This is a genomic window from Brevibacillus daliensis, from assembly GCF_021245735.1.
Taxonomy (GTDB): Bacteria; Bacillota; Bacilli; order Brevibacillales; family Brevibacillaceae; genus Brevibacillus_B; species Brevibacillus_B daliensis.
In genome coordinates this window covers 1-57,671 of the sequence record NZ_JAJISB010000030.1, presented here as the reverse complement: position 1 = coordinate 57,671, position 57,671 = coordinate 1, and the positions used below count along the sequence as shown (strand labels likewise).

The window sequence follows — 57,671 nt, the reverse complement described above, 5'->3', positions numbered from 1 at the left end:
GGAACCAGACAACCTTTGTATTGCACAGGCTTAGGTAAAGCATTGTTAGCATTTCAATCCAAAAGTTTTATTGATAAAGTAATTACGAAAGGTATGACGAAACGTACCGATAACACGATTCACACACGTGAAAAACTAATACAAGAGTTAACTCAAATCAGAAAACAGGGGTATGCCATTGATAATGAAGAATTTGAAGAGGGCTTGTTTTGTATCGCAGCTCCCATTCGAGATTATATGGGTAATGTAGTCTGTGCAATCAGTGTGACAGGACCAGAATTCCGCATGAATACGGAACGATTGTCCATTCGCACATCTATCGTAATGTCTAATGCGATGAATATTTCCAGGCAATGTGACCTATAGTAATCACAACAGATCTGCAACGATTAGGACTGTTTGCAATTCGCTTTCGAGAATTTCCCCTTTCAGAGGCTTTTGCTCTTGGTATCCCAAGGCTATAAGCCTTTTTCCTTTTGTCCGAGGATTCTTCCGCTTCTTCCACTGTTTCCATGCTATAAGCACTAAAAAAAGATCGTTTTCTTCCTGCTATCTGCGAGAATACCAGCTTCTCTTTTCACCCTTCGCTAGAGTCTTCGCCCCATATGAGGATAGACTATCCGCTCCGTGTGAAAAGAGAAGCTGGTTCTTCCTTAGAGGATGTTTTTCATGCGTATCAGGAAATGAGCCTTCGAAGTTTATACTTTCTGATACAGCAAAAAAGGCTGCTGAGGTTTCTCAGTAGCCTGAGGGGTTCCTACCAAAAAGCCCCTTGTGTTGTGTAAAACATCGGATAAAATATTTACTTACTCAAAAAATTAATATCACTTTTGGGATAGATTTTACATGCAAGTCCGTAACCTTCTTCTCGTTCTTCTTTTGGTAAAACCGCATAAGATGAGGTTCCCAAAGTAAAGTTGCCTTGGATAACCTGAATCTTGCACATCCCGCAACCTCCACTTCGACAGCCGGTCGGGATTATTACTCCATGCTGCCTTGCAGCTGTTAACAAGTCCACTCCCGATGCACAATAAAATTGTTTCTCTGATAATCCATCTACTTTTCGAATCAAAAACATATGAATTGGTTCTAAAGAAACAGTGTCCACACTCATTGCGCTTCCACGGTCTGAGTAATATCTGACGGATTATCAGCTATCTCATCATACCTTCTCAGCATTACTGTAGCAGTAAAAGTACACGTCGCTAAAAATAAAATGTAAAAGCTAACTGCGTACAACGAATTGAATTTGTATAACAAATACGTACACACTAACGGTGCCGCACCACCAGCGATAATTGCTCCAAACTGTGAACCGAGTGATAATCCGCTATATCGTAAATGTGCAGGGAATACTTTTGCAACCATTGCTCCTTGGGGTCCCACTTGCATACTATGTGGAATCATTGACAGAACTGTCGCAAGGATAACCAGATTCAATTGACCAGTACTTACTAATCCCATGTATGGAAATGCCCAGAGGACAGTAGCTAATACACCGATCATATACATTTTGTTAGTACCATATTTATCAGCTAGATATCCAAAGGTAGGTATACAAATCATCATTACTATTGCACCGATTGTGTTAGCATTTACCAATAATTGCTTATCAATATTTAGCATTTGCACACCGATTGTCATGATTAATACCGTGTAGATATAAAACGGACCATTTTCAGATAGTCGAACCACTGCGGTTAATGCCACTTGTTTCCGATATTTCTTTAATACTTCTAAAACCGGATTTTTCACAACTAATTTATTTTCAAGTACCTTTTGATAAGAGGGGGTTTCAGGAATTGTCATACGAATAAAGTATCCAGCAATAAGTAGTACAAAGCTCAAGATAAATGGAATTCGCCAGCCCCATGTAAAAAAGGCCTCACCTGATAAAAACATAAACAGAGCAACCATAAGAGAAGAGAGTAACATGCCTGAAGAAACACCCATTTGTGGCCATGCTGCCATTAATGCCTGATTCTTTTTGTTACCCCACTCCATTGATAGGAGTACGGCTCCTCCCCACTCTCCACCAACACCAATTCCTTGGATAAAACGTAAGAGTATTAATATCGTGGGTGCCCAGACTCCTATGGTTGCATAAGTTGGTAACAAGCCTATTGCTAAGCTGCTTAGTCCCATCAAAAATAGCGTAATGACAAGCGCTGCTTTTCTGCCTAATCGATCTCCATAGTGACCAAAAATGGCTGCGCCTACTGGTCTTGCCAAAAAACCTACTGCAAAAGTACCAAATGATTGCAAGGTAGCAATGAATGGGTCACTTTCTGCAAAAAAAAGCTTTGGAAATACCAGTGCTGCTGCCATTCCGTACAGGAAAAAGTCATACCACTCAATTACTGAGCCCACAGTTGCAGCGACAGCGGCCTTTCTACCTATTTTCTTTTGATTTATTTGATCTACCTTTGTTGTACTCATCAAGGATTCCCCTCCTCTTATCAAGAAAATTACGAATTATTAAACTTTTATTGATTTTGATAAATATCCTAGATGTTTTGCTAAATCGACATATTTTTGGAGTATTTTGAATTGATATTCATCCACATCAACATGCTCATAATCGTAATATCCAACGCCGGTTTTCAAACCAATTCGTCCTTCGCGCATATTCGTTTCAACCGAAGTTGGCGGTGCAAAACGTTCTTCTTTTAATTCTGTTTCTAAATACTTGCTTGCCCGAAAAAGGGTATCTCCGCCTCCCCAATCGATAAATTCTAACAATCCCAAGACGGCAAAACGGAATCCAAAACCGATACGTATAGCTTCGTCAATCTCTTTTGCAGAAGCTACTCCTTCTTCAACCATCCTGGCGGCTTCATTCATAGCTAGTGCCTGAATTCGTGGAACAATAAAGCCTGGAGAAGCACTACAGCGAACTGGATACTTCTTAGTAGTTTTCAGAAGTTGTATCATTTTTTCCAAACATAAATCAGTAGTATGTTCACCTGGACTAACTTCTACAAGTGGATTTAGAAAAGCAGGGTTGAGCCAGTGAGTATTCATAAATCGGCCTGGACTTCTGACATAGGTAGATAACATGTTTACTGAAAAGGAAGAGGTCGTAGAAGCAAGTAAAACATCATCTGAAATGGCATCGCAAATTCGTAAAAATGCATCTTCTTTTGCTTTCAGCACTTCTGGAACAGCTTCAAATACAACAAATACATCCCTAAGTGCCTCAGATATTTCTTCTACCGTAAACAAGCTCACACCTTTAGATAAAGTATCAAGATAATCTTCTTCTACTATCTGTAACTGGACAAGCAGCTTAAACGTTTTGTGTAACTCCATCTTCGTGTTCAGTTGAAAAATCTCTGTCTCTGTTTTTTCCCGCTGTTTGGCATCAATAAGCACCACGCGGTAACCCGCAAGAGCAAACGAAGTAGCCATACCAATGCCCATACGACCTGCACCTACAATTCCAACTGTTCCAGCACCTTGATCATTCATACTTTTTTCCTCAGCTCTCCCGATTTCAATAATTGCTTCAAATCAGTTATAGAGAAGTTTGCGAGTCCACAATTCTCAATTGTACGTCCTGTTAGACGAAGGTCCTCTCTTACAATACTAGAGGCAATTGCTAGTAAACCGCTTGCAACTGGTACTTTAATACCTGCCCATTCAGCTAGTGATACAAGAAAAGCAAGCCCACAGGCAATGTCTTCTCGCATGTAGCGATGTGTTATCAAATCAAGAGGTTCATGCCAATCAGCACTATCAACCAATTTTTCATGGGCAGCTAAACCGTACATCCATTCCTCACCTTCTGAGGTGTTGTAATGATCAGCGAGCGGATAATGTGGAGCAAAGTATCCAAGTGCTTCTCGCAATGCAATTCGCTCTGCATCTAGCGCATCATGAACACTGCGAATCCAAGGTTGAGTACCTTCATTGTGTATATCCCAACGCTCGAAATGTTGGATAGGACCTGCATTCATCAAAATAAGAGGGGGATGAATGATAGGGCCTGCGTTCATAAGTGCTCCATCCAATGCATCTTGGATGGGTTCGATTGAGGGATATGCCGCCTGAAGAATTGCCAGGGCATGTAATGAGTTATCTGCTGGTAATACACCTGTTGGTAACCTGGTAGCTCTTCCAGAAATAGAAACCGTATCAATATCATGTTTTCTAGCCAAATAAGGCAGAGTACCTGTCTCCGCAATACTTATATTTGCTTCGCAACCGTGATTACGGATCGTTTTGTACATGATGTAACTACCAAAAGAACCTGGTGGAAGGAAAATAACTTGATCATTCTGTAGATAGGGAGCAAGCTGTTTTGCCACTGATTCCTGAGCAAAAGCAGGCAAGGGAATTACAATTAATTGTGCACCTGTTACGACTGTTTCAAGATCTCCACTTACACAAGAAATACTAATTTCACGCACTCCACGTACATCTTTTATCTTGATGACACGGTTTGATAAGACTGGCCCAAATGCCTCTGTATCCCTTCGCCACAGTCGAACTTGATGTCCTTTTTCAGTCAAATCAGTTGCTGCAGCATACGCCCCATTACTTCCACCTAACACGGCAATCTCCATTTAATAGGCCTCCTATCAATGTTATTACAACATTTCCTACAAGATAGTCGTTTTATTAAGCTTGGAGTATAAGGCATGAACACCAGCTTCAGCACACGTAACATCTTGTTCGGCCGAACCTCCAGATACCCCAATTCCCCCGATTAAATGATTTTCGTGAACTACAGGTATACCCCCACCAAAAACAACTAGACGATTTGTATGAACAATCCCGTGTAAAAGAGCAGGTTCTGACTGAATCATGGGATACCATTCATGGGTAGGTAATCCAAAGCTGGCTGCGGTATATGCCTTGTTTTGAGCGATTTCTGAGCTTAGCAAGGGGGCATCATCCATTCTGGCAAAAGCAAGTAAATTAGCACCTTGATCTGTTATCGCTACATTAATCGTAATTCCTAAATCTTTTGCTTTCTGACATGCTCCATCCATCATAATTTGAGCTGCTTCTAATGTAAGGGTCGGTCGTGTGTTTAATATCAAAGAGCTTCCCCCCTTCATCCTAGGTTAGTGCTTTTACAAATGACTCCATTAACTCACGACGATGATAAAAAATTCCTTGTCCGATTTTATCCTCTGTCCATGTAATGGTTGGAAAATCTGGATACGTGATATAACCGCTTGCAAAAGCTTCATTTCGATTACCTGAAGGATCGAAGAAATAGATGGTTTCTCCACGTGTGATACCATGACGAGTAGGAGTCACTTCGATGGGTACTTCATGTCTAGTCAATATATCGGCTGCTTTTAAGACGTCATACCAGTTGTCTACATGGAACGCACAATGATGTAATTTCGCATCTGGTCCTTTGATAAAGGCAATATCGTGTGCCGTATTTGTTTTAAACATAAAGCTGCCAACCATTTGTTCTCCATCTACTGTCATGATCTTTTCACTTTGACGGAAATCAAGAACATCGACAAAAAATCGAGTCGTATTCGTTAAATCATCACCAGTCATTAGCACGTGGTCGAGACGGTGTGGTGCAATCCCTCGGAGTCCATCTGGCCACGGATGCGGATTTAATGTGCCAGTTTTTGTACCTAGGAATTCAATCTCATGATAAAGCTCTACAAAATGACCCGTTGGTAACTGAAATCGAATAGCCTCCCCTTCCCCAGCTCGTGTTCGATTCGAAACACGCGTTAACGTTAATCCGAACTGTTCAATTTTGGATTCAAATTTATCTAAGTCATCGCTTCGTTCCACTTTAAAAGCTAGATGATCAATTCCTGGTGAATCTGCTTTTTTTAACACAACACTGTGGTGATCGTATTCATCCCATGCTTTCAAATAGACGCGTTCTCCATCACGTGCTGTTTCATCCAATCCGATAATATTCTTGTAATACTCCGCCGATTTTTCCAAATCCATCACACGTAATTCCGCTCTGCCTAAACGCATTACTCCCATAAGTAAAACCCCCTTATTTTCTTGAAAACATTCTTGCTTATAGCTCTACTTCTACATACTCAAGACGTTTTATGAAAGACATTTATTTTGCTACTCTCTTCTATTTCTTCTGCTATCCAACAGTTGATTCGACCTTCAAATTACCTAGCTGGCCATTATAATATAACAACGGCTTTCTTTCATGAATTTCACTTTCTTTTACCAGTCCAATAATAATGTCGTGATCTCCACCTTCGACAACATTGTGGACTTCACAATGCAATGTCGCTAAATTCTGGTTGAGAACTGGAACATTCTGCTCAGTGATTGAAATGGTAACGTTTTCAAATTTATCAATGCCTTTTTTGGCAAATATCATAGCTGTATCACTCTGCTCTTCACTCAAGATATTAATCGCAAATGGACGTCCCTTTGCAAAAGCTGACAAACTATCACTACGTTTGTCTATACATACGAGAATAAGCGGTGGATTAAGTGACAACGAAGAGAAAGCACTTACAGTTAAACCAACTTTTCTCTTTTCCTGATCAACTCCCGTTACAATTGTAACTCCAGAAGCAAATGAACCAAGTGTACGCCGAAATTGTTTGTCATCCATCAGATTTTCCTCCTTCACTTTCAGATAAAATTGCTAATAGTTTAGTTATAACCCCTGAACAATAGACTGACAATTCAGTTATTTCATATTATGAAACGGCTCTTTCTCTACTTGGAGGTTTTTCATGTACATCAAAACAGAACAAGCTAGGTTTTTCATAGTTAACGTAAAAAAACCGGAGTTAAGTAAGTCACTAATCTGGTCTTTATCAGATCGTGCTTCTAAAATTCCGGTTTGTTCGTTGTTACTACTAGAATCTCCGTAAAAATACTATAAAAATTTGCATATTGATTGTATGGCATTCATATGAAGACCTTCATGAAAAATAGTCCTCACTAGAACCTGTGATATCGTATGCATGCCAGCTTCTGTCGGAGCAAACTCTTCTTCTAATCGATTCCCATACGCCTCTAAAATCGCCTTAGGTTGTATCTTCAATAAATCACGAAGGGTGGCAAGATCAGGTGTATCATCAGAGAAATTAGCCGGGCTCGTCCCATAATCAAACCACTCTCGGAACCCTTCAGGAAGTTCAATCGGTTCCTTCGTCAGATGTTGAATCCAGAGGTACTGATCCAGATAAACATGCCCCAGATTCCAGCGAATATTGTTGTTACATCCTGATGGAATTACATTGGCAGCTTCTTCCGAGACATCTGATACCGCAAGCAAATAATCTCGATACATACGAAGCTGATTAAACAAGACTTCATTCCTCTTTTCCACCATTATTTCCTCCCGCTCATGCACGAATAGTTTTATCTAATACTATTTTCTGGCAGTAATCTGTTCTGATAATAGTAACACGGTACTTTTATTCTCTTTTTTGTAGTTATTTTCCTTTATGACTGGAGGGTGCAAGGATGTAAAGAATTGTCTTGATCCTACTTCAGCTTATTTCCGTTTGAGGATTCTGCAATATCTCATTAATGATATATAGTTCTAGAAAATGTGTACAAAATTTCTATTGTATTGTTATCGCTTTTCCTGGGTTTGGCTAAGACAAGATTCTATAGAGTTTTTCATATGATTAATGAGTGCTGTCACCTCGGAATCCAGTCCTTCCCACTTATCAACATATTCTCCTCGATAGGCTTTTCTGGCTAAGTCGAGTAAAGTCGAATATTCTTTGGGCAACCGAGGAAAAGCCCATTTTGCAGCCACATCTTTTGGAGAAATTTCACCGATAGACACTGTCTGCCACATTCGAGCCAGGGTTAAAATTACATTACGCTCATCACCTTTGATACCCTCAATCAACCCTGGCAAAGACTCCTCAATCGCTCTTCGAATATCTGTCATCGGAACGGGATCAATTATATCTGAAGCATCAGGACCAAATAGAGAAATGCTATTCTTTCTCGCTTGTGATAAAACAATAGCCAAATCAGGGTCATAGGTTGGTTCCTGGATTTGTCCTTTCTCAAACTCACTCCTGAGCCACTCACCATAGGTATATTCATTTCTTGGTGGATATCGCCAAGGTACAACATCACTATGGTTTATAACCGTGACTTCAAGTGGTCTCACAGAATCTGTATTTCCTATCTTTCCAGATATAAGCATTAGTCTGTCTGTTAGTTTTTTTCGAGTTACTTCAGGTAAACTATGATTCACGACCACTAGGACATCTACATCACTGTTAATGCGTAAACCACCATTTACTGCAGAACCAAATAGAAATACCCCGACTATCGAACTTCCAAGCAACTCCTCTACGGTTTTTAATGCTTGCATCGCTTGCTTTGGTATTTTTTCGTTACTCAAATCGCTCATCAACTACAAACTCCTCTCCTCTGATTATGTTCGCATAATGTACGTTTATATTGGTTTCATTGGTGTTCAATTAAATGACCGATTACTGAACAAAAGAAACATTTTTTACAGAACGTTTTTATCAATCTTTAATATAAATTATCGTTCTTTTATAAATTATCAAGACCTAATTTTAAAAAAGATAGGAAAATTAAAGGGTTCTACATATTAGTCATATCTAATATGTAGAACCCTTTCTTCTTTTACTAAAGCCACCCCGTTAGTTATACATAAAGACTTACACAATAATTGCATATTATATAAATGATGTGACAATTAGTCATTATTTCTTACCTTTTCGTTCTAAAAGTATAGGTGCTATATTTAGTAAGATAGAAACAATTGTCAAAAACCATAATGCCCTTTCCATACCAGGTACTACATCCATTAAAGCTGCCCAATCTTCCACTTCTACCCACACCGATACAAGACTGTATTCTGCACAAAGTGTTAATGCTGTAAATGATAATCCCATCGCCATAGCAAGCTTATAATCCTTTCCTACTTTATACATATAAAGATTTATAAAAGTTGCTACTATTGCAATAACCCCAAATATCATAAATAACATTACTAACCTCCATATATTTTTATTTTTGTCGTGTAATAATACTAATGTGCTTCATCTCAATTTTTTGCGTTACTTTTTTATTAGACATTACTACGTCTAATCTTATTTTACAGTAAATGCTCATTCCTTTTGTGATTTCTTATTGAACAAACCTGCTCCGTTCGTATTATAAGGTTGACCATGTTTAAAATATCCACTTTGTAAAGGACATTTTAGTTATTGGTTGACCTTTTTGTTTAGGTTCTAGAATACTAAAGGTAGCTGGGGTAGAACGTCCCTGCCCGTGGGAATATAATCCCGTCAGCTAAACCGTTCGCCCCCTACTTATAGAAACATGATTGAAGCTGGTTGGGACTTAGATCTCGTATAACAAGCGAAGCTATGACACTATAAGCAGCCATAGGGGTTACCAGTGAATTAATTAATAAGGAGGAGATACACATGAATCCAGTCGTTGGTCTGGATGTCGCAAAAGGAGAAAGTCAGGTTCAAGCATTCTTGGAGAAAAAGAAACCATTCAAAAAGAGTTTTAAAGTAGCACATACACTAGAAGGTTTACATGTACTTCATACATTTCTGAAAGAAGTAGAAGATGTATCAGGTATTAAACCACCAATCGTCATGGAGTCAACAGGACATTATCATATGCCAGTTGTACAGTTTTTTGAAAAGCGTGGATACCTATTAATAATAATAAATCCACTTATTTCTTATCGAGCAAAGAGTACCAGCTTACGCAAAGTGAAGACAGATATCATCGATGCCCAACATCTCTGCGAGATGTATTACAAAGAGGATTTAGAGTCTTATAAAAAACGTGGCATTCAACTATTAAACTTGCGTAATCTTACGAGACAGCACGAGAATTTAACTGGTATGTATGTACAAACAAAACTACAATTTCAATCTGTGTTGGATCAAGTGTTTCCAGAGTATGTAGGTGTGTTTGGAGACTTATATTCAGATGTTTCATTGCTTACTATATTGACCTTTCCTACTTCAGAAGAAATCCTAATGGCTAGTGAAGAGACAGTATCCAAAAAGATTAAGGAACTGTGTAACAGTCGTTCGCAGAAATGGGCAAGTAATCAAGCAAGTAAACTAATCAGCGCCGCAAGTAGAAACCCCTTTCAACAGACTTTATACCAAAGTCTTTTGATTAGTTTAAAGATGCTTATTGGGATTCTTCTGGAATACAAAAAGCATCTATCCAACCTTGAAGAAGAGATAGATGCTTTAGCAAAAAATATAGAAGAATATAAGATTATCCAATCCATTCCTGGTATCGGTGAAAAAATCGCGGCAACGATAATTTCTGAAATTGGAGAAATAGATCGGTTTAATCACCCAAAAAAGTTGGTTGCCTTTGCGGGAATTGATCCTAGCGTATTTGAATCTGGCACCTTTAAAGGTACCAAAAATCGCATTACGAAAAGAGGTTCTAGCAGGTTAAGACACGCCTTATTTACAGCTGTCCGTTGTGCCATCCGAGATTCACGTAAAAGCCGAACAACAAAAGAACTCATTCCTCGGAATAAGAAATTACGAGCCTTTTATGATAAGAAACGTGAAGAAGGAAAACCATATCGAGTATCTATTATTGCCTGTGCTAATAAGCTTTTACATTGGATTTACGCTCTTTTGAAAAACAAAACCGTCTTCCAAGATGTTGCATAAAACAAAGATTTACATGTATTCAAGTAACTTCCATGAGATCATAGGAAGCTTATTTGTCATGTCCTGCTTTCAGTATAACACGCTAGAATTTCATTATTTATCGAAATGTTTGACAAACTATTAGCTGGTTTAGTTGAAGAAGAAGGGGGAGAACAACGTTCTCAATTTCTTCTTCAACTAACAGGGCAGAGTATTAAAAGAGTCTTTCAGTGTGGTATAATATTCCAATGGTTAAAAAAACGGTATTAACGTTAAAAGGGGGAATAAGATGTTAGGCTTGCCAAAAGGAGAAGTATTCTTAGTTCCTTGGACAGAGGAATGGAATAAAAAATTTTTTTCAGAGAAAGAAAAAATACAAGATAAAATAGGTGAATATATAATGAATATTCACCACATAGGAAGTACATCAGTAAAACATTTAAGTGCAAAACCAATTATTGACATAGCCATAGAAATCAAAGATTTTAAAGATGGTGCGAATACTTCCTCACCTTTAGAGGAGTTGGGATATTCGTATAGAGGAACAAATATTTTGCCTGATAGACACTATTTTAGTAAGGGTGAACCAAGAATCTATCAAATCCACATGTATCAATGTGGAAATAAATATTTACTTGAACAGCTAAAGTTCAGAGATTACTTGAGAGATAATGATGAAGCAAGAATTGAATATGAACAGCTCAAACTTAATTTAGCAAAGTTAAATAAAAATAATAAACATAAATATACAGAAGAGAAAACTACTTTCATTCGAACAATTTTAGAAAAAATTTAATAGGTTTTTTATTAAGTTAACAGGAAAGTAAATTGAAGAAAAAAGGACATAACATATTTTATATGACTAATATGTTATGTCCTTTTATTTATCTATCTTTTTTAAATTTGGGTCTTGATAAATTTTAAAAGTTCGATTATTTTAATCTCGCTATGTATAATAAAATTATTAACATTTAGATATTTGGTTAGTTAGAAAAGGGCAGTTATTTCAATCAAATACAATTTATTAAGTTTAAATGGTATGATAACTACATATTATCAAATTTTAAGAAAGGTATGAAAAATATGATTAAAGGTCTATATGAAGCACATTTGCCAGTAAGCAATCTAAAAAAAAGTATAGATTTCTATAAGAATTTAGGATTAGAGTTTGACCACAGTATTGATGATAAATTAGCTTTTTTATGGATTGAAAACGATAAAAGTTGGTTAGGGTTATGGGAAACGGATAAAGTTGAATTAGAATATCACCCATCAATAAGACATATTGCTTTTCAAGTGACATTAGATGGATTAAAAAATTCAGTAAAATGGTTAAAGGAGAAAGGGTATGAACCAAGAGAAGCGTTTGGTTTCAAACCTGGATTTAGTTGTACTTCATAAATTAACGCTGTTCCTTTTGCATTTTTCATATTTTTATCAACTGGTTCCAAAACCATACTACAAGGCATAGTAATTGCATTTGCTTGAGTGGGATACATAGTAAAAAAAGAGATAAGGAATATAGCCAAAATAAATTGTCTCTTAATACACCTCTTACAATAACTTTTGGTTAGTCTCCCCGATGTTTTGCCAAATTATAATTAGTTCAACTATTTAATAAGATGAACCGAAATTTAGATAATTCCGGTTCATCTTTTTTATAAACAGTTTCTGAAGCACTTGGCAGAAGAAGCACATTTTTGTCCAGAACCTTTAAGGTCCTACCTAGCATAAATGCTTGACAAACATTAGCTGGTTTTTTGCACTTTCCGCACTCTTTACTGTGTAGCGGACAGTCTTCGCCCCCTCGCAGGGCCTTACCGAGTTCGTAGATTAGAAAACTTGGTTTTTCCAAGCCTCTGGCGCAGGAAAAGCCTTAGTTGCACTTATGCAGATAGGAATTTTTATTAATTCCTATCTGTCAAAAAATGTGCTTCTTCTAACACTACAGTATTCCTTTAAAGAAAAAGACGACCTCCAAAGAGATCGTCCTTACCTTCTATATATTTTTATTTATATCAAGTGAATTATAAAACTGCTGTGTCATTCTTCTTCTTTCTTTTCGCATGGTTCTGCGTTGTTCCGCTGTCTGATGTAGGAAAATTTCTTCCTCAGTCTCCGGTATGACTTGAGGAACCTCAGTTGGTTTTCCGTTCTCATCTAATGCCACGAATGTAACAAAAGATGTAGCCGTTAACTGTCTATCTCCCGTTAACAGATTTTCACTGATGATCTTCACAAACACTTCCACGGAGGTACGCCCTGTCGATGTTACAAAAGCCTCTATACATATAGAATATCCCATCTTGGCGGGTGCAATAAAATCTACAGAATCTACTGATGCTGTAACCACATGGCAACGAGAGTGTCTCATCGCAGCTATTGCACTAACCTCATCCATATAAGACATTACAGTCCCACCAAATACGGTACCGTGATGGTTGGTATCTGAGGGTAGGACCAAAACAGCTTTTACTGTTTTGGATTCTTTAACCGTTTTGGGTTGTAAATCCATTATATTTCCCCCTTACCCGTTCTCCTGCACTGTCTCATGTAGTATGTCGTAAGTATCTTGTCCAAGTGAACGAATGATTAATTCTTTTCCCCAATAGTATGCGCTTTGATAATCATCTACCGCAAAATGTTTTTCATCAATGTGGTGAGCATGCTTTCTTCTGTCCAGGTTCGCACAATAAAATGCCTCCAGGTAATCACTTCCCCAACGTGAGAATGAAGCAGTCTCTTCCGTCAAGGCAGTGATCAACAGGTGATCGCCCACCTCAATCAGATCAATCGGATACAGCTGACAGCTAAAAGGCTTAATGGAATATACGTCTTTTTCTTCCCTCACTCCGTTGGCATGAAGATAACAGCAACGCTTTCCTTCAACCTCTCCATAGAACATGCAAGAGCCCTTTTCCATGCGGACTACACCGGGTTCAGTCTGTTCAAAACAACCAGATTGAAGAGTTTTCTCACGTAATCTGCCATTGAAGTATTTTTCCGCAATGATCGCGCTCTCCTTCTCAATGAGGGGAATCTGCCATTCCTCGACAGCATAAGGTTGACCGTTTTCGCAACAGGTCTCACGATGAACCAAATGGCAGTTGAAGCAATCGAGATTATAAGGTTTATTAAGTGCCTTACCATCAATGAGGAATCTTCCTTTTGTGATGATTCGCTCTTGATTTCGCTTCAGATACTTCTCACAACGATATGCTTCTTTTTCCGTCATGCGTTCTGTTGTTCCATAATAACGGATGAGCTTACTCTGTCTCATTTTGCCAGAATTAGTTCTGCTTCCGTGCCGAAAATGCGGAAGCTATCCTCATCTTGATTCGCCAAATCACTTTCTTCTGCCGGGATTTCCATCAGGATCTCTACTTCGCCCTCGTCAGTCTGGAAGCGGAGGGATAAATCCTTTTCTTCAAATTCATTATCACTAATGGATACTTCTACAATTGTACCTTGAAAAGTAGTAACCTGTTCATCTTCCAGATCGCCACCTTCCCAGTCCGTGTAAGTTACAGTAAGTGGCTTATTTATAAAATCAGATTCCAACAGGGCAAGTAATTCTGCGTGGTTTTGAATTTCCATTGTTATGTCTCCTTTAGTTTATTATGCCGATTATCCTTTTTGCGCAAAGAAAATCATGCGCGTTGACGTCATCTTATCATATGGTTGAAAGTCGTAATTACCAAAGATCTGGATTTCTTTGAAACCTGCCTCTTCCAACATTTTCATCATTTCATCCAGTTCGAATAATCGAACCTGTTCACGATAAATACGAGGTTGATTTCTCTCTGCATCATGAATGAGTATATCCTTTTTCACAAATCCATCTTCTATTCGTCGATTCTCTTCAATTAATAATCCATTCATTTCTCTCTCAGAGTGTAAAATTAAATGTTCTTTTACAAATGATGGATTCAGATAATCAATGACTACCTCTCCCCCTGCTTTTAGTGCCCGAGCCATATTGGTAACTACCTGCGCGCTCTCTTCGTCCTTATCGAAATATCCAAAGCTGGTGAACAAGTTGACGACAATATCAAATTCATTATCAAATGGTATCTCTCGCATGTCAAATTGATGATAAGTGACATCTAGAGGTTCCTGATTTAGCTCCGCTTGTTCCAGTAAAACGGGAGATAAATCAACCCCGACCACTTCATATCCTCGTCTTGCCAAGGCTCTGGAATGACGACCACTTCCACAGCAAAGGTCTAAAACGCGACCACTCCGCTTGACTGCCAGTTTTTCCAATATATTATGTATTTCTTTATCAGCCGATTGTTCATCGCGGTGTTGATATACAAGTAGGTAATCTTCGCGAAAGCTTTTCTCAAACCAAGCATCTCCCATGAAACAGATGGCTCCCTTCTATCTGACGCGTTAATTGCCGTCTCTTTGCTTTGCATATTATAGCATACCCGCACATGCGGTTTTGACACTTTGAAAGAAAAAACGACCTTGCACATAATAAGTTGCAAAGCCGCGTTTTCCCTAACGTCTGCATTGACGAGATGTATTTATTTTATCTGCAAGACGAGCCAATACAACCTCAACAGATTGCAGGTCATCCAAGACATCATATTCATTAATATTAACTCGAAGAACAGGACAGGAAGTAAAATTATTAATCCAATTTTCATAGCGCGTATATAAATCGTCCCAATAACTTACAGGTGTTTGTTGCTCCATCGGACGACCACGCTCTTTTACTCGAGTAACAATATCATCGAAACTACCTTCGAGATAAATTAATACGTCCGGATGAGGGAAGTATGGAGTCATGACCATCGCTTCAAACAATTGCGTATACGTCTCATAATCTTCATCTGTCATATGCCCCTGGTCATGCAAATTTTTAGCGAATATGCCTGTGTCTTCATAAATCGAACGGTCTTGTACAAAACCGCCTCCGTATTCAAAAATACGCTTTTGCTCTTTAAATCGCTCTGCTAAAAAATAGATCTGTAAATGAAACCCCCAACGAGACAAATCATCGTAAAACAGGTTCAAATACGGATTATTGTCCACTTTTTCATATGAAACACGAAACCCTAATAGATCAGCCAGCGCTTTTGTAAATGTTGATTTCCCAACGCCTACTGTTCCCGCAATCGTAATAATGGCGTCGCTAGGAATATTATATTTTTCTCGAAGTGCAGTTGGTTGATAAACAGACATATTTTTCTCCTTATCCTCTACTTGTAAGTTGCACGGGTAAAAATGGTTTAATTCGTTCCAGTACTTTCTCAAGATCTTCTTTTCGGTGAACATAGTCCAGTTCATCGCACTCAATAGTGAGCACAGGTATTTCCGGATGACATCGCTCAAACTCCCTCATGAAGTCCTCATAGTCAGCGATAAGATTTACCATATAGCTTTCATCAATCTGTTTTTCAAAACCCCGTCCTCGCATGGCAATCCGTTTCATTACGGTTTCGAGGGAAGCCTTCAAATAAATGACGAGCTGAGCCTGCGGCATGTCTTTCGTCAGTATATTATAGATTTGCAAGTATTTAGCCAGTGTTTCTTCATCTAAAGTACGTCTTGCAAAAATCGTATTTTTAAAAATATTGTAATCAGATACGACTGAATTACCAGTAGTAATCTGCCCGGATATTTCCTGTAATTGCTTGTACCGATTGCAGAGAAAAAACATTTCTAGCTGAAAACTCCACTCTGCAATGTCAGTATAAAACTTGTCTAAAAAGGGATTTTCGTAGACGATTTCCCCCATCAATTGTAAATCATACGTACGGCTGATGATTTCAGACAAAGAAGTTTTTCCGACCCCGATGGGTCCTTCCACTGTAATAAAAATAGAGTCCATGAAATCTCCTGCTCCTCCCCCGATAAACAAAACGATCTTTATTTTACCATGCAACGCATTTTTTGTCGAAATGAAAAAATAAGAAAAATGAATCATACTTAGCTTCTTTTTACAACAATTCCGATGTGTTATTATGGGATTAAATAACTACTATATTTCGGCTCATTCATAATGAATACAACTTTGAGGGAGGCTATACATTTGAGAATCGCAAAAACTATGGGAGAACTAATCGGTTATACTCCTGTTGTAAAATTACAGCGTGTTGTCACGCAAGATATGGCAGATGTATACGTAAAATTGGAGAAATTTAATCCAAGTGGCAGCGTTAAGGATCGTGCTGCCTACAATATGATTCTACAAGCAGAAAAAGATGGTCTACTAAAGCCAGGAGCGACCATCATAGAACCAACCAGTGGCAATACCGGGATTGGCCTAGCGATGGTTGCAGCAGCTAAAGGATATCCGTGTATTATTGTTATGCCTGACACCATGACAAAGGAACGGATTATGCTCTTGAAAGCGTACGGTGCTGAAGTAGTTCTTACTCCAGGGGATGAAAAAATGCCTGGAGCCATTCGCAAAGCTCAGGAACTGGGAGAACAAGTAGCAGGTAGCTTCATTCCTATGCAATTCGAAAATGCAGCTAATCCAGATATCCACCGCTATACCACTGCTCTGGAAATCGTTGAACAAATGGGAAGTCAATTGGATGGATTTGTCTCCACCGCAGGAACAGGTGGAACAATTACAGGATGTGGTGAAACACTTAGAGAACATTATCCACACCTTCATATTGCTGTTGTAGAACCTGCGGGCTCACCCGTGCTAGCTGGTGGACAACCAGGGGCCCATAAAATTGTAGGAACAAGTCCTGGCTTTATTCCGACAATCCTGAACCAACAAATATACGACGAGATTATTCATATCACAGATGAAGAAGCAATCACTACGACAAGAAGATTAGGCCGTGAAGAAGCCATTTTGGTGGGTCCTTCCTCCGGCGCAGCCGTATATGCAGCCATTAAGGTAGCCAAAAAACTGGGTGCAGGCAAAAAAGTACTCGCCATCTGCGCTGACAGTGGCGAGCGATATTTATCCAGTGATTTGTTTAGCTGATATATACCTTTTCCATCATGTAAAATACTCAATTTTTGCTTTTGGAAAAAGACGCATAATCTCTTTTTGCATATGAGTTTTCAAGGCATTAGCCTGAATTTCGGGGTAAACATATTTTCCCTTTCCGTATTTCCCCCACTTGTACTTACGCTCTTCTTCGTTCATTATCAGTTTTGTCTTGGGGTATCGTTTCAGGATTAATCCTTTGGCAATCTTCGTAAATCGGTGCTGAATTAATTCAAATGTTACATCGACTCGATCAGATTCATCTAACCGATCATGTAGTCGTTCCAACAGATCGGTGTAACCAGCCTCCCATCCGTCGAACCAATAGAGTGGCGCAAGGATAAAGCCTAATGGATAACCAGCCTTAGCTACCTTTCCTGCTGCTTCAATGCGCTGCTCAAAGGTTGACGTTCCCGGCTCAAAGTTACGTATGACATAATCCGCATTCATGCTAAAGCGAAATCGAGTATGCTTGTTATGCTTAGCATCCAAGAGTGAATCTACATGATGAAACTTTGTTACAAATCGCAAGCGTCCCAAAGGCTGTTGACCCATATATTCAATGGCTCGTTTCAGATTTCCAGTAATATGTTCAATATTAACTGGATCTGAGGTACAAGCTGCTTCAAATCGAGTAATCTCTGGTTCCCTCTCCTCCATATACTTTCCTGCCTTTGCAAGAATTTCGTCAATGTTTACGTAGACCCGAATGTAAGGCTTCGAGCCAACATTGGTATTCAAATAGCAGTAATGGCAGTGGGCTGCGCATCCCGTAGCAAGTGGAAGAGCATATTCAGCAGATGGTTTTGATTGCTCGAATTTCAGCGTTTTTTTCACCCCGACTACCAATGTCCGTTTTGCATTCCGGTATTGTTGTAGCTCCGTCTCTCCGGGAATGCCTCTGACCTGATTATGACTTGTTGTCATTTTAATCGGAATATCCATCTGCTGATATTGTTTATATAGGTCTTTACCTAATGGGTAATTTAGAGCATCCGGTTCAAAATATACCAGATCTGGTACGAACAGCTTGGAAGCAAATTGGTTATGGTCTATTGGAAGCTGCTTGGCTTGTGTCTGAGATTTGTTTGCGACCGTGCCTGTTTTCGATTTCTCCTGTAAAACAGTTGCCATCGTTATCAATCCCCCTGCACCTAGTTTTCCCACATTTGTCTACGGATGCGCAAGGGTATTACTGGTTTATATCTGTAGTTCTCGTTTTATCTCCGCTAAGAGAGAAAGGGCACGTTCCTTCTCCTCAATAGGAACCTGAACCTGATACAAATAAAGTGCTCCACCACGTTTTTTTCCAGTTACTTTGCAAGTAATGCCAGCTAGTTTCAACCGACGTCTATATTCATCAGCAGCCCTTGGCAAACCGTAAGACTGGTGTACAATTACCCATTTCGTCCACACATCGCATCTACTCCTTTTTGCACATGATTCTCATGCTTCCACTTGGACTACCAGCATTAATGATCCGCTATCGGTAAGCGCTTTCAAAATTGAGCCTGAAATTTCAATTTATATATCATATGAATGAATGAAAAAAATGTATACGATCCACTTGGCTTCGCTCGCCTTTTTACAGGTAGCGAAGCCACATTTTTTGAATTAATATTCACTTTATTTAGATTATTATACTTTATAGTATACCAGATAGATTGCTGTCTCTTACACTTCAGTCATATTGTGAAGCCTAACCACTAATGGTTTTATCTCCAGATTTGCGTGCTTGACGAGGTACTTGATACTTCACCTGATTCGGGTATCGTCTTGCAAGAATATAGGTATGTATTTGTCTAGCAAGGAGCAAAAAGAGTATAGATGTCACAAAAACAATTACCGTCATACTCATTTGTCTCCCTATAATGTTAGGAATAATCAGAGATAATCCTACTGGAACAAGTAGAAGTAATGATAAATTGCTTATTAGCTTATCCCGTTTCCGTTTTTCTTCTTCCGTCATAACTCGCTCTCTTTTTCTTTGGAGTGATTTACGCCACTTGCTGTATGTGATGATTTCAAGACCGATACCCAAGTAAACAAAAGTAAGTGAAAGATAGACCCATACCAGTGTTAGACCGAAAAAATGATAGAGAAGTTTAGAAGTAATAATAAATAAATCCATGGAAATCAATACACCTAGTACTGAATGAAAGAACAAGCTATGTAACTGCCTTTTTTGTTCAAATGGTTTCATCATCATCCAACCGCTACTTATGAGTAACGATGCATGAAGCACACCCAGTAGATAATAGGACCACTTTGGTAGTAATGGGCTTAATTTCCATGTAAAAAAGAAGCTAAGCAGGATGACCACCATGATAATTAGTAGTGATATTCGTGAGTGTACAAAGGGTATAGCGATTAGCTTTGAATCATCATGATGCTGAAGTAACTTATCATTGTCTGGAGACTTATCGTTATATGGTGATAATGTATTCACTCTGTCTATACCTACTCTCTACATAATGTATATTTATCTTTAAAGTAGGGGAAATCATTAGATTTCGCAATACATTTTTGTGTGAAATTTCATACTTTTCTTAAGAAAAACTGGTTCGATGTACATTCGAAGGTGTTGGTACTTGTTTATGTGGAAATTTTTGATGAAGTTATTCTTTTTTACATAGTAAAAAGAAAAGCGAAAAGCTGTACAAATAGCAGATTTTAACCTGCTCTTTGTACAGCTATATTTTTTACAAAACAGCTAACGGCTTATTAAAACGTATGGGTGATTTATTCCTCCATTGAAGAGAGATCTCCTGTAGGCAGATTCAATTCCCATGCTTTCAGTACGCGTCTCATTATTTTTCCAGATCGCGTTTTTGGAAGTTTATCGCGGAATTCGATTTCACGAGGCGCTGCATGAGCTGCTAGACCTTCTTTTACAAATTGTCTAATTTCAGCCATCAAGTCATCACTCGGCTCATAACCATCTCGAAGGGCAATGAACGCTTTGATAATCTCACCACGCACAGGATCTGGTTTTCCGATCACCCCAGCTTCAGCAACAGCTGGATGTTCCACCAGCTTGCTCTCCACTTCAAACGGTCCAACTCTCTCACCTGACGTATTAATTACATCATCAATTCTACCCTGGAACCAGAAATATCCTTCCTCATCCTTATAGGCAGTATCACCTGAAACGTACCAACCTTCAAACTGAAAATATTCATTATATTTAGATGGATTTTTCCAAATCGATCTCATCATTGATGGCCAGTTTGTGCGAATGGCGAGGTTACCCATTCGATTAGGAGGAAGTTCATTTCCTCGATCATCTAAAATACTTGCATACGTACCTGGGAACGGTTTACCCATCGATCCAGGTTTAATATCCATACAGCGATAATTACAAATAAGCTGAGCTCCAGTCTCCGTCATCCACCAGGTATCGTGTATATTACGATTGAATGCTCTTTTACCCCAATACACTACTTCCGGATTAAGTGGTTCACCTACGCTTAAAATATGACGAACGCCGGAAAGATCATATTTTTTCACAACCTCATCCCCTGCACCCATTAACATGCGGAATGAAGTTGGGGCACTATACCATACTGTCACCTTGTACTTCTCTAATGTTCCATACCAGCTATCTGGTGAGAATCTTCCCCCACGCACTACATTCGTTATCCCGTTAAGCCATGGAGCAAAAATACCATATGAGGTACCCGTCACCCAACCTGGGTCAGCTGTACACCAGTAAATATCATCTTCCTTAAGATCAAGCACCCATTTACCTGTCTGATAATGCTGGATCATTGCATTGTGTACGTGAAGAACTCCCTTTGGTTTACCAGTCGAGCCTGAGGTATAGTGAAGAAGCATCCCATCTTCTCTATCCACCCAAACGATATCGAACTCGTCGGAGGCTTGTTCCATCTCTTTATGGTAGCTAATCTGTCCTTCTTGCAGCTCCTCTGTCTCTCCTACCAAGATAATGTGCTTTAATGCAGGCAATTCATTAACTGGTATACGCGGCAGTAAGGAAGGCGTCGTAACAATGGCACAAGCCTCACTATTTTCCAGACGATCCCGAACAGCTGCTTCCATAAATGCTTCGAACAATGGCCCAACAATGACACCATTTTTAAATAAGCCAAGAATGCTTACATATAGCTCTGGTGTACGTGGCATAAAGACGAAAACACGGTCTCCCTTTACGATTCCCAGATTTTGAACAACATTGGCAAAACGGTTTGAAAGCTTGCTAAGATCTTCATATGTATAGCTTTCATCACGTGTTGCATCACTATAAATGAGCGCTGTTTTATCTTTTCTGGATGTGAGTGTATGTCGATCAACAGCTTCATATGCCATATTAACTTTGCCGGTTTCATACCAGCTAAACTCTTTTTCAACTTCTGTCCACTCGAACGTTTCATAGCTCTGTTCGTAGTTCTGTAGATTACAATTTCCACCTGCAGCTGTGATGATATCCTCTTTCAAGTCCACTCACTCCCTGTATGGTAAATTCATTAGAAAACGCATTCATTTTTACATTCTCCATATCCGACATAAATCCTCTAATTATTTTTATTATTCCGAATTTTACGTATGATAGATTACTAAGAAAACCAACTCCTATTTTCACACTTCGCTAAGGTTTTCGCCACCGTAAGAAGTGTATCTGTCCGCTCCATAATGATCCCCGGGGATGCTGAGTTATAAATTTTACAGCCCGTTGATAGAAATCAACGGGCTGGATTTCCTATTCCTTTATTTCCGCGTACTCGATCCCTTTCTGTATCCTATACGTGAACGGTATTGGATCGGCGCTCTCGTTGGGTATCTAGCTGGAAACGAAAAAATATGTACGAGACTCGTAAACGGAATCGAGGCGAATAGCAAAAAGGCGACGATGACATGAAATCGAAAGACAAATGGAACAGCTGTCATCAATTCGTACTGAGGCTGAAAAACAAACAAACTGCGAAACCAGGGACCAATCGTCGTTCGATATTCGTATGCGTGCACCGTTGTGTTATAAATAATCGTGATATAGGTGCCCAAAATCGAAACTAGGAGCACCAAAATGACGGCAAAATAGTCGGCAAATGATGCTTGCGCGCGAACCCGTGGAACAGTCATTTTGCGTATGAGCAAGATGATCAAGCCCGCTACTACCATAAGTCCGGCAAAACCGCCACCGATAATGCCGAATGCGTGGTACATCTCATCATTAACACCTAATACATCATAGAACCGCTTAGGTACTACCATGCCCATGATGTGTCCGAAGAAGGCGAATATGATCCCGTAATGAAAAAGCGGCGAGCCGATACGAAGCCATTTTTTCTCGAAAAACTCCGTTGATGGCGCAGTCCAGGTCACTCCTCGAAATGCAAAACGATAAAGCATCCCAACAAGCATGATGGTAAATGCAATATACGGAAAAACAACCCACCAAAAAACTTCGCTCATTTGTTAACCTCCCTCTGTCGGCTTTCGCTTTTATCCGCTACTTATACATCAACGGGTACGGCATCGTATCCAAATCAGGCTTCTCTCTTCCCTGCTCAAGCTTCTCCATGTCTTGAGGCGAAAGCTCTTTAAATACAGCCTCCATCAAAATCGAAAAAAATGGCTTGTATGGGTTGTCCTCTGCGAGGTGGCGCCGAATCCGCTGCGTGGCGAACGAAAGCCGTTGTCTTAGCTGTTCCATCGGCTCCGATTCCTCTGAATGGGCCAATAATTCATAGAGCATAGGTATGTAATCGGCTAACTCATCATCACCACATTCAAACCCGGCCTCACGGATCATCCTCCGAAGCTCGATTAGCGCGATCCCTCGTTTTCGGCTATCGCCCAATTCATGCGCAGTCAGATATAAACCTGCTTTTTCCTTCAAATCAAAGGTCTCTACGTAGTGCTCCATTATCCTCCATTTTGACTTGTCATATATCGGAGCAACGGCCTGGGCAAGCGTCTTACGAAGCGGCTTTGAGCTGATATCTTCTCTTATGACTGCTTCGATGTCTGCCTGCTCGCTCTTGAACGCCTCTGTCGGGTAGCTCAAAATCCTGGAGGCTATGGCAAGAACAATGCGTGTCTGATCATCCATCTGCTATTCTTCCTTTCCAAATGGATAGGTCATCATCCCTTCAGGGGGAGCCAATCCTTCTATACTGCATGCCCCATACCTGTAGTACAGGTCGTCATTCATTTCCCTACGTCCAGTCGGTATAACAAAGCGTTCGTCATATTTGGCTACTGCCAACAAGCGAGCCATATCTTCAATATCGCCCGCAGACATGCCGGCCTCTTTCAGCAGCTCGCTGTGGCTCAGCTCATCCATACCGCCTACCGTTTGCTGCCGCATATGCACCCTCATCGCAGTCAACTTCAATAACACTTTCCGGATAACTTCTGTATCCCCGGCAGTCATTAACGAAGCCAGATATTCCATAGGAATACGCATATGATCTACGGCAGGAATGTAATGATCGGTATTTAATGCTCCCTCTTCAATATGATTCATAATCGGACTAAGCGGAGGCACATACCAGACCATAGGCAGCGTGCGGTATTCCGGATGCAACGGTAATGCGATTTTCCATTTCATCGCCAGCTTGTAGATAGGAGAATCCTGCGCACTTTGAATCCAAGACTCATTAATTCCCGCTTTTCTCGCTTCAGCTATCACCTGCGGATCAAAAGGATCCAGAAAAACGGATAGCTGTGATTCATAAAGATCCTTGGGATCTTCCACAGAAGCGGCTTCCTTGACGCGATCCGCATCATATAAAACGACACCCAAATAACGAAGACGTCCTACGCAAGTTTCGGAGCATACCGTTGGCAGTCCCGCTTCTGTCCGCGGATAGCAGAAGTTGCACTTCTCTGCCTTGTGTGTATTCCAGTTGTAATACACCTTGTGATAAGGACAACCGCTCATGCAGAAGCGCCAGCCTCGGCAGGCTTCCTGATCAACCAGAACGATACCGTCCTCATCACGTTTATATAAAGCCCCGGACGGACAGGAGGCTACGCACGGCGGATTCAAACAGTGCTCACAGATTCTCGGCAAATACATCATGAACGTTTTTTCATACTCCATGGCGATATGCTCTTGGAGCTTCTTCACGTTGGGATCTAGCGAAACGTTTTCACTGCCGCCTGCTAGATCATCATCCCAGTTAGGCCCCCATTCCGGCTTATCAATGAACTCTCCGGTTATCATCGACTTTGGTCTGGCCACGGGCAAATGTTTGCTCTTAGGGCTGGTGATCAGATGTTCGTAATCATACGTCCATGGTTCGTAATACTGGTTCATATCCGCCAAATCGGGATTGTAGAATAGCGTTGCCAATTTGGTAATGGGGCCGCCTGCGCGAAGGGTCAACTTACCGTTCTTCAACACCCATCCGCCTTTAAAACGTTTGGTGTCTTCCCATTGTTTCGGATATCCAGGTCCAGGTCTCGTTTCCACATTGTTGAACCACATATATTCCACGCCAGGACGATTGGTCCACACATTCTTGCAGGTGACCGAGCACGTATGACAGCCAATACATTTGTCCAAGTGCATAACCATGGCGACTTGCGCTTTAATTCTCAAGCCAGTCCACCTCCTTAAGCGGCCGGATAATGGCCATCGTATCCCGCTGACTGCCTGTCGGGCCATAATAATTAAAACCGTAGCTCAATTGGGAATAGCCGCCTATCATATGAGTGGGCTTTACTGTAATTCTGGTTACGCTATTATGCGTGCCCCCTCGCGTTTTATTGATGGCTGTACCCGGCACGCCGAGCGTACGGTCCTGGGCGTGATACATGAAGGTAACACCTTGCGGAATCCGATAGGTGACTACCGCTCTTGCCGCAACGGCACCGTTTCGGTTATAGACTTCAATCCAGTCGTTATCTTTGACACCGATAGAAGCAGCATCTTTCTCATTCAACCACACCGTCTGCCATCCCCGGAATAAAGTTGACATATTCGTAGTATCCGTAAACATCGTATGGATGCCCCACTTTTGGTGCGGCGTCATATACCTGAGCGTTATCCACTTTCCGTTATGCTCAACTTCCTTCTCGCCTTTCAAGTAAGGCCCATGCGCCAATGGCGGCAAATATAAAGGCAATCCCTCGCCAAAGTCTAACATGACCTCATGATCCAGATAAAAGCTTTGACGACCGGTCAACGTGTGCCAAGGAATCCCGTATTCGGTATTGACGGTGAACGGCGAGTAACGGCGGTTATCCTTTTCCAAGCCACTCCAAACGGGTGTAGAAATAGCCTGTCTGGGTTGCGCGGTCAGATCATTCAGCGTGAACGCTTCTTCCTCACGAGCCACGGAGATATCAGCAAGATGCTTGCCCGTTTTGGCCTCCATCGATTTCCATCCTTCAACGGCCCTTTTGCCATTCGTTGCGCCTGACATCAAAAGGATTGCTTCAATGGCTTGCTTATCCGTAAACAGATCAGGATTGCCCTTGCCGATCCCGTCCCTTTTCGAGGTACCCAGTCGTTCAATCAGTTCCTTGTAAACCTTATCGCCTGGAATTTTGACACCTTTCGCCCCATAACCATTCTTGATATTGGGTCCGATCGTCGTCATCTGCTGATACACATTGGGGTAATCACGTTTCACAATGTGAAAGTTGGGCATTGATTTCCCGGGAATTGCCTCCACTTCTCCCTTACGCCAATCCAATACTTTGCCGCCTGGCTGAGCGATCTCGCCTACGGTGTCATGGGCCAACGGCGTCATGATCAAATCCTCACAAGCAGGTAAATGCTTTTCAGCGAGTTCTGAGAACACCTTGCCAATCTCACGGAAAGTATCCCAGTCGCTCTTGGCTTGCCAAGGCGGAGAGATTGCAGCGTTAAACGGATGTACGAAAGGATGCATGTCCGTGCTGCTCAGGTCAAATTTCTCATACCAGGTTGCCGCTGGTAGGACGATATCGGAGAATAACCCAGAGCTGGTCATTCTGAAGTCTATACTGATTAGAAGGTCGGCCTTTCCTTCGGGTGCTTCACCCTCGACCTTAACTGTCTCCGGTTTCCAGGAATGCTCGGTATCCGCAAGCACATGATCATCGGCACCGACCAGATGCTTCACAAAATATTCATGCCCTTTACCGCTGTCACCCAGCAAATTGGAGCGCCAATTGAAAAAAACACGAGGGAAGTTGCGCGGATCATCCGGATTTTCAATTGCCCATTCAATCTTGTTTTCTTTTATTTGTTTCACGATCTCATCAATGGCAGCCTTGTCATCCTCCGCCCCGTTATTTCTGACCTCCTTGATGAGGTCCAGAGAATTCTGGGTGAACTGCGGGAACGATGGGAGCCACCCCAACCTCGCAGCCATGGCATTGAAATCGGCGGGGTGCATGTTCGTAAATCGCCCGCCCCAAGCTTTTTGCTCCTCATTCTCTCTCACTTCATAACGGAACTGATCGGTGGCGAAATAGAAAAAAGAAGTTCCGTTTTGCAGTCTTTGCGGCTTCAACCAGTCGTTGGCAAACGCCACCTGCTGCCAGCCCTCAAGCGGGCGGACCTTTTCCTGTCCGACATAATGGGCCCAGCCCCCTCCGTTCACGCCTTGGGAGCCCGTTAGCAGAACTAAATTCAGTATGGAGCGATAGATTTGATCGCTGTGGAACCAGTGGTTCGTGCCGCCGCCCATAGCGATCATGGATTTCCCTTTTGTTCTTGCCGCATTCTCGGCAAATTCTCTAGCGACTTGAATGACGTGGGCTCTTCGAACCCCTGTGATGCTCTCCTGCCACCCGGGCGTGTAAGGCTTGGGGTCATCATAGTCCTTCGGATAATCTCCAGGCAAAGCGCGGTTTACACCCGTATGAGCCATCATAAGATCGTAAACCGTGGTAACTCTCAAGTTTTTACCGTCTTTACTTGAAATATGTTTTACAGGGACCCCGCGTCTGACACAACCGCCCCCGCCTTCTGCGAAATAAGGAAAACCGACTAGCACAATTTCATCGGAATTGTCTATGAAGCTTAATTTTGGATCAATGGGACTTCCATCTAATTTCTTCATGTCCAAATTCCATTTGTTCCCCTGATCCCACCGGTAGCCTTGGCTGCCGTTGGGTATGGCCAATCCTTCACTGTGTTCGTCCCAAACGACGGTTTTCCATTCTCCCAGTTCATGGTGATCTTCAATATCTGAGGCCCTGAGGAAGTTTCCTGTTCGTGCATCATCCGCCTCGCCGTTCAAAATAATCAGAAAGGGCAGGTCCGTAAATTTCTTGACATACTCATTGAAATAAGGCGTCTGCCGGTCTACATAAAATTCCTTCAGAATGACATGTGTCATTGCCATAGCAAGCGCACCGTCAGTTCCAGGGCGTGCCGGCAACCAAATATCGGCGAATTTCTCGTATTCGGCATAATCAGGACTTACTCCGACTACTTTGGTTCCGTTATATCTGGATTCCACCATAAAATGCGCGTCAGGCGTCCGGGTCTGCGGCAAGTTGGTTCCCCAAATAATAAAATATTTGGCATTATACCAATCACCGCTTTCTGGCACATCGGTTTGATCACCCCAAATTTGTGGTGAAGCTGGAGGGAGATCCGCATACCAGTCATAGAAGCTCAGAATTGTCCCTCCGATTAAGGAAAGAAATCTGGCCCCAGCGGCATAGCTGACCATTGACATAGCAGGTATCGGACTGAAACCCGCAACTCGATCAGGCCCATAGGTTTGAATGGTATAGATTGAGGCCGCTGCAATCATTTCACAAGCGTCCTGCCAATCAGCGCGAACAAACCCGCCCTTCCCTCTCGCTTTTACATATTTTGCACGTTTTTGGGGATCGCTTACTATGTTTTTCCAGGCGACTACAGCATCGTGCCCCAAATCGCGTTCTTTTTTCCACAATTCATAGAGATCACCGCGGATGTAGGGATACTTGACTCTAATCGGACTATATGTATACCAGGAATAGCTGGCTCCTCTAGGACATCCCCTCGGCTCATACTCAGGGAAATTCGTTCCGGTGGTCGGATAATCCGTCTGCTGTGTTTCCCACGTGATGATTCCATCCTTCACAAAAATCTTCCAGCTACAGGAACCCGTACAATTCACGCCATGTGTGGAACGGACGATCTTGTCATGCTGCCAACGTTCACGGTACATGCTTTCCCAGTCCCTGGGCCTAACATTTTCTTCTGTCCACCCATCGTTAATACGCTCACCGCGCTGCAGATGCTTGAATGTCCGAAGCAGCTTTCCGCCTTTTCTCTTCATTTATACAAATCCTCCCGCATCTTGGCTTAAAGGATCGAAGCGTTCGCCTAGCAATTTATATGACGCTTCTCCTGCCAACAATTCTTCAAGGAATACATTGTAATTGGATGCATTAGCAGCGACCATGATTAGCCTTTGCATAGCATCCAATTTTTTGATCTCATTTATTTTGTTACTAATATCTTCCGGAACATCACCGAAACGTATCCTTAAAACCTCAAGCACATCTTCTTTATCCATAGCAAGCAGATCGTCCTCTTCGTGAAATGCATACACTTAGCATCCGTCCTTTTCTAAAGCTTCATCATTTTGAAATAGTCGGCTATCAAAGCCTGTTTGCAGGATTCACCAGCATCTCTGAAAAAATCAATCACTGTTGTATCCAAATTCGTCACCATTTCATGAGAGAATAGTTTTTCCTTCACATGTTTCAGGTCGTCTCCAAATCTCAAAATGATGGAATAACCGCCGTCTTGAATTATCGTATCTGCCTTAACGTCATATGAATGCAGATGAAAAGCTTTGAATTCCTCCAGAAGGCGATGGTAACAAGCGGGTATCACGGATCTTAGCGGCTGTTCCGAAGACATATCGTGATTAAGCAGTTGACTCATGGGACACCGTCTCTTCACCTAACAAAATACCTTCATCTTCATTGTGAAGGGTATCTATAAGAATAAGCGCTTGAAATCGTTTCAGTATTTCCTCAAAAGATCCTTGATTGCTTACTATTTCCTTTACTTCACGTACCAAGTACCGCATAAGCGTATGATCACGCGTTAATGCGATAATGATTTCCTTTGCCTCTGGCGTTGTCTCAGTAATTTCCTTGTACAGTCCTTCTTCTTCTGAGCTAGCATGCTGCAAAGTTCTAGTTTCCCAATGCTCGACCGTAATATAAGCAATCTCAAGTGCTTTCTTGAAATCTTCATTCTCTATGCAAAGACGAAAAAGCTCTGTCAATTCTGTAGCCTCACCCAGAGCAGATTCATGAATCGAAGAATGACTATCCCAATGTCTTAGAGCTGGTCCTGACATCCGTAACCACTTCCTTCATTTTTTTCAAAATTGTAATATGCATATCCTAATTTTATCCATATGCCCAAGTGCTTAAACCAAATAAAAAAGGCCTGATTTCTCAAGCCTTTTCATCCAAAAGGTACAATCTTTGTGGTTAATTATCACAATACTAAATCAAATGTTATTACTCTCTGTGGTTCTCCTAAGTTTAAAATGCAATTTGGAGAAACAAAAAAAGGATACTTAGCTCATGTAGAACTAACCATCCTCTTATGCAACCTCTTTCGTGTTAACGTAATCCCTTAGGATTCATCTCCTGTATCTACTCCATCAACAGTTCCCATCGCATAGGATTCATTTAATTGTTCTTGTGTTAGCGACGTACCTTGATCAGCAGTTGTAGCATTTTGATATCCTAATGTATCGGTGTTTTGAAGCCATGTATCGGTGTGAGTTTGCTTGCTCATTGGCTTTTTCATTACTTATTCCTCCTAATTAAATACTCACTTTTCATGCATAGTTTGTGTCATGGCTCTCTTTTTTACTCCTATTTCCAATTGGGTTGATACTCATTTTTTTCCTCCTATGAAATCATGAGGAATAGCACAGCCTATATCATATTGAGTAATAAGGGAGTGACATATTGTGAAGACCATATTTACACTTGTTTTTGTAGGATTACTGGTAGGAGGGTTATTTACCTATAACTCATATATGTCCAAGCCAAAAGTGGCTTCACCTGAATCTGTTCGACCATCTCCATCTAGCCAGCAACAAGTGAAAAAATCAAATCAACAGGCGCACGCCATTACAATGGATGAACGAAGTGTTCCCAAAATTGACTATGTCGAGCAAGTAAAAGATATGCGTAGCAAAATGGAACATAAGCCTCAAATTACAACAATTCGTCATAATAATCGTGATAAAAGCCATTACGTCGACAATGAAGTTGTTGTGCGATTTACGAAACGTCCTTCCGACGAAGAACTAAAAAAAATGTGCAAAGCGACAGACAGCTTCATTAAGCGTGACTTCCGAAGCTCCAAATCGATGATCATTAAATCACGGTCACTCTCCACCCAAGAGTTGATGAAGGTCTTTGCGAGACATCCCGAATCGGTCTACGCAGAGCCTAACTATTTACTACTGCCGAACAAAACTCCAAATGATGTCTATTACAATCGATACCAGTGGAATCTTAGTCAGCTCAATATGGAACAAAGTTGGGAAATTAGCCAGGGTGCTGATGACGTAGTCGTAGCGGTCGTTGATACAGGAGTTGATCTAGGACACCCTGAATTCCAGGGAAAGCTGGTGAAAGGTTATAACGTGCTAACAGATACGAACCAACCACAAGATGATAATGGGCATGGATCACATGTTGCTGGAATCATCGCAGCGCGTACGAATAACCGGGATGGGATTGCTGGAATATCCTGGAACAGCAAAATTATGCCGATAAAGGCGATTGGTGCAGATGGCAGTGGAACTGCTTTAGATATTGCAATTGGAATAGAGTGGGCAGTAGATCATGGTGCCAAGGTAATTAATTTAAGTGTAGGCAATTATGCGCCATCAGCAGCGTTGAAACAAGCATGTACCTATGCTAATCAAAAAAACGTGGTACTGGTAGCAGCTACCGGTAACGATTCTACTGATCAGCCCAGCTTTCCCGCAGCCTATCCTGAAGTAATTGGTGTAGGTGCGGTAGATAACAAGAACCAGTTAGCCGAATTCTCCAATTACGGTGCGCCTGTATCCGTAGTAGCTCCGGGCGTCGATATTCCAAGTACCTATATTTATAAGGATTATGCTGCTCTATCTGGCACGTCAATGGCTTGCCCACATGTTGCCGCTATTGCTAGTCTTATTCGTTCCGTTAATCCTGCTCTTTCTGTTACCGAAATCCGAGAAATAATGGAAAAGACTGCAAAGGACTTGGGAGAACCTGGCCACGATACGTTGTATGGTCATGGTTTTGTAAATGTGAAACAGGCACTGGAGGAGAGTAATAATCGCAAGCATCCAGCACCTTCGTCTCACCCTACTCCACGTAACTCTTGGCAAAACTTTTTTGATCGATTTTTTGGCGGGTTTCAACCATTTTCTACTACCAGGTAAATAAGGGGGTCAAGCTTAGATGAAAGCCATTGTCCTGTTTGCGCATCCAGGAAAAGAGAGTTTTTGCCACTCCATCCTGCACGAAGTAACCAATCAGTTTGATCAGGAAGGGATTTCGTATGAAGTACGTGATTTGTATCAGGAACAATTTTCTCCTGTATTCTCTGCTTCAGATATGAATGGCATTGAGACTGACCAGATCCCTGATGAGATCAAGAACGAACAGGTTTCAATCAGAAATGCGAATCTGCTGGTGATGATTTATCCTGTCTGGTGGTGGTCACAACCTGCTATCCTCAAAGGATATATCGATAGAGTCATGACTAATCAATTTGCTTTCCGATATGAGTCAACTGGTCCCATTGGTCTTCTAACTGATAAACAGGCTATCGTATTTACCACCACTCGTGAATCCGCTAAGGAAATGGAGCAAAGTGGTTTTGACACGGTTATGGAAAAACAAGTTGTGGATGGTATCTTGCATTTTTGTGGAATCAAACCTGTTGTCTATCGGAATTTTGCGGAGATCGCTAACACTTCTGAAGAACAGAGAAAAGAATATCTAGCTCAAGTTCATCAGGCTATCCGCCATTTTCGTACACCTGTAATGATGTAAGCTTTAAGCACGAATGAGGCACCATTAAATAATACTACCCTACAACAACCAAAGGAGCCGTATACTCGGCTCCCTTGATATTTCAATCATTCTCTAGTCGTTATTTTGTTCTTGTTCACCTAGCATTAGATAATATTGATACAATGCACGAATACCCTTATCAAAATGTGCAAGAGAGAATTTTTCGTCAGGTGCATGAGCATTAGCATCTGGCAAGGCAAATCCCATCATAATGATCGGAACCTGAAGCACACGTGCAAATAATTCCACCACAGGAATAGAGCCACCAGCTCGAATGAACGAAACCCGTTTGTCAAAAGCTTCTTCCAATGCCTGAGCAGCTAGTTTTAGGCAAGGATGATCAAGTGAGCCTACATATGGATATGATTTATCTTCAAACGTCAAGGAGGCACGAATTCCTTTTGGTATATGTTTTTCTACATGAGTCTGAATGATTTTCTCCATTCGATCAGGATCTTGATTGGATACGAGCCGACATGTTATTTTTACGTGTGCTTCTCTCGGGATAACAGTTTTGCTGCCTTCCCCTTGGTATCCACCATACATTCCATTTATTTCGAGAGTTGGCCTCGTCCATACACGCTCTAAAGCTGTATATCCCGGTTCACCCACTTGCTCCGTTACACCCAACTTCTCATAGAACTCTTTCTCCTGAAAAGGCAGCTCTGCAAGCAGGCGTTTTTCTGTCTCCGAAATAGGTTCAACATCATCATAGAAACCATCAATGGTTATCATCCCATCTTCATTTCTCATGCTAGCAAGTAATTGAACCATTGCATGTAACGTATTGGGGACGGTGCCACCATGAAATCCGCCAGAGTGCAAATCTCTATTGGCACCGTATAAACTGATTTGAAAACCAAGCAATCCTCGTAATCCGTAACAGATGGCAGGATTATTCTCTTCCATCACAGCTGTATCAGACAAAATTACATAATCAGCCTGAAAGCGTTCTTTCTCAATGGGCAAGGTGCTTAGCAACAAGCTGCTACCACTTTCCTCTTCACCTTCAAGGCATAGCTTTACGTTAAAAGGAAGTCTCCCATAGGTATGGAATAGGGCTTCAAAGACAAGTAAATGCATAAAGAACTGACCTTTGTTATCACTGGCCCCTCTTCCATATAATATATTTCCTCTAATTTCTGGAGTAAAAGGCGGACTTGTCCATTCCTCAATCGGATCTGCCGGTTGAACATCATAATGACCATACAACAGAACAGTTGGCTGATCTGGAGCATGTAGCCAATCTGCATAGATGATTGGATGACTATCTTTTTCGTCAGTAATGAATGTAACATGTTCAAAGCCTATTTCTTTTAAGTAGGATACAAGGTTATTCGCACAGGCTCGTACATCATCTTTATATGCGGGATCCGTACTAATACTGGGAATGGAGATCAGTTCACATAATTGCTTAAGATGTTTATCTCGATTTTTTTCAAAATAATCTGTGATCATGGCACATACCTTTCTTACAAATTTTTTGATTAATGGTTGTGAATTCTAGCTAGCTTAAAGAAAGATCACTTATCAAGTAAAAAGGCAGCCAATCCGCACAAGTGCGTGACCAGCTGCCACGTTAAACCAATCAATTTTCAAGAGACTTCTTACAGGTAACAAAGAATAAGTTCAAATAATGTGTAAACCGTTTAACCATTAACATTTCACTACTTGAGATCCACGCTTACTTTTGAACCTGCATACGTTTTTTCGTAATGTAGTCCGTTTCGTAATATTGTAGATCATCACGCAACGGTTCAAAAATTCTAGAGAGGGTCAGCGTTAGTTCCCTTAACTCTGGTGTAACATCTTTGCGGAAAATAATACAGTCTTGCCCTGTGTACGAGTATCTACCGTCCTCATCATATACTTCTCCTTTTGGATAGTAGAAGTTGATGACACAGGTCTGGTATACCTGGTAAAGTGCATCCTCTGCAAATTCAGAATTAAAACGAGCACGACGCAGGCAAACTCCAACTTTTTCATATGCATTTTCTGCATAAACCAGCAAACGACGCAAATCAGACAAGTAGCTACTGTAGTAAGATTCATACTCCTGTGCATCACTTGAGCTTTCTACCAAAGCAGACAACGTCGTTTTGTTCAGGAATCTTTCCAACTCTATGCTTACCTTTTTCAAACGGATAAAGGTATCTTCGCACAGTTGCTTAAGATGAGCATCTGACATAGGAATCCTCCTTAGGGCACTGTAATGTAGGAAGCTGTTAATAAAAGGTTTACGTTTATTGTAAAAAAAGTACTCTGTAGTTACAAGAGATTTTTACAAAATGTTAACAGTTTCAATCTCTGATGTACTTGATTTTTTTACAACCGCCCTATTCTTCTGCCAGAAATATGCAACATATCCTGCAAATAGTGAAATCAAAGTCATTAACAACATAATTTTTACATCATGTGTTACATATTCCCAGCCGTGTCCTTTGCTCAGAATTTCCCTGGTTGCATGTAGAAAATATGTTAACGGTAAACAATTTGCTAGTGCTGCAACCCAATCTGGCATGGAAATAATTGGCCAAGTCCATCCAGAAAGCATAAACGACGGAACGGCAACAATCATCGCCCACTGAGTTGCTTGTAGCATGCTACCAGCAAGAATTGACATTGCAAAGCCGATCGAAATAACTGCTAAATGGAAAACAATACCGACTAATACAAATAGCCCAAGATTACCGTAGTAAGGAATGTCAAAGACTTTCAGCATCATGACAAAGCAAATAGCAAAGTTAAACATTGCAAGTAGCATGTGAATGGAAATTTTACTAATAGCCAAGGCAAAAAAACGATTTGCCGTCAAACTAGTATTCCAACTACCTGTCTCTTTCTGACGTGTAACAGAAAGCGAAACACTTAGGAAAGCGACCTGCTGCATAACCGTTCCCGCCAAACCTAACAGCATAAAAGAAAGGTAATTAAAAGTTGGATTATGTAGAATCCGATATCGGTAATCAATACCAGTGGCGAAGTTCTGTCCTGCGTCGCCCCATTCTCCTTTTGCTTCCAGTTTTTTGATCGTAACCCCACCTGAAATGGTCTTAACTAAGGAACTTGCTGCCCGAACAGATGTGTTGGAAATTAACAAATTACTGCCATCAATAATGTTTAAAACTTCTGTAGGTTTCCCAGCCTTAGCATTAACTGTTAGACCCTGAGGAATGATGAAGCTGGTCAGCACCTCTCCCTGATCAAGTAACAGCTGTGCTTCCTCCTCTGTCTGTACAACCTTAGTGACCGCGAAGGTTTGGTCATGATCAATTGATCGAATCATCTCACGGGATAGCTCGGTCTGATCGAGATCAGCTATCACCGTAGGAATTTCCATTACTCTGCTTTCAGAATAAAGGAAACCAAAGAGTGTCATATACACTACAGGGACAAGAAAAACGATACGTCGAATTGTTTTATTCGTCCATACTGATCTCCACTCTTCTATCATCAGTTGCCAGACATTGTTCATTTCTGTCCAGCCCCTTCAAGTCCCCATTCCACCGTATAACCTGGACGAATATCTTCATCTGCTATAGCCAGTTTCACCTGGAATGCTCGTAAGTCACGAGAATTTAACTCTTGAGTAGCTTTTTTTACAGCAAAGTCCGCTGCAGGAGAAATCACTTGAAGAGTTGCCTCTACTTCTTTATTCAATGCTGGAACAAATAATTTTGTTTTTTCACCTGTCTTCAGAGAACCTAGTTGGTTTTCATCAACATACAGCTTCACAAATTTTTCTTGCTCAACCTGAATGGTCATGATGCCTGCACCTTGTGCAACCAGCTCTCCTGTTTGTGAAGAGACAGATTTAATAATTCCATCAACAGGTGCTTTCATTGTTGTATTGCGAAGATAAGCATTTGCCTCATCTAGTGCGCCTTTTGCCTGTTTAACAGCTGCTTCTGCTGATGCAACATCAGACTCCCTTAAACCTACTTGACCACGACCAGCCTGTGCATTTTGGTAGGCAGCATCTGCCTGATCTACTTGAGCTTGCAAGGCAGCAATCTGTTCTTTACGCGCACCTTGTTTTGCCATGTTTAATTGTTGTTCAACGGAAGTATATTCGGCACTATATTTTTCCCATTCTGCATTTGCTTCGTCCACTTTCACCTGAGGAACAGCACCTTCACTAAATAGATCCTGCATTCGTTTCAGATTTGTTTGTGCCAAATCTTTCGCAGTTTGGGTGGCTTGTAATTTGCTTTGTAACTGACTGATTTCTTCAGGACGCGCACCGTTTTTGTTGGCTTCAAGCTGAGCGATGGCCGCACTCTTAGCTGCTTCCGCTTGTTTTACAGTCGCATCACTTGTGCCATTTGTAATAGTAACTGATTTTTTTGCCTGCCCCAGCTTCGCTTGTGCCATTTGATAAGCAGCCTCTGCCTGATCTCTCTTCGCTCTAATTTCATCACTAGACAGAATGGCCAGCTCCTGACCTGCTTTTACACGGTCGCCTTCTTTTACCAGGATCGTCTCTATTGTACCTGGCGTTTTGAAAGCAAGGTCAACTTCCTGTCCTTCCACTACTCCTGTAATCGCCTGTGCTTCCCCGGCATAACTAGTTTGTTCTGAAAATAACAAGTAACTACCCAATAAAACCACCAGAACAGCAAATCCAGCTAATCCCAGTATCATTTTTTTATTCTCTCTCATTTTTAATCTTCTCCCACTATCCAATATTAATGAACTCCTAAAACACCTTTACACATGGAAAGTAACGTATTCCTCGTATCGTCTGTATAAATCTCTTCTTTTCGATACATTTTACGTAGGACGGTAAACGCGATACTTCCAAAAAAAGCAGAGACTAACGTCTGAACCTCTAATGCCGAGTCAATCAACCCATTCTGCTGCAATTGGCCTAAATAACTCTCCATTAAGGTAAAATAGTTCGCCAGCAGATCTCGAATGATAACATCTCTCTCAAAATCCCCGGACGTGATGGTTAACAACAAGGTACACAATTTTTCATTCTCCGAAAAGAAACGCAAATGTTCATCGAGTACATGCACAATACGTTGCTGTGGTGTTAATGTAGGGTTTTTTATTGCTTCCGCTACGGAATCTATCAACATTTGCACGCCTTTTTGGTTAACGTACAGGAATAGTTCCTCTTTTGTTTTGAAATGGTAGTACAAGGTTCCCTTTGCTACTTTCGCCTCCTCCGCAATAGCATCCATCGTGGTATAAGAATAACCGTGATTGGCAAAGGCATTTAAAGCAGATTCATAAATTAATTCCTTTTTTTTGCTCATCCACGTTCCTCCATTTTTGAACTGACTGGTCAGTACAAGAATAATACTTCTATATTTTTCATTCGTCAAGCACTTAATGCGTAAAAAATGGAAGCAAAAAGAATTTTCTTTTAATATTATCTGCAAAAAGTATTATCTTCCTTCATAACCTCCGAGCTTTATTTGAGATTTTATATAACTGGCTTTACCTTATATTCCACACGGAATGGACTTCCCTGTTTCAAAGAAATTGTAAAAGCCAATAAAATACATTACATAAGTCACCTAAAAAATAAGGTCGTTTACGGGAGATAATTTATTCCAGTAAACGACCTTATTTTTGCTTTTTTTAATAAATGATCGAACTTCTTTGTATGCATGACGGAACACGTAATCACCACTATTATGATAGATACTGGATAAGGTTTATTTATGATCTTTCACAACTAAAAGAAAAGAAGTCGAACGCTAGTAAGCTTTCGACTTCTCTTGCAAAAACTCTTATATACGGAGGGAGAGGGATTCGAACCCCCGTGACGTTGCCGCCTAACGGTTTTCAAGACCGCCCCGTTATGACCACTTCGGTATCCCTCCATGATGTATGCTGTAATCTGTCAGCAAAAATTAGTATATAAAATCTTTCTATGAAAAGCAAGTATTTTTTTCATTTTTTTGGTACGATATTTTCTAATTCCTGGTGAATGATCTTTTTGATATCTTTCTACTCCCCTTTATTCGTATTATTGTAACCTTGTTACACTGAAAACGTATTATATAATTGATCTACTAATGTATAATGTTGTATCCAATTCTATTCATTTGTGTCTATGCTACAATTTGTGTATGATAGATGTTGATTCGTTGGTTTTCGAAAGGAGAAGTACATGGAACAGTTATTGACCTTTGCAAAAGACTATTGGGTTATTCTTGTGCTCGTCTTGCTTGGCGTGTTTGTCATTAATTTCTTTTTAAAAGCGATATACAAACTAGTTTTGTTTGCTCTCGTAATTGGTGCCGTTCTTGTTTTTGGATTTAATTATACTCCCGATCAAGTAGTAGATATGGGACGAGAAGTAGTGAATGGTGTAGACGAAGTATTCACTTCCACCGTAAAGCCACTTATTGAGGCAGAGATTAAAGACGCGGACTATGAATTTAAGCCAGATGGCAGTTACATTATTAAGACGACAAATATTCGAATTGAAGGAAAAAAAGGCGATCCTCAAGCTACTGTATACTATAAAAACTTCAATTTTAACGTAAACATTGACCAACTCGGTCAGCTGGCAGAAGAGAAAATTAAAGAAGCAAGTCAATCAAACACACCATCATAAGAATCACACATATAATCCCTCCTTTACATGGAAACTTGCCGCAAATTTTCAGCAAGTTTCCATAGTAGAGAGGGATTTTTATATCTTATATTCAGTTGTACGATACTTAACGATGTTTTTAACTATAATATAAAAAGAATAAATTACTAGCGTATATGCGTATTTGTTTTCTCAATATTATTCGTCACTTTTTTTACTATACCTGATATCGTACCTGACGCCCGCTTTCCCCTCTCACCTCCATGTTGGTGGTTCAACCTGTTGACGGTGGTTCAGCATCACATTTTTTCCACTTTTTCCTTTTACTATAAGATTCGTGTGCCACTATAAAATCAAGGGTTTCGTCAATTTGACTATATGTTATGATAAACAAATTATATTTGTATCATACTTTTAAAAAGGATAAGTAGAACAGGTGAAGCAGATGAATAATAGACAACAAGAAATTTTATATGTTTTGTTATCTGAATCAGATGGACATTTATTAGTGCAAGACCTTGCGGATAGAATGAATTGTTCTGAAAAAACAATTCGTACTGATTTTAAAACGATTGAAGAATATCTTGCCAAATATTCAAATGCGCTTCTTGTTAAGAAACCGGGCTTAGGGGTATATTTACAGATTGAAGAACATGAAAAGGTACATTTGTTTAATAGACTTTATCGCGTAAATAATCGTACCAAATACGAATCTGATGAAGAAAGAATTCTGCAAATTGCTTATAACTTGTTAATGAAAATAAAGCCAGTTACAGCTCAAGATATGGCTTCACGGCATTTTGTAAATAGAGCAACTATAAAGAAAGATTTAGATAAAATTGAGGAGTGGTTGAACCGTTTCGATTTAGCGTTAGTATCAAAACAACGGGTAGGTTTAACAATTGAAGGAAATGAAAATAAGAAAAGAAAAGCATTAGCTAGATTATCAGATTTAATAAGTACCCCAGAGCTTACAAATCAATTTATGAAAAAGCAGTTTTTATCTCATGAGGTTGAATTTGTAACGAATGAATTAAAATCGTTACAAAAACGTCATTCTCTATTTTTTACAGATGATACATTCGAAAGCTTACTATTGCATACGTTACTTATGGTTCGGAGAATGAAACTAAAACAACCAATTTCAATTTCCAACAAGGAAATTATTCTGATGCAGGAAACGAAAGAATATGAATGGACGCTAGAGTTTTTAAAACAATTAGAATCTGTTTTCTCTGTTCATTTTGCAGAAGAAGAAGTGACCTATTTAACAATGCATGTTTTAGGTGGGAAATTTCGTTATCAAGATAGTACATCGAAATGGAAGAACCTCTCTGAAAGTAATCCCACTCTTTCTATACTTGTACAGCATTTAATTAAAAGTATGTCCCAGTTAAATATGATTGATTTTAGTAAAGATCAAATATTAATAGATGGTTTAAAGATTCACTTATATGCGGCGTTAAATCGCTTGAATTATGATCTTTCTGTATCCAATCCGATGCTCGATGATATTAAAAAAATGTATCCCTATTTGTTTGATATGGTGATCCATGTTTTAGAAGAAATCAATAAAATACTCGCTATTTGCATTCCAGAAGAAGAAGCGGCATATCTTACTTTACACTTTCAAGCATCTATTGAACGCTTTAATCATAAAGAGAAAAATAAAATTGCAATTATCGTTTGTCATATGGGGATTGGAATGTCGCAATTATTGCAGACAAAGATTGAACGGAAATTTCGCCATCTGCATGTATTGGGTTGCATAGCAAAAGCTGATTTGGAGGAGTACATCAAGCAACATGATGTGGAACTTGTTATTTCTACTATTCCCCTTCCGCAACTAAAGGTTCCTCATCTTGTTGTATCACCGCTATTAGAATGGTCGGACGAAAGAAAACTGGAGAACTTTCTGAAACAACTTGATGAACCGATTCGTAACGATCAGCATGAGTTTGTCATGCTGAATTACACAACTCCTTTTTTAGTTTTTTTACAACAAGATGTAGAACATCGTTTCACGTTAATTGAGAAGCTAGCAAATGCCCTGTATGACAAAGGTTATGTGGAAAAGGAGTTTGCTCTTCATGCAATTAGTAGAGAAAAAATGTCGGCGACAGCCATTGGCACGGGGATTGCCATTCCACATGCAAATCCTACGTATATTAAACAGTCAGCTATTGCAATTGCTACATTAAAAGAACCAATTGATTGGGGTTCAGAGAAAGTATCCCTCGTATTTATGCTAGCTGTTAAGAATGATGGTAAAGAGGTAACGAAACAATTGTTTCGAGAGTTATCTTTTATATGTGAACAACCAGCTTTTGTTAATAAACTTACTAAAGAAACAAATGTAATGAAGTTTTTATCTTATTTACATGATATGAAGTAGGAGGGGAGTGACTTTCTCCCCTATCTCTCACACCTCCCTACATACTGTTCGTTATATGGCATTTCATTTAGGTATTACTCAAACGTCCCTTCGATTTTCCTCGTTTACTTTTTCATTGATCTTCGAACTACTTCATACCCTTTCCTAATAGGATACTCCCCTTTTTCTTTCATTGCTGTCAGGAAATTTTCACGTGACAGCATTCCTGCTATTTATGCTATTCTCTACTCCACTCTGTTAGAGTCCCCGTGTATTCACCACTTCCGTCCTTTAGAAAGCCCGTGCGTATCGCCTATATCATGACAGGGAATAATATCCACATTACTAAAGTAAAAGATCGATTTTTCCGCAATCTACGGTAAAAAACGAAACTTTTGCCCCTATCTATTTGATATATAGTGATTGTAGGCGCTTACACAATGAGTTTTAGGAGGATTGAAATGAAACTATTAGCAATTACATCGTGCCCTAATGGGATTGCCCATACTTACATGGCAGCGGAAAATTTGCAAAAAGCAGCGGATAAATTAGGGGTTCAAATGAAAGTTGAAACCCAAGGTGGCGTAGGGGTAGAAAATGAGCTTACAGAAAAGGAAATTCGTGAAGCAGACGGTATCATTATATCAGCAGATAAAACAGTAAATAAAGACAGATTCATCGGGAAAAAATTGTTGGTGGTTGGAGTTCAAGATGGTATCCGAAAGCCAGAACAATTGATTCAAAAAGTAATAAGTGGTGATGTGCCTGTATATCAATCAGAGTCAAAATCAGGAGAAAGTAATTATCAGGAGAAAAAGCAAAATCCTATTTATCGTCATTTAATGAATGGTGTATCTTATATGGTTCCATTCATTGTAGTTGGTGGGTTACTGATTGCCATTGCGTTAACACTTGGAGGCGAAAAAACGCCTGGAGGTTTAGTGATTCCAGATGGATCTTTCTGGAAAACAGTTGAACAAATTGGCGGTGCCTCCTTCCTATTCATGGTTCCAATTCTAGCCGGATTTATCGCTTATAGTATTGCAGATAAACCAGGTCTTGTTCCCGGTATGATTGGCGGATACATTGCGGCAACGGGAAGTTTTTATGGAAGTGCAAGTGGTGCTGGTTTTCTAGGTGGTATTATTGCTGGTTTCTTAGCGGGATATATTGCATTAGGAATTAAGAAAATAAAAGTTCCAAAAGCGATTCAACCAATTATGCCCATTATTATCATTCCTGTATTTGCTTCATTACTTGTAGGTTTAGCATTTGTGTTTCTTATTGGTGCACCTGTAGCACAAGTTTTTGATTCATTAACAGCTTGGTTAGCAGGTATGCAAGGAACAAGTTCCATTCTTCTAGCATTAATTTTAGGAGCTATGATTTCTTTCGATATGGGTGGTCCTGTAAATAAGGTAGCATTTCTATTCGGTTCAGCAATGATTGCAGAAGGAAATTATGAAATTATGGGGCCAATCGCTGTCGCGATCTGTATTCCACCAATTGGTATGGGACTTGCTACATTCTTAAGTAGAGGAAAATTCCGAGAGTCAGAAAGAGAAATGGGGAAAGCATCCTTTACCATGGGACTATTTGGTATAACAGAAGGTGCTATACCATTTGCGGCACAAGATCCACTCCGAGTAATTCCTAGTATTATGGTTGGTTCGATGACAGGTTCTGTTATTGCGATGTTAGGTCATGTAGGAGATAAAGTTGCGCACGGTGGTCCAATCGTTGCCGTGCTAGGAGCAGTAGATAATGTACTTATGTTCTTTATCGCTGTAATTGCAGGTTCTATCGTAACTGCTGTTTTAATAAATGTATTGAAAAAAGATGTTTCAAATGAAGATAAACCAAAAGTAGAAGAAATCAAAGAGGTTTCAACAACAAAAGAAATACCCGAGCAGCAAACAGAAAATAGCCAAATTGAAATGGTAGAAATTAATAAACTAACAGATATCACAAGTTTAGAGCTTATTGATACTAACTTAATTGGTGAAACACGTGACGATATCATTGATGAAATGATTAGCAAATTGTATCATGCTGGTGTATTAGATTCAGAGTCTGAGTTCAAACAAGCTATTATGGAACGTGAAGAACAAAGTACAACAGGCATTGGCATGAACATTGCGATTCCCCATGGGAAATCGGATGCTGTTAAGAAACCACGTGTAGTATTTGGAATTAAACAATCCGGCGTAGATTGGAAAAGCCTTGATGGAACGGATGCAAAATTAATCTTTATGATTGCTGTACCAAAAGAAAGTGAAGGTAATGAACATCTGAAAATCCTTCAAATGCTTTCTCGAAAACTTATGGATGACAGTTTTAGAGAACAGTTAATATCCGTCCAAACAAAAGAAGAAGCATACAAGCTATTAGATGACATCGTATAGTATGGAGGGATTTTCAATATGACTGCACCATTATTTTTTGCTTCTGTTTTTAAAGAAAGAATTTGGGGCGGAACGAGATTAACCTCCTTTGGTTATAAGATTCCATCTGAGCAAACTGGAGAGTGCTGGGCTTTTGCAGCACATCCACATGGACAAAGTGTTGTGAAGAATGGTGAATATAAAGGCATGACTTTAGGTGAATTGTGGAAAGATCACCGATCATTATTTGGAGATGTGGAAGGGGATCGTTTTCCCCTTCTCACAAAAATTTTAGATGCCAATCAAGATTTATCTGTTCAAGTACATCCAGATGATGAATATGCGAATCTGCATGAAAATGGAGAACTTGGGAAAACGGAATGTTGGTATATTATTGATTGCAAAGAAGATGCTGAAATCATTTATGGGCATCATGCGAAAACAAAAGAAGAATTAATCTCTATGATAGAACATGAAGAATGGAATAAATTGTTACATCGAGTTAAGGTGAAACCTGGAGATTTCTTCTATGTCCCAAGTGGAACTGTTCATGCAATCGGTAAAGGGATTTTAATATTAGAAACTCAGCAAAACTCTGATACGACTTATCGATTATATGATTATGATAGAAGGGATGCAGAGGGGAATTTACGGGAGCTCCATCTTCAAAAAAGCATTGAAGTAACGGAAACTCCATTTACATCCGATCAGCTAACGGTTCTATATGATAAAGTGGACGATTTGAGTGTAACATCTTTTATCGAAGGTCCGTATTTTTCAGTGAAAAAGTGGGAGTTAGCTGGTTCGGCTACCCTCATACAACAAGAGAAGTTCCTTCTTGTTAGTGTTATTGATGGAGAAGGCGAAATCATTAAAGAGAATCAGCATTATTCCTTTAAAAAAGGCGACCATTTTTTATTACCTAATGGTTTTAACGAATATGAGATAAAAGGTAATACGACGTGTATCGCTGCAAGTATATAAGTTGAAATAAAAAAGAGTGTATCGTCAACTAATGTTCGACGATACACTCTTTTTCCTACCATAAGCTGTTTTTTTCAGTCAATTGGTTTTGTTTGAATTTTTTCCCGTGTAGCCCTTGGCAGAAGAAGCACATTTTTTGTCCAGAACTATTTAAGGTCCTACCTAGCTGCATAGCAAAGAGTGCGGATAAGAAAAACTTCTATCGAAGTCTTTCGAAGAAGCTGGTTCTTCTTTAGCGGATGTTTTTCATGCGGATAAGGAAGCGAAGCCCAGAAGTTTATACATTCTTATATAGTTAAAAAGTGCAACCCATGAGACACTGCGTAGCATATACGACTTTTGCACTTTCCGCACTCTTTACTGTGTAGCGGACAGTATTCGCTCCCTTGCGGGATCTTAACGAGTTCACAGACAAAAAATGTGCTTCTTCTGACACCCCACTACAGTAGTTCACACCTCAAAATTATATACTTTCTGATACAGTAAAAAAACACCACTTAGGAATAACTTCCTCAAGTGGTGTACTTGTATGTATGTGAGTAATTAGAATGGCGGAGGGAGAGGGATTCGAACCCCCGTGACGTTGCCGCCTAACGGTTTTCAAGACCGCCCCGTTATGACCACTTCGGTATCCCTCCGTGTTGCTTACAACTAGTAATATAGCACATCCATCCTAAAAACACAAGGGCTTACACTAATTTTTTCCGTTATTTTTACACCATTCTAGTAACGTAAGAGCAAATAACTCTGCACAAGTGAAAATATCATCTAGCACAATATATTCATCAGAATAATGTGCCACCTGAGTTACTCCTGGTCCTACTACGATTGCAGGAGTATCTGCTAGCTTAGTCAACAGACCACCATCCGTTCCCCACGGTGATGCCTCAATGATAGCCTCTGCACCTACAACAGCTGGATATAAGCTAATAAGGGTTTCCATCAACGGATGTTCCATCTCTACATCTCCCGGAACCCATCTGGCACCATACCACTCTAACTCGATTGGATGCTTGCTGAACCATTCATCCTCTTCGGAAAGGCGATCTATGGCTGCTTTCATTTCTTTTTTTGCATCTTCCATTTCTTCACCAGGAGCAACACCCATGCGTCCTTCTAATGTAACAAGATCGGCTACAGAGGATGGCCATTTCCCTCCTCCAATCACCCCGAGATTGATTGGAATAGGAATGGGAAGCTTGGCATATAAAGGATCTTCCAACCGATCGTTCCGTTCCTTTTCCAATTGTTGAATCATGGCAATCACTTTAACACACTTTTCTATGGCACTAACTCCCTCATAACGGGTTCCACCGTGTGCTGATCTCCCTTTTATGTAAAGGCGAAACCACATAGATCCTTGTTGTTTCGGAAAAATCTTCATGTTGGTTGGCTCGGGAACCAAGGCAGCATCCGCTTTGTACCCTCGCAGAATAGTTGACAGCGTACCTGCTCCACCGCTCTCTTCTTCTACCACACTTTGAAAGATTACATCTCCTTGTAATCTAATTCCCAGTCTTTGCAGTGTTTGAATAGCTAAAAGCGAGGAAAGGTTTCCCCCTTTCATATCCGTTGCTCCACGTCCATATATTTTGCCATCAATTATTTCACCACTAAAAGGATCAAGAGACCATTGCGTTCGATCTCCTTCTGGTACGACATCCACATGTCCATTTAGAATGAGAGAACGACCGCCACCTGTTCCCCTCCAAACGCCTACTACATTAGGACTCCCCTCGAATTGTGTACGAGGAGATACGAAATAAGGATGCTGTAATAACTCGTCGCCCTCCATCACCCACTCATCTACCTCAAGACCCATCTCTACAAGCTTATTTGCAATCAGCTTTTGAATGCTAGCCTCTTCCCCCTGTACACTAGCCTCTCGCACCCAGGTTTGCAGTAACTCTTCCGCTTCCTTACGATCCTTTTTCAGTTGTTCTCGTATTCTTTCTTGCCACTCCAACGCCAACACACCATTAACCAATCCAACCCCTCCTATCTAAAAATTTTGACATCTCCTTCAATTAACAATTCGGCTTCCGTGGCTCCAATCACATCAGCAACCGTATATGGGTGCATCACTTCACGCAGATACAGTCCTTCTTTTTTCACTTCCATTACAGCCATATCTGTGATGATCAAATCAGCACTTGCTTTAGCTGTTAATGGAAGATTACACTCTCTGACAATTTTGGATCTGCCCTGTTTGTCGAGATGAGTGGTTAATACAAGCACTTTTTTCGCCTTTTGTGCCAGTTCCATAGCTCCGCCCATCCCAGGAACCCGTTTTCCTGGCACGATCCAGTTCGCAATGTCTCCTTGCTGGCTAACTTCAAGCACGCCTAATATTGTCATATCCAAAAGCCCACGTCTAATGATCGCAAAAGCAGTTGCACTATCAAAGAAGGAAGCACCTGGAACCAATGTAACAGGAAACCCTCCTGCATTACACAGGTTGGCATTTTCTTCGCCTGGTAATGGACTTGGACCTGTTCCAGCTATACCATTCTCCGCATGGAAGAAGACACTTTTTTCACTTGGGATAAAATCTGCTACTTTTGTAGGTATTCCAATTCCTAAATTAATTAGCATTCCATCCTCTACTTCTTGTGCAGCTCGTCTGGCGATCTTATCACGATAATTCTCTGTTTGACTCGCCTCTATTACTTCTCCCATGCCCATTTCCAGTTCACCCCTTCGCTCTTCACGATATAGGTAACAAAGACCCCTGAGGTCACGATCTCTTCCGGGTCCAGCTCACCCACTTCTACAATTTCTTCCGCTTCAACAATGGTAATGTCACCAGCCATTGCAACCAGAGGGTTAAAATTGCGAGCGCTCGTATCATATACCAGATTACCGAAGCGATCCGCTTTTTTGGCATAAACAATGGCCACTTCAGCTGTTAATGGCGTTTCTAGCAAATATTCTTTATCTGCTACCGTTATTTTTTCCTTACCTTTTTCAGCGATTGTTCCAATTCCAATATCAGATAATATTCCGCCTAGGCCAACTCCACCCGCACGAACTCTTTCAGCTAGAATCCCCTGTGGACAAAACTCTACTTCCAATTCGCCCGCCGTCATTTGTGAACCGGCATTCGGATTGGAACCAATATGAGAAGCAATGACCTTCTTAGCTCTGCGATTGGTAATGAGTCGCCCCAATCCTATATCGGGAAAAGCTGTGTCATTACTAATGATGGTTAACTCAGTAACCCCTTTATCCAGCATCCCCTGAATCAGGCTAGGCGGATTCCCAACCCCACCAAATCCTCCTACCATCAGGGTCATTCCACTATGAAAGTAAGAGAGAGCCTCCTGTAGACTTATTTCCTTATTCCACGTATTCCCCATACTTGCACACCTTCCTCCTCTCTCCCTGTTTAGATCATAATCTGTGTTCTGCCTATTTCTGCTTCTATCTCCTGTAAGGTCTCTTTTAACATCGAAACCAGTTCATCAATTTCTTCTTTCGTAATAACGAGTGGTGGTGAAATAATGACGGCATCTCCCGCTACTCCATCTAATCCACCACCTGCCGGATAAAGCATTAATCCTTTAGCAAAGGCTCGTTGAATGATATTATTCGTCAAGCCATCTGCAAGTGGAAATGGTTCTTTGGTTGTCTTATTCTTAACGAACTCAAGGCCACACAATAACCCTTTACCCCGTGCTTCCCCGACAAGTAAACTTTCTTCTGCTACCTTTTTCAGTTGTTGCAATAGATACTCTCCTGATTCGGCTGCCTTGTTCACAAGGTCATGTTTCTCCAAATACGTTATTACAGCTAGACAGATCGCAGCAGATTGCGGATTGGCACTATAGGTATGACCAGCCATAATCGAACCGCTACCGGCCCCAATTGTTTGCATAATCTGATCACTCGCCATGGTGGATGCCATCGGGGTGTATCCTGCGCTCATGCCTTTCCCCAAAGCCATGAGATCAGGTGCTACATTCCAGTGGTCAATTCCAAAGTTTTTCCCCGTACGTCCCACACCTGTCATGACTTCATCAGCGATAAACAGGATGTTATGCTTCGTGCAAATTTCTCTGATACGTTCAAAATACCCCTCTGGCGCTACTACTGCCCCACCTGAAGCACCCACGATAGGCTCAGCAATAAATGCGGCAATCTGATCTGCTCCTGTACGTAAAATAGCTGTCTTCAATTCATCAGCAGCACGTCTTGCATATTGTTCAATACTTTCCTTCTCTTCTTGATATCGATAAGAATAAGCAGGTGAAATACTTGGATAATCCGCTAGTAATGGTACGAATCGTTTTCTGCGTAATACATGCCCGGACATCGAGAGCGCACCCATTGTAATACCATGGTAGCTCATCCATCGTGACATAATTCGGTTTTTACTCATAATTCCTTGCTCCTGCCAATATTGAATGGCGATCTTTTGTGCTGTTTCAGTGGCTTCTGAACCACTGCTTACAAAGAAACTCCAGTTTAGATCTCCTGGCGCCCAGTTCGCCATTTTTTCAGCCAATGCCTCTACAGCTTGACTAGTAAAATGAGAGCGGTAGGCAAAGGAAACCTTGCTAGCTTGATCTTTCATTGTATCCCCGATCTCTTCAACACCATGACCAATGCTAGCTGTTACAGCTCCTGAACACGCGTCCAGATAACGCTTTCCGTTTATGTCATATAAATAGATACCTTTTCCGTGACTAACTATTGGATATTCTTTTCCCCATTCAGGTTTAATAACATACGTTTTTCGTTCCATGTAGTCTCGCTTCCCTTCCTTACTACTTTTTTTCTAATCGTATCGCATTACGTAGCATATTCCATTCTCCCTACTGTCAAAAAACAATGGATAATTTTAAAAATATTTTGTACATTTTGTATAATAGGACAAGCATGGCAAATAAAAACTCGCTACCAGACTGATGAAAGGAGTAAATCACATGTCCATTACCATTCGAGAGGCCCTCCAATTACCTGATATGGTTCATTCTAAATTGGTAGCAGGAGCAGCTGGCATAGACAATCCCATTCGCTGGGTAACAATTGTAGAAATACTTGATGATGTAAAAAGATTGCAGGCTGGAGAATTTTTGATTACTACCGGTTTTGGGCTGGATACAGATAAGCTGAAACGAGATCGGTTTATTTCTTCACTAGCTACTCAACAACTTAGTGGTGTAGCCATTCATACAGGGTTTTACTTGAACGAAATACCTAATTCTTTTATTGAAGAGGCGAATTTATTAGGTTTTCCCTTGATCGAAATTCCTGTGGAACTTAATTTTTCAACAGTGACGAAAGCAATTTTACAGCCTATTGTAAATCGCCAGTTTGAATTCCAACGGTATTCGGAAGAAATTCACCAGCGGCTGTTGAACGTCGCTTTAACGGGACTGGGGTTATCTGCAATTGCACAGGAGTTAGCGGATGTGACAAGTGGAGAAGTGACAATCATTGACTCATTAGGTTATGAACTGGTTCATACTGAGCCGAAAATCAACGATCATGAGCATTCGTGGCGAGAGGAAGAGTATGAGAAACATAGTTTGCCTATTCAAGCAGGTCAACATCTGTATGGAACGCTTCTCCTTGGAAAGCCAATAAGCTGGAGAAATGAACTGGATTTGATAGCTATGCAACATGCATCTACACTGGCTGCGCTCGCCTACAGCAAAGATAGAGAGGTTGCAGCCGCAGAAAGACGCGTGCAAGGGGATTTTGTGGATGATTTATTGAGCGTTACTTTTCAATTGACCCGCGAGGCAGAGGCTCGCAGTCGATTACTGGGTTATTCGCTAACAGGAGCCCATCTGATCGCTTCCCTTGGCTTTCCAGACCAGATTCAGCCAGACGATCACTTGCTTTTCACACAAAAGCTGCCCGCTTTAATCAAACGTCTAGCTGAACTGATCCAGCCACATTATTTAATTAAAGAGCGCAGCAATGATATCATACTTGTTTTACCAGAACAGCCTACCAGTACAAAATTGTTAACCAAAATTGTCTCCAGCTGGTCTGAACTTCATCCCCATTTACCACTTTTAATCGGATGTAGCCAACCACGCTCAGACTTACAGGAATTATCAGTAGCTGCCCAAGAGGCTGTTTTTTCCATGAAGTGTCTCAGCTTATTAGCTAGACCATCAGAAGCGTTCCCTACTCAACTTGAAGACAAGAGTAGAGAGAATCAGCAAACAGTAGTCGTTTTTTCACAGTTAGCCGGATATCAGTTTCTTTTCCCTTACCATCATCAAGAGCATCAGCTTGCCGCCCTCTGGCAGCCTGTACTCCAGCATCTGCTTGCGTATGACGAGAAGCATGCCTTTCAACTGCTAAGGACCATTCATTGTTATTTTTCGCATGCATTAAACGGTCGTAAAACCGCAGAGAAATTGTATATTCACAGGCATACTCTTACCTATCGATTGCAGCAGATCGAAGAGTTAACAGGCAGTGATCTATCTCATGCCTCAGATCGTTGGCAACTGGAACTGGCCATCATGGCTTACCGTCTTCATCAAGCTTTGTTTGTACCCTGATCCTGATCGCTTACTATTTATCAGTAAAACAGAATGTTTTTCACTTATCGAAGCGATTTTACCCAGATATTCATATCCTCAAATCCAGTAGCAATCGTACAGTTATTAATCAGTCTTCCACGGTACCGATAGCCGTGCTTGGCTGCTGTAATATTCATTCCTGGAGAGTGCGCACGAGTTATTGTATATAGATAATAGATGCCGCTCTCCTCCATGTATTTTTCCAATGCAAAAAATATATGTTGCAGTAGTCCCTTCCCTAACCATTCTGGCAAAGTTGCACAGTCAGTTAACTCAGCAGATCCATACTCTGGCGTCACTTCAGCAGATGCAGAACATACAATCTTGCCCTGCGACTCGATTACTATATAGGTCGTATGGGCTTGCATCGTTTTTTTGACATAGTCTGGATCATCCATTGGTGTAGGATAGGCTGGAAAGACAATGCTGTACAATTGTGCCAATTCCAGTGCATCTTCTGTTGTAGCAAAGCGCAGCAGATAGCCCTCATCTAGCTCTTTTGGACTGGCCTGTCCCTGTTTTTGTAAGCTGATAGAAAGAATCTCATCCGCTGTTTTTTTATCTTTAGGTATGCCTCGTTCAGTGGTAATGAATTTGCACACCATTTGAGCATCTACACCATTAAAGAAGCCGTCAATGACTCCCTCCTGATGGAACCCTTCCTTCTCCCAGTTCTTAAGATCCTCTTTACGTGCATACACGATCAGTTTACTCATTCCTTCTGCTTTGCCTTCTTTGTATAGTTTATCTGCGATGGATGAGATCTCTTCTGTTTTATATTCCAATACTTTTAACCGATGATTATGAGCATCCACAATGATGGAGTAATCTGCCCCTTCTTTATCTGATTCCTGCTGGTTAGCTGGGTTGTTGTTCATCTCGTTTCACCTCTCCCCTATTTTTCCCTATTATAGTAGGTGATCACATCTGTGTCATTCTACAAGTTGTACAATGAACTACAGCATTTTTTTGTGAAAAACGTCTCGACATTTTTCATAAAATTGGATGTGACCGCTTGCGGTCCAACAAAACGGTCATGAACGTTTTGTTATTTGATACCATTTCATTCCTAAAACTCTCTATTCATGCATAAAGCTAAGAGAGAATGCAAAAAAGGAGGGTCCACCCATGACAACCTATATCTATGCCCATAGGGGTGCCTCTGGCCAATATCCGGAAAACACGTTCCCAGCTTTTCATGCCGCTTATTTGCATGGGGCGGATGGACTTGAGATTGATGTGCAGCTAACAGCAGATGGTGAGATCATTGTCATGCACGACACTCGCTTGGAACATACTACGAACGGCAAAGGCGAAGTGCGTGATTTTACCTTACACGATATACGGCGTCTTAATGCGGCCACAAAGCATCATTTAGCGATTCAACCAGCTAAAGTTCCGGAGCTTTCTGAAGTACTTCTTTTCGCCAAGACAACTGGATTGAAATTAATTATTGAGCTAAAAAATTTCATAGTCCCCCAACCTAATCTGGAAGAAAAACTGATTCGTGCTATTTACGATTTTCGTCTCACGTCGCAGGTTGTCATCTCCTCGTTTAACTTTACAAGCCTGTTACGAATAAAGGAAATTGACCCAAAAATACGTACTGGCTTATTGTACTTTGGACAGCTTCAGCGTCCATGCGACATTGCGAAGGAGTACCGTGCCGATGAACTCCATGCACCAGATGACCAAGTGACCAAAGCTTTAATTAAAGAGGCTAAAAAACATAACCTTTCCATCCTCAGCTGGACAGTAGATACCCCAGCACGAATGAAAGAGCTTATTTCGTATGAGATAGATGGAATTATCACTAATTTTCCTGAATATGCTAATAAAATTTTATAATTCGATAAGACTTCTGTATGCAAGCCGTCCAATACCTTTTATACTTATAAGTGAAGGGGAATAAGGGTAGCACTTTCTAATGTCCATTATTAACAAAGGGGGGTATTCCATGTTTATTACTGATTGTCTTTCTCCATTGTCATCGCTAACTGTAGTAAAGCCTTCTGACTCCATTGCCCACGCGCTTAAGCAAATGTCTACGTACAAATTACTTAGTATGCCGGTGGTTAATGAAGATGGTACTTACTATGGTACACTTAGCAAACGAAGTCTATTTGAAATGTACGAACACAAATATACCGGGCTCACCTTTGACGACTTTACCCAACTACCTCTCGCAGATGGAGTCGATCCTAATTTACTTGCTCTCACCACCGAACATTTGTATGAAGACGCCCTTCCCATCATTGTTCGTTATCCCTTTGTACCTATTGTGGATGAGAATAATAAGTTCCTTGGAATTATCAAAAGAAAAGATATGGAGCTAGTTCTAGAATCAGTTTTTGGTATGGGTGTAAAAGGTACACGCATGCTGCTCACACATTTTGAAGGAAAAGGCATTTTACGAGAAATTTCATCTATCCTGACTGATCACGAAGCAAATGTTATTTCCTGTGTATCATTTGATTCCAGGCATTCAGGTGTACGTAGAATCCTAGTTAAATTTAAAAGTACTGATAATGTGGAAGAAATTAAACAAGATTTCGAAAATCATGGATTCACGGTTACTTCCATCCATGAATAATCAGTTACAAAAAAAGGAGCGCAGGGTCTATCGATCCATGCGTTCCTTTTTTTCATATTTATCTATTTTCCTAGGTCTGGGCTTGGTATCCAGTTAGGGTCATAAAATTTACCCTGCCATGTGTCACGTCGCTTCATTTCGGCTTCAATGCCATTTAGCACTTCCCACTTTTTACGGCTCCACATCGGTCCAATTAAAATATCAGGAGGGCCATCGCCTGTAATTCGATGAACAATCATCTCAGGGGGCAAAATCTCTAACGTATCTACCACCAGCTTTGTATACTCTTCCTGAGTCAAAAATTCCAGCATACCGGCGTTATACTGTTTAACCATTGGTGTCTTCTTTAGCAGATGGAGCAGATGGATTTTGATTCCCTGAATATCAAGATGAGCTGCTGCTTGAGCAGTTTCCATCATATCATCATAATTCTCACCAGGCAGACCATAAATAATGTGTGAACAAACCCGGATGTTATGTTTGCGAAGTTTTTCAACTCCATCCAAATAGGTCTGATAATCATGTGCTCGATTGATTGACTGTTGTGTCCGCTCATGAACCGTCTGAAGCCCCAGCTCTACCCACAAATAGGTTCTCTCATTTAACTCAGCCAGGTATTCGACAACATCGTCAGGCAAGCAATCAGGACGCGTAGCAATTGAAAGACCTACTACATCATCTTGTTTCAAAATGGTTTCGTACATATCTCGCAATTCCTCTACCGGAGCGTACGTATTGCTAAATGCTTGAAAGAAGCCAAGATATTTGGCAGTGGGCCATTTTTCATGCATTCTGCCTTTAACGTCATGGAACTGTTTTTCGAGCGTCATGCGTCGGTCTCCTGCAAAGTCTCCAGATCCTCTGGCACTGCAAAACGTACAACCGCCAGTTGCTACGTTCCCATCTCGATTGGGACAACTAAATCCCCCGTCTAACGGAACCTTAAATACTTTATGTTGAAACATACTTCGTAAATGGTAATTCCATGTATGATAACGCTTATCACCCCATAGTAGGGGTTCACAAGCGATAGATCGTTCATCCATCTGCATGATGTTACTCCTTTCGTTTCCTTACATTGCTTCAGTATATCAGTTTCTTAAAAAGAAAAGAACCGCAGCACGGCTTGCGGTTCGTAAATGTAGCTTTAACAATTGATTTTCCCACTTTTTGCTTCCTGTTATTGTTGCATTTCTTCAATCTGAATGGCACGAGTATGCGCAGTGTGGCTCCATTCTTGGTTGTTCTTTGTAAAGAACGCATAAATGAAGATTGGCAGCCAAGTCAAGAAGAATATAGGGAGTAAGATTATTCCCAGGTAAGCCTTTAATGGTACTTTTTCCAGATACAGCGCCAAGAATGGCAATACCCAAAATACTCCTGTTGTTGCAAACACGAGCCAGTCTGGTAAAAAAGCTGCTACTGGAACAAAGGCTAGGTCTAAATCCAAAAAGCGAACCATGAACAAGAGTGACATGAACGTAACAATCAAAACATACATCGGTTGGAAAAGATAGAAACCTGCGTCAAGCATTCCCAAACGTCTTTGTTTAAATCCTTTTTTGATCACTGAAAATATATATCGGCCACCTACATCATAGTGTCCCTGCATCCAACGAAGTCTTTGCTTCATCGATGATCTCAAATCGATCGGTTTTTCATCAAAAACCTTCGTTTCGTGTGCCCAGCATGGATAAACGCCACGTTCAATACATCTTGTAGCGAACTCCAGATCCTCTGTCAAGCTAGTTGCTTCCCAACCCATTTCTTTCAATAGGTTGCTCTCAATACAAAGCCCTGTTCCACCTAGTGTATTAGGAAGACCCAGGTTATGACGTGCCAACTGCCACATACGGTTTGTGAACCAGTATGTTACTGCATAAGACAGTGTAATCCATGAATCAAATGGGTTCTTGGAGTCTAGATAACCTTGAATTACTCGTTGTCCTTTGCACAAGCGATCATTCATTACAGCCAAAAAGTTTTTCTCTACTAGATTGTCTGCGTCAAACATCACTACTGCGTCATATTGCTTTGGCATTGTCCAAAGTTTTTCAAGCATCCACTCGATACCGTAACCCTTACCTCGTTTCGAACTATCAAATCGTTCGCAAGCATAGGCGCCATGCTTCCGAACGATCTCCGCGGTGTTATCTGTACAGTTATCACAGATAACAAAAATGTCATACATCTCACGCGGGTAATCCATTTTCTTTAGATTCTCAATCAATGGCGCAATTACTGCTGACTCATTATGAGCAGCGACCAGTACAGCAAATGATTTCTTAGGCCCGTGCGTAATCTCTTTTTTCTTATGGAACACACCGCCAGCAATCGAAATCCCTGTCTGATAAATAGCTACCAAACCAACTATAGTCGTAAAACCGATGAAAAGCCCCTCAAGAATATCTTTTAAATCAACCATTTTTTCTTCTCCTCGACCTGTTGCGCTTTAGCGCTTTACAGGTAGTGTTATAACTCCTTCGAACCCTATCTGCGAGTTTACACGATTCACATCTAGGCTGCAATCGTTCAAAAGTGGGAAAAATCACTGTATTTTTCTCTCTACAACTCTTTCTTGCTTAATATGACGCATAAGCTCAGTGATTCGCTACATCTTACCTGCAGATTGCGTGAAAAAACTTTTCTTCTTCACGTTTCCCTCATCTTCCATGTTTTATTCTGCCAACAATACTATTCCTTTTTGACATGTATTACCGCAGAAAAAAAAGCCTTCAGTAAAGGGCTTACCCTTTTCATATAGGCTTGAATCCATGATAGTCTAAGTTTTCAATAGTGGTCAAGTCATTGTCTATAAAACTTATGTGGAAAATTAACGCTCAATATGCAAATGTAACAAATTAACTGGTAATACTTCACTTTTAAAGGCCAGAAAGACCATTGTTTTTTGTAAATTCATGGCTTCCATACCATAAAATACATGTCAGTAAACACAGATAAGCATACATGTTGCCTAGCAGCGTGTATACCCTCATACCTATAAAATTGTCAAACGAATTGCCTTCCAAGACTGAAAACTGATACCTGAAATCAGTTCCTTTTCCTATTAGTTAGGCCATCCGACAAAAAGGCAAAAAAATGGCGTCTCAGGAGAGACTCGAACTCCCGACCGTCCGCTTAGAAGGCGGATGCTCTATCCAGCTGAGCTACTGAGACGCATGTTGTGGAGGGAGTACCCGGATTTGAACCGGGGATAAGGGTTTTGCAGACCCGTGCCTTACCACTTGGCTATACTCCCGTATCAAATTGTAATATGTATAAAGTAAAAAGGGGCGACCGATGGGAATCGAACCCACGAATGTCGGAACCACAATCCGATGCGTTAACCACTTCGCCACGATCGCCAGATTAAAATATTATGGCAGGGGCAGCAGGAATCGAACCCACACCAAAAGTTTTGGAGACTTTTGTTCTACCGTTAAACTATGCCCCTGTGGTAGCGGCGAAGGGAGTCGAACCCCCGACCTTTCGGGTATGAACCGAGCGCTCTAGCCAGCTGAGCTACACCGCCACAAACATAGATATTTTTTTATGGCGGAGAGTGAGGGATTCGAACCCTCGCTACACTTACGCATACTAACGGTTTAGCAAACCGTCCCCTTCGGCC

At 40.7% G+C, this 57,671-nt stretch carries 54 protein-coding genes and 7 tRNA genes (1 of these 61 running past the window's edge); 14 read left to right on the top strand and 47 right to left on the bottom strand.

Annotated features, from left to right (window positions below):
• Window positions 1–366 carry the end of an IclR family transcriptional regulator gene (locus LM917_RS18930; protein ID WP_232699286.1) on the top strand. It extends 375 nt beyond the left edge of the window, so 366 of the gene's 741 nt are visible here — the last part of the coding sequence; the start codon falls outside the window, past its left edge; its stop codon occupies window positions 364–366.
• 436 nt (window positions 367–802) lie between these two features.
• Here the strand turns inward: LM917_RS18930 and LM917_RS18925 are convergent, their stop codons facing one another.
• From LM917_RS18925 to LM917_RS18880, 10 genes are all read right to left on the bottom strand, one after another.
• Window positions 803–1,114 (bottom strand): 2Fe-2S iron-sulfur cluster-binding protein, encoded by a 312-nt coding sequence (locus tag LM917_RS18925; RefSeq protein WP_232699285.1) that lies wholly within the window; start codon window positions 1,112–1,114, stop codon window positions 803–805.
• Window positions 1,111–2,439 (bottom strand): MFS transporter, encoded by a 1,329-nt coding sequence (locus LM917_RS18920; protein WP_232699284.1) that lies wholly within the window; start codon window positions 2,437–2,439, stop codon window positions 1,111–1,113. Before LM917_RS18920 ends, LM917_RS18925 begins: the two co-directional genes overlap by 4 nt.
• 39 nt (window positions 2,440–2,478) lie before the next feature.
• Window positions 2,479–3,471: a 3-hydroxybutyryl-CoA dehydrogenase gene (locus LM917_RS18915; protein WP_232699283.1), complete on the bottom strand. Its 993-nt coding sequence runs from the start codon at window positions 3,469–3,471 to the stop codon at window positions 2,479–2,481.
• Window positions 3,468–4,568 (bottom strand): NAD/NADP-dependent octopine/nopaline dehydrogenase family protein, encoded by a 1,101-nt coding sequence (locus LM917_RS18910; protein WP_232699281.1) that lies wholly within the window; start codon window positions 4,566–4,568, stop codon window positions 3,468–3,470. Before LM917_RS18910 ends, LM917_RS18915 begins: the two co-directional genes overlap by 4 nt.
• Window positions 4,569–4,604: 36 nt before the next feature.
• A complete protein-coding gene (locus tag LM917_RS18905) occupies window positions 4,605–5,048 on the bottom strand; it encodes a GlcG/HbpS family heme-binding protein (RefSeq protein ID WP_232699279.1) in 444 nt (147 codons plus the stop codon).
• 19 nt (window positions 5,049–5,067) lie between these two features.
• On the bottom strand, window positions 5,068–5,979 hold the full coding sequence (locus tag LM917_RS18900) for a catechol 2,3-dioxygenase (protein WP_232699278.1): 912 nt from the start codon (window positions 5,977–5,979) through the stop codon (window positions 5,068–5,070).
• A gap of 112 nt (window positions 5,980–6,091) precedes the next feature.
• Entirely contained in the window at window positions 6,092–6,577 is a 486-nt protein-coding gene (locus LM917_RS18895; protein WP_232699277.1) for a flavin reductase family protein, read from the bottom strand.
• Between the two features lie 270 nt (window positions 6,578–6,847).
• On the bottom strand, window positions 6,848–7,303 hold the full coding sequence (locus tag LM917_RS18890) for a DinB family protein (protein ID WP_232699276.1): 456 nt from the start codon (window positions 7,301–7,303) through the stop codon (window positions 6,848–6,850).
• 249 nt (window positions 7,304–7,552) lie between these two features.
• Entirely contained in the window at window positions 7,553–8,353 is an 801-nt protein-coding gene (ant(9), locus tag LM917_RS18885; protein ID WP_232699275.1) for an aminoglycoside nucleotidyltransferase ANT(9), read from the bottom strand.
• Between the two features lie 322 nt (window positions 8,354–8,675).
• The gene (locus LM917_RS18880; protein ID WP_232699274.1) at window positions 8,676–8,963 is read right to left on the bottom strand and encodes a hypothetical protein; all 288 of its coding nucleotides are present in this window, start codon (window positions 8,961–8,963) and stop codon (window positions 8,676–8,678) included.
• A 441-nt stretch (window positions 8,964–9,404) separates the two neighbouring features.
• Between LM917_RS18880 and LM917_RS18875 the strand changes: the two genes are divergently transcribed.
• The 3 genes from LM917_RS18875 (at window position 9,405) to LM917_RS18865 (ending at window position 12,020) form a co-directional block, all read left to right on the top strand.
• A complete protein-coding gene (locus LM917_RS18875) occupies window positions 9,405–10,640 on the top strand; it encodes an IS110 family RNA-guided transposase (RefSeq protein ID WP_232699273.1) in 1,236 nt (411 codons plus the stop codon).
• 268 nt (window positions 10,641–10,908) lie between these two features.
• Window positions 10,909–11,415 (top strand): GrpB family protein, encoded by a 507-nt coding sequence (locus tag LM917_RS18870; RefSeq protein ID WP_232699272.1) that lies wholly within the window; start codon window positions 10,909–10,911, stop codon window positions 11,413–11,415.
• Between the two features lie 287 nt (window positions 11,416–11,702).
• Entirely contained in the window at window positions 11,703–12,020 is a 318-nt protein-coding gene (locus tag LM917_RS18865) for a VOC family protein (RefSeq protein WP_309241965.1), read from the top strand.
• Between the two features lie 598 nt (window positions 12,021–12,618).
• Here the strand turns inward: LM917_RS18865 and LM917_RS18855 are convergent.
• From LM917_RS18855 to LM917_RS18830, 6 genes are all read right to left on the bottom strand, one after another.
• Window positions 12,619–13,134: an acyl-CoA thioesterase gene (locus tag LM917_RS18855; RefSeq protein ID WP_232699270.1), complete on the bottom strand. Its 516-nt coding sequence runs from the start codon at window positions 13,132–13,134 to the stop codon at window positions 12,619–12,621.
• Between the two features lie 12 nt (window positions 13,135–13,146).
• A complete protein-coding gene (locus tag LM917_RS18850; RefSeq protein WP_232699269.1) occupies window positions 13,147–13,899 on the bottom strand; it encodes a DUF3109 family protein in 753 nt (250 codons plus the stop codon).
• Complete coding sequence (locus tag LM917_RS18845) at window positions 13,896–14,216, bottom strand: hypothetical protein (RefSeq protein ID WP_232699267.1); 321 nt, start codon at window positions 14,214–14,216, stop codon at window positions 13,896–13,898. Before LM917_RS18845 ends, LM917_RS18850 begins: the two co-directional genes overlap by 4 nt.
• Before the next feature lie 30 nt (window positions 14,217–14,246).
• On the bottom strand, window positions 14,247–14,984 hold the full coding sequence (locus LM917_RS18840; protein ID WP_232699265.1) for a class I SAM-dependent methyltransferase: 738 nt from the start codon (window positions 14,982–14,984) through the stop codon (window positions 14,247–14,249).
• 141 nt (window positions 14,985–15,125) lie between these two features.
• A complete protein-coding gene (locus LM917_RS18835; protein ID WP_232699263.1) occupies window positions 15,126–15,812 on the bottom strand; it encodes a deoxynucleoside kinase in 687 nt (228 codons plus the stop codon).
• Window positions 15,813–15,822: 10 nt separating this feature from the next.
• Window positions 15,823–16,461 carry a deoxynucleoside kinase gene (locus LM917_RS18830; protein ID WP_232699262.1) on the bottom strand — a complete coding sequence of 213 codons (639 nt, stop codon included), beginning with the start codon at window positions 16,459–16,461 and terminating at the stop codon, window positions 15,823–15,825.
• Window positions 16,462–16,662: 201 nt separating this feature from the next.
• Here LM917_RS18830 and cysK point away from each other — a divergent pair, with 201 nt between their 5' ends.
• The gene (gene cysK, locus LM917_RS18825) at window positions 16,663–17,580 is read left to right on the top strand and encodes a cysteine synthase A (RefSeq protein WP_232699261.1); all 918 of its coding nucleotides are present in this window, start codon (window positions 16,663–16,665) and stop codon (window positions 17,578–17,580) included.
• Between the two features lie 15 nt (window positions 17,581–17,595).
• Here the strand turns inward: cysK and splB are convergent, their stop codons facing one another.
• The 12 genes from splB to LM917_RS18765 all read right to left on the bottom strand — a co-directional run bounded on the left by splB (window position 17,596) and on the right by LM917_RS18765 (window position 30,325).
• A complete protein-coding gene (gene splB / locus LM917_RS18820; protein ID WP_232699260.1) occupies window positions 17,596–18,720 on the bottom strand; it encodes a spore photoproduct lyase in 1,125 nt (374 codons plus the stop codon).
• Window positions 18,721–18,786: 66 nt separating this feature from the next.
• Window positions 18,787–19,002 carry an SPOR domain-containing protein gene (locus LM917_RS18815; RefSeq protein ID WP_232699258.1) on the bottom strand — a complete coding sequence of 72 codons (216 nt, stop codon included), beginning with the start codon at window positions 19,000–19,002 and terminating at the stop codon, window positions 18,787–18,789.
• Window positions 19,003–19,285: 283 nt separating this feature from the next.
• The gene (locus LM917_RS18810) at window positions 19,286–20,035 is read right to left on the bottom strand and encodes a hypothetical protein (RefSeq protein ID WP_232699257.1); all 750 of its coding nucleotides are present in this window, start codon (window positions 20,033–20,035) and stop codon (window positions 19,286–19,288) included.
• A gap of 293 nt (window positions 20,036–20,328) precedes the next feature.
• The gene (gene acsA / locus LM917_RS18805) at window positions 20,329–22,044 is read right to left on the bottom strand and encodes an acetate--CoA ligase (RefSeq protein WP_232699254.1); all 1,716 of its coding nucleotides are present in this window, start codon (window positions 22,042–22,044) and stop codon (window positions 20,329–20,331) included.
• 270 nt (window positions 22,045–22,314) lie between these two features.
• Window positions 22,315–23,019: a respiratory nitrate reductase subunit gamma gene (gene narI / locus LM917_RS18800; RefSeq protein WP_232699253.1), complete on the bottom strand. Its 705-nt coding sequence runs from the start codon at window positions 23,017–23,019 to the stop codon at window positions 22,315–22,317.
• A gap of 37 nt (window positions 23,020–23,056) precedes the next feature.
• Complete coding sequence (narJ, locus tag LM917_RS18795) at window positions 23,057–23,659, bottom strand: nitrate reductase molybdenum cofactor assembly chaperone (protein WP_232699252.1); 603 nt, start codon at window positions 23,657–23,659, stop codon at window positions 23,057–23,059.
• A gap of 3 nt (window positions 23,660–23,662) precedes the next feature.
• Window positions 23,663–25,156 (bottom strand): nitrate reductase subunit beta, encoded by a 1,494-nt coding sequence (gene narH, locus LM917_RS18790; protein ID WP_232699250.1) that lies wholly within the window; start codon window positions 25,154–25,156, stop codon window positions 23,663–23,665.
• Window positions 25,146–28,826, bottom strand: coding sequence for a nitrate reductase subunit alpha (locus LM917_RS18785; RefSeq protein WP_232699248.1), 3,681 nt, complete (start codon window positions 28,824–28,826; stop codon window positions 25,146–25,148). The genes narH and LM917_RS18785 overlap by 11 nt, the downstream gene beginning before the upstream one ends.
• On the bottom strand, window positions 28,827–29,102 hold the full coding sequence (locus LM917_RS18780) for a hypothetical protein (RefSeq protein ID WP_232699247.1): 276 nt from the start codon (window positions 29,100–29,102) through the stop codon (window positions 28,827–28,829).
• A 17-nt stretch (window positions 29,103–29,119) separates the two neighbouring features.
• On the bottom strand, window positions 29,120–29,440 hold the full coding sequence (locus LM917_RS18775) for a hypothetical protein (RefSeq protein WP_232699246.1): 321 nt from the start codon (window positions 29,438–29,440) through the stop codon (window positions 29,120–29,122).
• Complete coding sequence (locus LM917_RS18770; RefSeq protein ID WP_232699245.1) at window positions 29,424–29,864, bottom strand: hypothetical protein; 441 nt, start codon at window positions 29,862–29,864, stop codon at window positions 29,424–29,426. Before LM917_RS18770 ends, LM917_RS18775 begins: the two co-directional genes overlap by 17 nt.
• Before the next feature lie 284 nt (window positions 29,865–30,148).
• Window positions 30,149–30,325, bottom strand: coding sequence for a hypothetical protein (locus LM917_RS18765; RefSeq protein ID WP_232699244.1), 177 nt, complete (start codon window positions 30,323–30,325; stop codon window positions 30,149–30,151).
• A 166-nt stretch (window positions 30,326–30,491) separates the two neighbouring features.
• Between LM917_RS18765 and LM917_RS18760 the strand changes: the two genes are divergently transcribed.
• Both LM917_RS18760 and LM917_RS18755 read left to right on the top strand, forming a co-directional pair.
• Window positions 30,492–31,967 (top strand): S8 family peptidase, encoded by a 1,476-nt coding sequence (locus LM917_RS18760; protein ID WP_232699243.1) that lies wholly within the window; start codon window positions 30,492–30,494, stop codon window positions 31,965–31,967.
• 19 nt (window positions 31,968–31,986) lie between these two features.
• Window positions 31,987–32,583 carry an NAD(P)H-dependent oxidoreductase gene (locus tag LM917_RS18755; RefSeq protein WP_232699242.1) on the top strand — a complete coding sequence of 199 codons (597 nt, stop codon included), beginning with the start codon at window positions 31,987–31,989 and terminating at the stop codon, window positions 32,581–32,583.
• Window positions 32,584–32,676: 93 nt separating this feature from the next.
• Here the strand turns inward: LM917_RS18755 and LM917_RS18750 are convergent, their stop codons facing one another.
• From LM917_RS18750 to LM917_RS18725, 6 genes are all read right to left on the bottom strand, one after another.
• Entirely contained in the window at window positions 32,677–34,062 is a 1,386-nt protein-coding gene (locus tag LM917_RS18750) for a dipeptidase (protein WP_232699241.1), read from the bottom strand.
• Between the two features lie 226 nt (window positions 34,063–34,288).
• Entirely contained in the window at window positions 34,289–34,792 is a 504-nt protein-coding gene (locus tag LM917_RS18745; RefSeq protein ID WP_232699240.1) for a DUF3907 family protein, read from the bottom strand.
• A 93-nt stretch (window positions 34,793–34,885) separates the two neighbouring features.
• On the bottom strand, window positions 34,886–36,079 hold the full coding sequence (locus tag LM917_RS18740) for an ABC transporter permease (protein WP_232699239.1): 1,194 nt from the start codon (window positions 36,077–36,079) through the stop codon (window positions 34,886–34,888).
• A complete protein-coding gene (locus LM917_RS18735; RefSeq protein WP_232699238.1) occupies window positions 36,076–37,266 on the bottom strand; it encodes an HlyD family secretion protein in 1,191 nt (396 codons plus the stop codon). The genes LM917_RS18740 and LM917_RS18735 overlap by 4 nt, the downstream gene beginning before the upstream one ends.
• 26 nt (window positions 37,267–37,292) lie before the next feature.
• Entirely contained in the window at window positions 37,293–37,868 is a 576-nt protein-coding gene (locus LM917_RS18730) for a TetR/AcrR family transcriptional regulator (protein ID WP_232699237.1), read from the bottom strand.
• Window positions 37,869–38,355: 487 nt separating this feature from the next.
• A tRNA-Ser gene (locus tag LM917_RS18725) sits at window positions 38,356–38,441 on the bottom strand.
• A 290-nt stretch (window positions 38,442–38,731) separates the two neighbouring features.
• Between LM917_RS18725 and LM917_RS18720 the strand changes: the two genes are divergently transcribed.
• From LM917_RS18720 to manA, 4 genes are all read left to right on the top strand, one after another.
• Window positions 38,732–39,181 (top strand): hypothetical protein, encoded by a 450-nt coding sequence (locus LM917_RS18720; protein ID WP_232699236.1) that lies wholly within the window; start codon window positions 38,732–38,734, stop codon window positions 39,179–39,181.
• A 424-nt stretch (window positions 39,182–39,605) separates the two neighbouring features.
• Entirely contained in the window at window positions 39,606–41,555 is a 1,950-nt protein-coding gene (locus LM917_RS18715) for a BglG family transcription antiterminator (protein WP_255668420.1), read from the top strand.
• 440 nt (window positions 41,556–41,995) lie between these two features.
• Window positions 41,996–43,939 carry a PTS fructose transporter subunit IIABC gene (locus tag LM917_RS18710; protein WP_232699234.1) on the top strand — a complete coding sequence of 648 codons (1,944 nt, stop codon included), beginning with the start codon at window positions 41,996–41,998 and terminating at the stop codon, window positions 43,937–43,939.
• A gap of 18 nt (window positions 43,940–43,957) precedes the next feature.
• Window positions 43,958–44,902 (top strand): mannose-6-phosphate isomerase, class I, encoded by a 945-nt coding sequence (manA, locus tag LM917_RS18705; RefSeq protein ID WP_232699233.1) that lies wholly within the window; start codon window positions 43,958–43,960, stop codon window positions 44,900–44,902.
• Window positions 44,903–45,451: 549 nt separating this feature from the next.
• Here manA and LM917_RS18700 read toward each other — a convergent pair.
• From LM917_RS18700 to LM917_RS18680, 5 genes are all read right to left on the bottom strand, one after another.
• Window positions 45,452–45,540: transfer RNA gene (locus tag LM917_RS18700), tRNA-Ser, on the bottom strand.
• 56 nt (window positions 45,541–45,596) lie between these two features.
• A complete protein-coding gene (locus tag LM917_RS18695; RefSeq protein WP_232699232.1) occupies window positions 45,597–46,889 on the bottom strand; it encodes a peptidase in 1,293 nt (430 codons plus the stop codon).
• 11 nt (window positions 46,890–46,900) lie between these two features.
• Window positions 46,901–47,587 carry a 3-oxoacid CoA-transferase subunit B gene (locus LM917_RS18690; protein ID WP_232699231.1) on the bottom strand — a complete coding sequence of 229 codons (687 nt, stop codon included), beginning with the start codon at window positions 47,585–47,587 and terminating at the stop codon, window positions 46,901–46,903.
• Window positions 47,569–48,261, bottom strand: coding sequence for a 3-oxoacid CoA-transferase subunit A (locus tag LM917_RS18685; protein ID WP_232699230.1), 693 nt, complete (start codon window positions 48,259–48,261; stop codon window positions 47,569–47,571). The genes LM917_RS18690 and LM917_RS18685 overlap by 19 nt, the downstream gene beginning before the upstream one ends.
• Before the next feature lie 29 nt (window positions 48,262–48,290).
• Complete coding sequence (locus LM917_RS18680) at window positions 48,291–49,649, bottom strand: aspartate aminotransferase family protein (protein WP_232699229.1); 1,359 nt, start codon at window positions 49,647–49,649, stop codon at window positions 48,291–48,293.
• Between the two features lie 181 nt (window positions 49,650–49,830).
• Between LM917_RS18680 and LM917_RS18675 the strand changes: the two genes are divergently transcribed.
• The gene (locus LM917_RS18675) at window positions 49,831–51,429 is read left to right on the top strand and encodes a PucR family transcriptional regulator (RefSeq protein ID WP_232699228.1); all 1,599 of its coding nucleotides are present in this window, start codon (window positions 49,831–49,833) and stop codon (window positions 51,427–51,429) included.
• Between the two features lie 44 nt (window positions 51,430–51,473).
• On the opposite strand, the gene ablB is transcribed toward LM917_RS18675, so the two are convergent.
• The gene (gene ablB, locus LM917_RS18670) at window positions 51,474–52,328 is read right to left on the bottom strand and encodes a putative beta-lysine N-acetyltransferase (protein ID WP_232699226.1); all 855 of its coding nucleotides are present in this window, start codon (window positions 52,326–52,328) and stop codon (window positions 51,474–51,476) included.
• Window positions 52,329–52,578: 250 nt separating this feature from the next.
• On the opposite strand from ablB, the gene LM917_RS18665 reads away from it, so the two are divergent.
• A complete protein-coding gene (locus tag LM917_RS18665) occupies window positions 52,579–53,298 on the top strand; it encodes a glycerophosphodiester phosphodiesterase (RefSeq protein ID WP_232699225.1) in 720 nt (239 codons plus the stop codon).
• A 109-nt stretch (window positions 53,299–53,407) separates the two neighbouring features.
• Window positions 53,408–54,043 (top strand): CBS domain-containing protein, encoded by a 636-nt coding sequence (locus tag LM917_RS18660; RefSeq protein WP_232699224.1) that lies wholly within the window; start codon window positions 53,408–53,410, stop codon window positions 54,041–54,043.
• Between the two features lie 62 nt (window positions 54,044–54,105).
• Here the strand turns inward: LM917_RS18660 and mnmL are convergent, their stop codons facing one another.
• From mnmL to LM917_RS18625, 7 genes are all read right to left on the bottom strand, one after another.
• Window positions 54,106–55,095 carry a tRNA modification radical SAM protein MnmL/YtqA gene (gene mnmL / locus LM917_RS18655; RefSeq protein WP_373688808.1) on the bottom strand — a complete coding sequence of 330 codons (990 nt, stop codon included), beginning with the start codon at window positions 55,093–55,095 and terminating at the stop codon, window positions 54,106–54,108.
• A gap of 128 nt (window positions 55,096–55,223) precedes the next feature.
• Window positions 55,224–56,468, bottom strand: coding sequence for a glycosyltransferase family 2 protein (locus tag LM917_RS18650; protein WP_232699223.1), 1,245 nt, complete (start codon window positions 56,466–56,468; stop codon window positions 55,224–55,226).
• A 675-nt stretch (window positions 56,469–57,143) separates the two neighbouring features.
• Window positions 57,144–57,220, bottom strand: a tRNA-Arg gene (locus LM917_RS18645).
• A gap of 8 nt (window positions 57,221–57,228) precedes the next feature.
• A tRNA-Cys gene (locus LM917_RS18640) sits at window positions 57,229–57,302 on the bottom strand.
• A gap of 33 nt (window positions 57,303–57,335) precedes the next feature.
• Window positions 57,336–57,408: transfer RNA gene (locus LM917_RS18635), tRNA-His, on the bottom strand.
• 15 nt (window positions 57,409–57,423) lie between these two features.
• Window positions 57,424–57,497 (bottom strand) — tRNA-Trp (locus tag LM917_RS18630).
• Window position 57,498: 1 nt separating this feature from the next.
• Window positions 57,499–57,575: transfer RNA gene (locus tag LM917_RS18625), tRNA-Met, on the bottom strand.
• Window positions 57,576–57,671 lie beyond the last annotated feature (96 nt).

Bases quoted from the DNA above. Each gene is read 5' to 3' on its own strand.
- LM917_RS18900 (WP_232699278.1), bottom strand. From the start codon at position 5,979: ATGGGAGTAATGCGTTTAGGCAGAGCGGAATTACGTGTGATGGATTTG.
- LM917_RS18730 (WP_232699237.1), bottom strand. From the start codon at position 37,868: ATGAGCAAAAAAAAGGAATTAATTTATGAATCTGCTTTAAATGCCTTT.
- LM917_RS18880 (WP_232699274.1), bottom strand. From the start codon at position 8,963: ATGTTATTTATGATATTTGGGGTTATTGCAATAGTAGCAACTTTTATA.
- LM917_RS18845 (WP_232699267.1), bottom strand. From the start codon at position 14,216: ATGGAAATTCAAAACCACGCAGAATTACTTGCCCTGTTGGAATCTGAT.
- manA (WP_232699233.1), top strand. From the start codon at position 43,958: ATGACTGCACCATTATTTTTTGCTTCTGTTTTTAAAGAAAGAATTTGG.
- LM917_RS18925 (WP_232699285.1), bottom strand. From the start codon at position 1,114: ATGAGTGTGGACACTGTTTCTTTAGAACCAATTCATATGTTTTTGATT.
- LM917_RS18750 (WP_232699241.1), bottom strand. From the start codon at position 34,062: ATGATCACAGATTATTTTGAAAAAAATCGAGATAAACATCTTAAGCAA.
- narJ (WP_232699252.1), bottom strand. From the start codon at position 23,659: ATGGATGATCAGACACGCATTGTTCTTGCCATAGCCTCCAGGATTTTG.
- LM917_RS18720 (WP_232699236.1), top strand. From the start codon at position 38,732: ATGGAACAGTTATTGACCTTTGCAAAAGACTATTGGGTTATTCTTGTG.
- mnmL (WP_373688808.1), bottom strand. From the start codon at position 55,095: ATGCAGATGGATGAACGATCTATCGCTTGTGAACCCCTACTATGGGGT.
- LM917_RS18715 (WP_255668420.1), top strand. From the start codon at position 39,606: ATGAATAATAGACAACAAGAAATTTTATATGTTTTGTTATCTGAATCA.
- splB (WP_232699260.1), bottom strand. From the start codon at position 18,720: ATGGCAACTGTTTTACAGGAGAAATCGAAAACAGGCACGGTCGCAAAC.
- LM917_RS18735 (WP_232699238.1), bottom strand. From the start codon at position 37,266: ATGAGAGAGAATAAAAAAATGATACTGGGATTAGCTGGATTTGCTGTT.
- LM917_RS18680 (WP_232699229.1), bottom strand. From the start codon at position 49,649: ATGGAACGAAAAACGTATGTTATTAAACCTGAATGGGGAAAAGAATAT.
- LM917_RS18830 (WP_232699262.1), bottom strand. From the start codon at position 16,461: ATGGACTCTATTTTTATTACAGTGGAAGGACCCATCGGGGTCGGAAAA.
- LM917_RS18685 (WP_232699230.1), bottom strand. From the start codon at position 48,261: ATGGGGAATACGTGGAATAAGGAAATAAGTCTACAGGAGGCTCTCTCT.
- LM917_RS18765 (WP_232699244.1), bottom strand. From the start codon at position 30,325: ATGAAAAAGCCAATGAGCAAGCAAACTCACACCGATACATGGCTTCAA.
- LM917_RS18740 (WP_232699239.1), bottom strand. From the start codon at position 36,079: ATGAACAATGTCTGGCAACTGATGATAGAAGAGTGGAGATCAGTATGG.
- LM917_RS18835 (WP_232699263.1), bottom strand. From the start codon at position 15,812: ATGTCTGTTTATCAACCAACTGCACTTCGAGAAAAATATAATATTCCT.
- ablB (WP_232699226.1), bottom strand. From the start codon at position 52,328: ATGAACAACAACCCAGCTAACCAGCAGGAATCAGATAAAGAAGGGGCA.
- LM917_RS18870 (WP_232699272.1), top strand. From the start codon at position 10,909: ATGTTAGGCTTGCCAAAAGGAGAAGTATTCTTAGTTCCTTGGACAGAG.
- LM917_RS18855 (WP_232699270.1), bottom strand. From the start codon at position 13,134: ATGGATTTACAACCCAAAACGGTTAAAGAATCCAAAACAGTAAAAGCT.
- LM917_RS18770 (WP_232699245.1), bottom strand. From the start codon at position 29,864: ATGTCAGGACCAGCTCTAAGACATTGGGATAGTCATTCTTCGATTCAT.
- LM917_RS18690 (WP_232699231.1), bottom strand. From the start codon at position 47,587: ATGGGCATGGGAGAAGTAATAGAGGCGAGTCAAACAGAGAATTATCGT.
- LM917_RS18745 (WP_232699240.1), bottom strand. From the start codon at position 34,792: ATGTCAGATGCTCATCTTAAGCAACTGTGCGAAGATACCTTTATCCGT.
- LM917_RS18920 (WP_232699284.1), bottom strand. From the start codon at position 2,439: ATGAGTACAACAAAGGTAGATCAAATAAATCAAAAGAAAATAGGTAGA.
- narI (WP_232699253.1), bottom strand. From the start codon at position 23,019: ATGAGCGAAGTTTTTTGGTGGGTTGTTTTTCCGTATATTGCATTTACC.
- LM917_RS18910 (WP_232699281.1), bottom strand. From the start codon at position 4,568: ATGGAGATTGCCGTGTTAGGTGGAAGTAATGGGGCGTATGCTGCAGCA.
- LM917_RS18915 (WP_232699283.1), bottom strand. From the start codon at position 3,471: ATGAATGATCAAGGTGCTGGAACAGTTGGAATTGTAGGTGCAGGTCGT.
- LM917_RS18755 (WP_232699242.1), top strand. From the start codon at position 31,987: ATGAAAGCCATTGTCCTGTTTGCGCATCCAGGAAAAGAGAGTTTTTGC.
- LM917_RS18850 (WP_232699269.1), bottom strand. From the start codon at position 13,899: ATGAGACAGAGTAAGCTCATCCGTTATTATGGAACAACAGAACGCATG.
- LM917_RS18875 (WP_232699273.1), top strand. From the start codon at position 9,405: ATGAATCCAGTCGTTGGTCTGGATGTCGCAAAAGGAGAAAGTCAGGTT.
- LM917_RS18665 (WP_232699225.1), top strand. From the start codon at position 52,579: ATGACAACCTATATCTATGCCCATAGGGGTGCCTCTGGCCAATATCCG.
- LM917_RS18895 (WP_232699277.1), bottom strand. From the start codon at position 6,577: ATGGATGACAAACAATTTCGGCGTACACTTGGTTCATTTGCTTCTGGA.
- LM917_RS18785 (WP_232699248.1), bottom strand. From the start codon at position 28,826: ATGAAGAGAAAAGGCGGAAAGCTGCTTCGGACATTCAAGCATCTGCAG.
- LM917_RS18660 (WP_232699224.1), top strand. From the start codon at position 53,408: ATGTTTATTACTGATTGTCTTTCTCCATTGTCATCGCTAACTGTAGTA.
- LM917_RS18775 (WP_232699246.1), bottom strand. From the start codon at position 29,440: ATGAGTCAACTGCTTAATCACGATATGTCTTCGGAACAGCCGCTAAGA.
- LM917_RS18650 (WP_232699223.1), bottom strand. From the start codon at position 56,468: ATGGTTGATTTAAAAGATATTCTTGAGGGGCTTTTCATCGGTTTTACG.
- LM917_RS18840 (WP_232699265.1), bottom strand. From the start codon at position 14,984: ATGGGAGATGCTTGGTTTGAGAAAAGCTTTCGCGAAGATTACCTACTT.
- LM917_RS18710 (WP_232699234.1), top strand. From the start codon at position 41,996: ATGAAACTATTAGCAATTACATCGTGCCCTAATGGGATTGCCCATACT.
- LM917_RS18675 (WP_232699228.1), top strand. From the start codon at position 49,831: ATGTCCATTACCATTCGAGAGGCCCTCCAATTACCTGATATGGTTCAT.
- LM917_RS18865 (WP_309241965.1), top strand. From the start codon at position 11,703: ATGATTAAAGGTCTATATGAAGCACATTTGCCAGTAAGCAATCTAAAA.